We start from the raw sequence: 57,671 nt of genomic DNA, 5'->3' as shown, positions 1-57,671 counted from the left end.
TTCACTCTAATTGAGCATTGTTGTCTTTTAATTCGATTAATACTTGATTACTTGATGGATTCTGAGGATTTGGCTGTGAAAGGGCAGAACCTGGAGCAAATGGAACTAGCCAATTTGACTCATCACCGTTTTCAAGACTAAGGTTTGTTTCAAATTTACCATCAAAAAAGAGAGGATTTGTGTTAACATCTGTAATTGTAAGTGTTGGTTTATTGACTATTTCTTCAATAAATTGCTCTAATTCACGGTTATTAGAAATTTTATTACGTGAAATTCTTATTCGCCCTTCCCCTTCGGTAAAAACGTTGGTACCATTCAAATTAGCCCCGCCGGTTAGACGCTGGAAAATCGCCGAATCTGCCTCCTGAACAACTTTTGAAGATGGAATTTTTCCGTCCAAAGTTTTAACTTGAACTAAAACCTCAGCGCCACCACCATACTCAATTGAGCGATTGATGTTCTGAGAAATATAGTAATTTGAAACGAGAAAAACACCACTTCCAAGAAAAGAAAATGTTAAAAAAGCAAGAAAAAAACGCTTTCAACTATTAAGCGAAAACAACCTAGCAAAAAAACTACGTATTTTCATGACTTCCCCTTCTAGTAAATTTAAAATTATACCATGTTTTGCTTAGCAAATGCAAAAAAATTTTTTTGTAAAATGTTGGCTGTTTTTCGAATATTCCTTATTTTTATAGTATAATTTTTTTGTTTTTTGAGAAATGTACAAGAAAATTAATATTAAAGATCAACAAATTTCTGAGCTAATTAATTTAGAAAGTCAAAGACAAAATGACCAAATTGAACTAATTGCCAGTGAAAATTATGCTTCTCAAGATGTTCTAAGCGCAAATGGAACAAGTTTGAGCAATAAATATGGCGAAGGTTATCCTGGAAAACGCTATTATGGTGGTTGTGAGTTTATTGACAAAATTGAATTAATTGCAATTGAACGTGCAAAGCAACTTTTTGGGACAAAATTTGCAAATGTCCAACCCTATTCAGGCTCAAGTGCAAATTCCGCCGTTTTTGCCACACTTTTAAAACCTGGAGACAAAATTCTTGGCCTTGATTTAAGCTCAGGGGGCCATTTAACTCACGGCTATAAAGTCAATTTTTCTGGAATATTTTACACCGGAATTAGCTATTTTCTTGACAAAAATGAAACTCTTGATTATGATGAGATTGAAAAAATAGCACTTGAGACCAGACCAAATTTAATAATTTGTGGCTATTCAGCTTATTCAGGTTTGATTGACTTTGGACGTTTTCGGCAAATTGCCGACAAAGTCGGTGCCTATTTGCTGGCTGACATTGCCCATATTGCCGGCCTTATTGCCGCAGGAGTACATCCTTCGCCAGTTGGAATTGCCCATGTAATAACATCAACAACCCAAAAAACTCTGCGCGGGCCTCGAGGTGGCCTGATTTTAACAGATATTGAAGAAATTGCAAATAAAATTGACAAAATTGTTTTTCCTGGAATTCAAGGTGGCCCACTTTTTAATACAATTGCCGCAAAAGCTGTTGCATTTAACGAAGCACTGCAGCCTTGATTTAAAGATTATTGCCAGCAAATCATTAAAAATGCCGCTTTTTTTGCAAATGAATTTGCAAAAAAAGGAGCAAGAATTGTCTCAGGAAAAACCCAAAATCACCTTTTTATTGTTGATGTTAAAAAAACCTATGATCTAACAGGCAAACAAGCACAAATTTTGCTTGAATCAGTAAATATTATTACAAATAAAAATACAATTCCAAATGATACTCTTAGTCCTTTTGTAACTTCAGGAATTCGTTTTGGCACTCCAGCAATGACTTCTCGCGGTTTTAAGGAAAAAGAATTTGCTATTCTTGCTGAAATTATTGATTTTGTTCTAAAAAAGAAAAATTTAAATCCTAGTGAAATTGAAGAAATTAAACTAAAAATTCAGAAATTAACAAAAAAATTTCCAGTTAAGTCTAGCTATTGGATTTAAAAAAATGAATTATTTTTTATTTGACTTGAATTTTTAGTTAATATCTTTAGCTGAGTTTGACAGTTTAATGGCGAAAATTCACTTTTTAGTGAATCTAAATATGCAAAAATACCGGTAAATCCGTGTTTTTTGGTGCTAAAATCTTAATTTTTATAATTCTAAAATCAACCTTTTGCAAAAAAAAAAAAAAAATGTCTGGTTTAAAATAAAATTATGTTATAATAGCTATCACTAAGAATAAATTAATAAATTTTATTATTGAATTAGGGGGACTTAAGAATGTTTTTGCTATAAAAAAATCAGAAAATGTGAATTTTCCATTATATTTTTAAATATGATGGAATGCCTTAAATTTAACCGTTTAGAAATCTTCAAATTTAAGGCTTTTGGTTATTGTTCTTTCAAAACTTCATATGTTTTTTTAGGCTCGCTGCAAATAAAAACGAGTTTTCTATTTGCATTGAGTTTAAATAGTAGTTGTATTTTTTTATGATTTTTGTCAGTGTTTTAACTAAAAAAGGTAGTTTAAATAAAAGGTAGTTTAAATATTTTATAATTTTGCTTTTTGAGTTGAAATTATAGCTTTTTTTAGTTTGCTTTATTTAATTAATAAGTAGATTTTGTATTCATGAGTGTTAGATTTAAAATTCGGTGTTTTTGCTTTAATAGTTATTTTTCCTGAGTTTGGCAGTTTGATGGCGTTCCTAGTGATCTAAGTATTCGAAGTAGGTATGATTTTTATTTTAATAAATTAATAAAAAAATAGGTAATTAACTTTTGCTAATGAAGTTAAAAAGTGCCCAAAAACCGGACACTTTTTAAGATTATCTCATCAAATTGGGAAACTCGAAATTTTTTTGACTAGAATTTTACTTAATATCCTTAGTATATTTGTAATTACTTATTTGACTATATACATGTTTATTATTTAAATATTTTTGGTAGCGCACTTTTGATTTGAGAGTTCATAAGTTTAGTGGCAAGCCAAAAGCTTCAATCATTGCTGGTTCTTCATCATATAAATCCACTCAAGGATGGAGGTACTTGCAAATTTGTTTAATTTCTTTTTCGCTTACACCTGTTAGTTGAGTTTTAGTTCAAAATAAAAAACCAAGGCGATATTTAGAGTTTAATTTAAACATACGTTCAAGTGTAGAAAAATTAAAAGATGAAAAAATTATTTTGTCAAAAAAATCTTTTCCATATCTAATTGATAAATCATCAATAATTTTTTCAATTCCAATGTATTCAGTTTGATCAGTTTTAATTTCAACATTAATTACTTCAAACTTATCTAAATAAAGATCTAAAAAGTCTTCAAGTGTTAAAATGGTTTGTTTACGGGTTTCAAGTTGAAAATGTAAACTATGATCATCATTATATAATTCAGATAAAGTGCTATTTGCAATTATTTTATCAACACCAGCTGTTCTTTTAGTATCCTCGTCATGAATGACAACTATTCTATTATCTTTAGTTAAATGAACGTCTAATTCTATTCCATCAAAATTAAATTCATATGCTAAATCAAAAGCTAGTTTGGTATTTTCGGGTGCGATTGCTGAGTAACCACGATGCGCTATTAACAATTGTTTTTTAGGCATTATCTAATTCCCTTCAACGATAATTTGTTTTACCTAGCTTTTTAAGTTCGGCTCGATTGTGCAAAAAGACTATGAATCCACAAATTGTTCCAAATAAGGCAACACCTAATGCGATTGTTAAAATTAATTGGTAACCTAAAGGCGAAGTATTTGTTTGTCCTTCAATTGTATAGATTTTCCCAACATATCCTGATAATTCGTAGAATCAAGCATCTGGTGAAAATGCAATAAATGAAAGAATTCCAACTGAACTTGCATAGTTATTTTTACCAATTTCAATTTCGGCAACTTGAGTAAATCTAAGAGTGACCGTTACTCATGATAGAGAACCTGCTACTAAGAATAAAATTGTGGCCAATATTATAAAGAAGATAAATAGTGGAGTTCCAGGCTCTTGAATTCCAGCTAAGGTAAGAAGCAAAATAGTTAAAATAACAAAAATTCCTGTCACTGCTGTTAAAACTAAAATGAGAATGTAGCTTCTAAATTTATCAGCATAGTAACCAACATAAGAGCTAATTAAACCTCGAAGTCCATAAGTTCTAATTCCGCCAAGAATTGTAACTAAAATTGTAGGTGCTAAAAAGACATTATTTAACACTTGAACTAAGTAATAGGCAAAAACTGATTGGAAAGTATACATTCCCATTACAAAAATTGAAAGCATTCATAATTTTCAATTTTTAAGTGAGACATAAATTTGGATAATATTTTTCTTGATAGATTCTAAACTAATTTTGTTAGTATAACGTTCAATTTTTTTCTCTTTGACAAAAAAGAGGACTAAAAATGAAGTAATTACTAAAAAACTACCAATTGTAAAAGTATAAGCAGCAAAAGGTGTGCTATTGATTTCATTAGTATTTTGATTGTCTGGATAATAAATTGAAGTAATAATTAAACCAATAACAAAAACTAGGAAAAATCCAATTATACCGTTTGCACTACCCTGAATCCCATAAGCAAGACCTTGATTTTTTTTGTCAGTTTGCTGCGAAACTAGTTTTCAAAGTGGGGTTCAAAAGATTAGGGTTGATGTGATTCCTCAAAGACCTCAAATAATTTTATATTGAGTCAAAGCACTTTGTTCACCTAATTGTTGAGCATTTTTGATGGTTATACCAAATCAAAATGTAATAATTCCTGTTGATAAAACAGCAATAAATAAGAGTCAACGTGAACTAATCCTATTAGATAAAAATCCACCCGGTAGTTGAGTTGCAAGTGTAACTCAGCCAATAATGGCTGTCAAAGAAGCTACTTGATCTTCACGAATTCCTAAATATGTGTGTAAGTTAGGCACAATATTTTTTAAATAATAAGGAGCAGCAATAACAAAAACATCAGCAGCTGCTAATATTATTAAAGCAAAAATTTGTGATCAAGTAAAATCTTTAAATTTACTAAAAAATCTTGTTTTAACCAAAACTTCTCCTTTCAAAAAATTAAATTTACTATATTAATCATCATACAATAAATTTTCAAGAAAGTTTCAAAATTTTGGTCAAAAATGTAAATATGAAATATTTTCGTAATTTTTGTTAAAAAAACCCAAATTTGGTAAAATATTTCTTAAATACTGAGTTTCAAAGTTTGATGCCAAAAATTCACTTTTTAGTGAATCTAAATATGCAAAAATACTGGTAAATCCATGTTTTTTGGCACTAAAATCTTAATTTTTATTATTTTAAAATTAAGATTTTGCAAAAAAATGCTTGCTCAAAAATCAAGTTGTGTTATAATAACATCACTAAGAATAAATTAATAAATTTTTGATATTGAATTAAGGGGGATTAGTTATGTTTTTGCCATAAAAAAATTAGAAAACGCGAATTATCCATTATATTTTTAAGTATGATGGAATGCCTTAAATTTACCCGTTTAGAAATCTACAAATTTAAGACTTTTGGTTATTGTTCTTTCAAAACTTCATATATTTTTTTATGCTCAATTTAAATAAAAACGCGTTTTCTATTTACATTGAGTTTAAATAGTAGTTGTATTTTTTATGATTTTTATTATTTTATTGAAAAAATGATTTTTGCCAGTGCTTTAAAATAGGTAATTAACTTTTGCCAAAAAAGTTAAAAAATTTTCCAAAACCGGATAATTTTTTAAGATTATCTCATCAAACTGCGGAATCAGGAAAAATTTCCGATTAAATCTAATTACTGAATTTAAAAAAATAATTTATTTTTTTAATAAAAAACATGACATTAAAAAGTGCCATGTTTTTTAAGTATTAATTTATAATATCGTGTTTTAGGGGTCTGATTAAGAACTAGAGGTTGAAGTTGATGGAGTTGAACTTCTTGAAGTTGAAGATGATGGAGTTGAGGATGAAGATGAAGATTGTTTACCTGTTAACTTCGGTAAATTCGCTAAAATAGCTGCAAGGTCAACATTTTCAACAAAGGTATCCCGAGTTTCCCAGTTTTAAGGCAAAAATTCACTTTTTAGTGAATATAAATATGAAAAAACACCCGTAAATCAGTGTTTTTTGAACGTAAAACCTTAATTTATATTAATGTCATTTAATTGCATTTTAAGTAATTTTATGGTATAATTATAAATTATGAAAAAACAAAATAAAGATGGTTTTATTGATGTAAACAAATTGTTTGGCAAAAAACCTAAATATTTTAAGGAAATTTCAAACATGAAATTTGAAAAAAGTTATTTGGAAACAATCAATAATTTGATATCTTAATAAATTACTAATAAAATTGTAATTAACTTTTACCAAAAAACTTAAAAAATTGCCTAAAACCAGATGCTTTTTTGAAATTACCTTATCAAACTGGGAAACTCAGGAATAGCTGCAAGGTCAACATTTTCAACAAAGGTATTAATAATGGTATTGATTATTGAAGGAACTGTGATTTTTGAGTGGTTTTTAGGATCTTTTACTTTTTTTTCTAGATCTTCTACTACTTTATTAAGCGCAACCTTAATTATGTCAGTATTTGGGTTATTTAGATAAGGTTTAGCTAATTCTTCAAGTGATTTTAAAATTTCTGCAAGAGATTGTTCTGATGCTGATTCAGGGATAAATCTAACAACAGTAGTAGCAATAAAGTTTCGTGTTTTTTTAACTAAGTCTTTAAAATCTAGTTTTCCAAAAATATTTGAGCTCAAAACTGATAACATTGAATCAGCTATATCTCTTTTACCGTCCTTGATTAGTGAAGATTGGGTTTTTTCAAATTCAGACTCTTCATTAATGAAATCATTTTCGGATTTATTATCATTTATTTTTTTCAATAATTCTTCATTAGTTTTTGCTACACTTGAGAGATCAAGAACATGTTTATATGTTAAATTTCCTGAAGCATTATCAGTGAATTTTGTAGATTTTTTAATATTATCAACAACAACGCCGGCTTGAGATTGATCAGTTGCTAATTTTAGCAATAATTGCTCAGCTATTTTTTTATATCCCTTAACTTGAGGGTGAATATCAAATTGTGTTGCTCCCAATTTTGTATCAGAATCATTTCAAATTTCTGCATCAAATGGATCAACATAATTTACACTAGCTTTTTGGGCTGTTTCGCGAATTGCAGTATTAATTTCGGTTGTAACTTTTTGGAAATAATCTTTTTCTAAACCAAAATCATTAGCAAAAAGGTTACTTAAAACTTGCACTAAAAGTGAGTTTGGCAATTTATATGGAAGTAAATTTATATGTAAATTAGGATTAATTTCCTTTAATTCTTTTAAAAGATTTTCTAAATCTGCTTTAAATTCTGTTATTTTGGTTGAAATTTCGTTTTTTATATATTTGGCTATTTTTGGTTTTAAATCCTCTTTTTTCTTAGTAGTTTTCTTCTTACCATCAGCCGGAGCTGTTTCTTGAGTTGTTGCTGGGGCTGATTCTACAGTAATTTTATCTAATTCCTCTTTAATTCCGGATGTTTCAGGAGATAAAAGTGAGCCAAATTTAGTTGCAACTAAGAAAATATCATTAGCGCCAAGAGTCATTGTCAAAAGATTAGCGTTTTTAATTTTCTGAGTTAATTCAGGGTAACTTGATTTATTAAAATTGCCAAAAACTGTAGATAATTCATTAAATTTTGTATTTTGATCGTTATTTTTAGGGACAAAAGGATTATCAGCGACTTTTCCAGTTGTGTATTTTGTAGGATTAATTAAATTAAGTCAATTTTTTACTGTTGCACCAGAAAAGGCCAAATTATCATATGAAACCAGCGAATCTTTGTTTAACTTTTGCAAATAGTGCGCAAAAAAGGAAGGATACGAAAGACCACTTACGCCCCCACCTTGCGAGTTAAGCTTACCTTGAAAATCGCGATAAGTTTCTTGATTAAATCCGGCGGTAACAGAATCACCAATGGCTAAATACTTAAATGTTTGCAGTTTTGCCGAGTCTTGAGAAATACATGCAACAAACGTTACTGCAGTAGCTATTGGTAATAAACCTAATGATATAAGTTTTAATCTTTTTCTAACGGGATAGTTTTGAACATTTTTGAATTTCATACTGTTTCCTTTCGATTTGAGTTTAATAAGTTAAAAATTATACTAAAAAAAATAAAAATAAAAAACTAAAAAATCTAAATTAGCAGGAAAAAACCCACTTTGAATTTGTGAGCTTGATATTTTTTCTGTAAATTTAAGGCAATTTTGATCAAAATTGCAACAAAAAAATTAATTTAAAATTAGCCTGGATATTTTATTATTTATTAAAAAACTTTATCTTCGCAAATTAATATGCTAATTTACTTTAGTTTGCTGGATGCTGAGTTTGACAGTTTGATGGCAAAAATTCACTTTTTAGCCAATACAAATATGCAAAAATACTAGTATGCACGTGTTTTTTGCTTAAAACCTTAATTTTTGTAATTTTGAAATTAACATTTTGCAAAAAAATGCTTGGTGCAAGAAAAAATTATGTTATAATTAGTCTCAATTAAGAATAATTAATAAATTTTGATATTGAATTAAGGAGGATTAAGTTATGTTTTTGCCATAAAAAAATCAGAAAATGCGAATTTTCCGTTCTGTTTTTAAATATAATGGAATGCCTTAAATTTAACCGTTTAGAAATCTTCAAATTTAGGGCTTTTGGTTATTGTTCTTTCAAAACTTCATATATTTTTTTAGGCTCAATGTAAATAAAAATGAGTTTTCTATTTGCATTGAGTTTAAATAGTAGTTGTATTTTTTTATGATTTTTGTTGTTTTATCCATAAATTGATTTTTGCCAGAGTTTTAAAATAGGTAATTAATTTTTGCCAAAAAAAAAAAAAAATCAAAAAAGTGCCCAAAACCGGACACTTTTTAAGATTATCTCATTAAACTGGGAAACTCGGGAATATGCTGATTTACTTTAGTTTGCTGGATCTTTTTAATTTAAAGGAACCTTAAATACAATTAATTTCAATGAGAAACAATGGTTTTAGAATTAACCAGTTTAAGGAAAAAAGAAACTAAATTTCTAAAATTTCAACTGAAATTTTAGGTTAAAAAACAGTAATTATTAGGATTTTTTACTAAAAGTGATACTTCTTGAAATATAATAAACCGATTCAGCAAGTGTAGGGTGGGTAAAAGCCGAATTTTGAAGGTCTAGAATTGTCATATTTTTGCTTATTGCTAATGCGATTTGGTTAATCAAAGTTGCTGAATCTTCAAGAAAAATAGTTGCTGATAGAATTTTGTAAGTGTTTTTTTCGTAATTAATTTTGACAAAACCAATTTCAAAATCTAAGTTAGCATGTGCTCTTGGTAAATTTTTTGCAAAAACTTGCGCTGATTCAAATTCAATTTTTGCACTTTCTAGCTCTTTTTCACTTTTTCCAACAAATGAAATATCTGGATTTGTATAAATTGCAAACGGAATATTAGATTTTACAAATTTTTCATCAGATTTTTGGTGCAAAATATGTTTTGCAACAACATCTCCATGTTTATATGCGCTTGTTGATAGCATCATAATTGCGTTTAAATCACCAATTGCATAAATATTTTCTTCAGAAGTTTGGAAAAATTCGTTTACTTTTAAAACACCATTGTCATATTTTTCTAGATTTAACTCAGAAAATGACTCATTATTAACAGTTCTACCAACTGCGAGTAAAATATTTCGGGTTTTATGTTTAGAAATATTTTCGCCTTGCTGAATAAGTAGACCATCAGTTTCATATTTTAAAACTTTTGCATTTGTTATGACATTTATTTTATCTCTTTGGATAATTGAATTAACAGCATCTCTTATTGATTCATCAAAATTGCCAAATAATTGATTATTTGATTCGATTATAGTTATTTTTTTGTCAAAGTTAGCATAAAAACTAGCAAACTCAAGGGCAATAACTCCACCACCAATTATTGTTAATTCATCAAAATCGTGATAATCTAAAATTAAATCATCAGAAGTATAAACATTCGCTTTTTCAATGCCTTCAATTTGTATTTTTCTTGGTCTACTTCCAGTTGCAAGAACTATTTTGTCAGCATAAATTTCGTTGTTTTCAGCTTTAATTATGTTTTTAGAAACTAATTTTGCTTCTTGGTTAAAAACAGAAACGCCAGCGGCTTCTAGGGTACCTTTGATTGCTTGTTGCAATTTTTTACTGTTATTGCGTGCATTTTCAAAGACTTTTTCTAAATTAAATGTGTGACTAGATTCAAAACCGTATTTATCAGAATTGGACATTAATTGTCTTATTTTTGCAGACTTTAAAATTGTTTTAGTTGGGATGCAACCCCTATTTACACAAGTTCCGCCTAAGACATTTGATTCAAAAAGTGCGACATTTTTGCCATTATTAGCTAAAATAACTGCCAAAGAGTATCCGCCTGGACCACCACCAATTACTGCAACATCAAATTTTTTCATATGTTACTCCTTTTTTGAAGTTAAAATTAATAAATTGTGAACAGCAAGCTTTTTAAATAATTTTAAAAAAGAATGCTTGCTTAGTTAAATATTTTACAGCAAAATTGTAAAATATTTAATTTATTAAAATTAAAATCTATTTTTAATAAATTTTAATAATTTTTTTTAGTAATTTTAGCACCAAAAAATGCTGTTTAGCAATAGTTGCCAAATTAATTATTTAAGACAAAATTTATACAAACTTAAATTTTTAATAGCCGAATTTCTTAATCATTTTAGGGTCGTTAAACCATTTTTTAGCAACAGCTACTCTGTTTTTTAAGACAACTTTTTTACCAAAAATCTCTTCAAGTTCTTTGCGAGCGTTAGTGCCAATTTGTCCAAGAACTGAGCCGGCTTTACCAATAATTATTGGCAGATGGGATTTTCTACCGACATAAATTGTTGCATCAATTCGAATACAATTTTTTTCTGATTCATCAAAATTGTCAATGACAACAGCAGTTTGATGTGGAATTTCATCATCAACATTCAAAAGTATTTGTTTTCTTATTATTTCCTTTGCAAAAAAACGTGAGCTTTGATCAGTAACATCTAAATTATTGAAAAAATGATTTGACGGATAGGCATATTTTTCAATTTGGCTTAATAAATTTACTCGTAAATCCTCAAAATTAGTTGAAAAAGGCAAAATATTGTCAAATTCAAGTTCAAATTCTTTCATTTTTTGTGATTGTTTTTCAAAAGTAAACTCGCCATCTTCAATATCAGTTTTAGTAATTATTGCGATTTTATTTTTAATATTTGAAATTTTTTTAGCAAATGTCTGTGTATTTTCATCAATTGGCTCATTAATTGGGTGCAAAAAAAGAACAAGATCTATTCCCTCAAGCGTCGAATTTATCGCGAAATTTAGAGAATTACTTAAATTATTAATTTTATTATGAAAACCGGGAGTGTCAACAAAAACTATTTGAAGATTATCTTTATTATAAATTGCATTAATTGCATCTCTGGTAGTTTGGGCTTTTAGACTAACAATTGAAACTGGAAATTGAACAATCGAGTTTATTAGTGAAGATTTACCTGAATTAGGTTGGCCAATAACTGCAACAAAACATGTTTTTGTATCCATATTTATAAAAAATCCTTATTAAATTGCAAAGGGAGAAGTTGATTTAATTTTTTCTCAATAAATTCTGCTTTTGAATTATAAAGAAAAATGGTAACATTTTCAGAAAAAAATTCAACCAAAACTTGTAAACATTGACCGCAAGGGACAATAAATTTACTAGATTTTGGGCTATAAATATGAATTTCTTTAAAATTTTCAGGATTAACTCCTTGGGCAATTGCTTGAAATATCGCTACTCTTTCAGCACAAATTCCTGCAGGATAAACGGCATTTTCAACATTAACACCTTCAAAAGTGCAATCTTGTTTTGTTAGCAAAATTGCCGCTACTGGAAAATTAGAATAAGGACAGTAGGCATTTTTGCTTAGTTTCTTTAGGGATTCAAATATTTGTTCCATTAGCGAAAAATCTCCAAATTTTTTAAAATGTTCTCAACTTTTTCGTGCATAAATTTATTACTTTCATCATTTTCATGATCCAAACCTAGTAAATGATAAAGGCTATGAGCAAAAAGGTATGAAAATTCGCGCTTTTCGGTGTGATTATAGTCTTTTGCTTGTTTTTGAATTTTTGATGGTGTCATAAAAATTTCGCCTAAAAAATGAATTTGCAAATTATTTTCTTGAATTTTCAAACCACTTGGAAATGATAAAACATCAGGAACATAGTCTTTATTTTTGAATTTAAGGGCTAGTTTTTGGGCCTTTTCTTCACTTATTAGCATTAAATCTAGATTAATTTCACCTTGTAAATTTTCATTTTTTACAAAAATTTCAAAAATTTTTTTAAACAACTTTAAAAATTTAAACTTAACCTTACTTTGATTCTCAAAATTAATTAGAATTTTCACCATTTATATTTAATTTTATTCTATTTTGTAAAAAGATCTAAAAAATTACCTGTATTTTTTAGAAAAAGAACGGCTGGCAATTGAGTTTTTGGTTTTAATAATAGTGATTTTGTGAACTCAATAACAAATTCATTCTGTTTTACATTAACAATTTTTGTAATTTCAAGTCTAACTACTCGGTCCTGAAATTGAAATTGGGCAAATGAATCTTTATCCATTAAATAATATATGTCTGAATTTACTGTTGCAAATGTTTTATGTTTTTCATCGATTTCTAAAATAAAATTAACGGTCCTGTAAGTTTTTATTTGAAAAAAATAGTAAAAACTTGCTCCCATCAAAATTAGCAAAAAGACACTAATTATCATTGTTATCTTATTATTTTGATATATCTTTGATGTCAAAAGTTTCTCCTTGTTCAATTACATATCTTTTTGAATGAGAGATCTCGATAAACATTGCATTTTTTTGGTAATTTGAAATTACTTTCTTTAAAAATTCGAAATTTTTTTCATCGATGTTTTCAAAAGCCTCATCTAATAAAATTAAGTCAAAATCCTTAGTTAAAAGTTGCAAAAGTGCAATTATTTGCTTTTGTCCACTTGAAAAATTTGAGCCGTTGTTAATAAATTTTGAGTCAAGGGAAATTTGCCATTCATAAAGCATTTCTTGAATGTCAAATCGTTGAAAATTATTAATTAAATTTTGAATTTTTTCAGGATTTTCATTTGTTATAAAAGAAAGAACGCTAATGTTAGGGAAATAATTTTGCGATTTTATGTAACAAATTCTCTTGCGTAACTCATTTTGGTCATAATATTTTAAATCAAGATTATTAATTAAAAAATCACCGTTATAAACAATTTCCTGATTTAAAAGACGTAAAAATGTAGACTTTCCGCTTCCATTTTTCCCAATTATGTGTAAATTTTCTTTTATTTGCATTTTTTCAATATAAAAAAGCGTCTTATTTTTATAATAACTCACGCTTAAATCTTTTAACTTTATATCTGAAATTTTTTGGTGATATTTGCCGGTTGTTTCTTTTTCAATGTTGAGCACAAAATTTAAAAGCTCAAATTCCTTTAAAAAAATTGGCAAGTTAGTCACTATATTAACAAACGAAGAAAGCGGATTAATAAAAAAGCTAAAAAAACTTAAAAAAAGTAGTAATTCACCAATTGATAATTTTTTATCAAAAATTCAAAAAGAGGAAATAACTACAATTAAAATGGGTGCTATTGAAAAAAGAAAATTATTAAAACTTGATAAATAACTCTCTTTTTTCCAAATATTAAATTCTGTTTTTTTATAACGGTAATATTTTTCATCGAATTGATGTTTTAAATTTTTATAAACATCATCACGTTTTAAATTTTCAAGCGAAAAAATCATGTCATTTGTGCTTGTCAAACTATTTAGTTGATCTTCCATTAAAAATTGGTGATTTTTTGAAATGCTTTTTCTCACAATTATGCTAATAAAAAGGTAAATTATCCCTATTCCAATAATTAAGCCCAGAATTTTAATGTCTATCCACAGCAATATAAAAAATGAAATTAAAAAAGTAATGACTTCGTTAAAAATATGGTAATAAAAACTGGCCGAAAAAGCTGCAAAACTTGGAATTAAATTGATTCTTCTAATATAATCATGATTGTCTAATTTTAAAAGTTGAAAATTTTTGCCTGTTTTTAGTGCATTAAAAAACCGGTCAAAAATATCTTTTTCGATTTTTAGTTCAATTTTATGAATATATATTTTTTTAATAATGTCTTGTAAAATTCGCCAAATTATAATCCAAGCAAAGAAAAGGCTCACTTTTATAACAAGGCCAATGTCTTGTTGAGGTAAAACCTTGTCAATTATTGTTTTCATGAATAATGAAGATAAAAAATTACTAACTGCAGTTATAAAAAATAAAAAAATAAGATACCAATTACTTTTTGACTCAAGGAAAAACCACCAATTATTCCATGATTTATCTTTTATTTTTGACCTTTTATATTCAGGATCTTTTTGGGCAAAAATTACAACATTTTGGAAAATTTTTGCCATTGTTTCAGCTTTAATTTTTAATTTTCCTTTTAAGGGATCGATAATTTCAAATTTTGATTTTTTTACTTTCGTTAATAAAACATAATGATTTAAATCACCAGTTTTAATTAGAATGATCGTTGGTTTTACGATCTCTAAGGTTTTTAAATTTTCATAAGGACCCCCGTAAGATTCAAGAATAACTCCAAATTCCTTTGCCAGTCGCTCTAAGTTAGCAATGTTTATCCCGTCATTTGAATAAAAAGCTTTTGTTTTTAAAGAGTTTATTGATATTTTTTTATCATAAAAAAAATGATAAATTGATTGAAGAACCGCCAATCCACAATCTTTTAAATCCTTTTGCAAAAATACTTTCATCTTCTGCCCTAATTGTTGTAAAATTAATTAAAATATTAAAAAATAGAAAAATTTAGGAAAAACTAACAAAAAATTATGGAACAATACAAATTTAATCGAATTTTCTTAATAGTAACTGATTCGCTTGGAATTGGGGATGATGGTTTTCAAGACGTTTTTGGCGATTCGGGCGCAAATACTTTATATTGTGTTTCAAAAACTGGTGAATTAAGAATTCCTTTTTGAAAAAAAATGGGAATTTCTAATGTGGCTAAAATTGAAAATAGTGGCAAAATAAATAAAGAACCACTTGCTTATGTTTCAAAAATTATCGTAAAATCAAATGCAAAAGACACACTCGCGGGTCATTGAGAGATGATGGGAATTGAAACTGTTCAGCCTAACCCAAATTTTGATCAGGGTTTTCCTAATGAACTAATAAGAGAACTCGAAAAAGCCTTTGATAATCGAGAAATTATTGGCAATAAATCAATTAGTGGGACTGTGATTTTGTCAGAATTAGGACAAAAATCTATCGATGAGGGCAAAATAATTGTCTATACCTCGCCTGATTCAACTCTACAAATTTGTGGTCATGAAGAAACATTAGGACTTGAAAATCTATATCGCTATGCAAAAGCTGCAAGAAAAATTTGCTCTTCAAAACCAGAATGAAACGTTGCTCGCGTTATTGCTCGCCCTTATATTGGTCAAAACGGGAAATTTACACGCACTTTTAACAGACATGACTATGCAAATACACCGCCAAAATCAATTCTTGATAGACTACAGCAAAAAGGAATTGAAACTATCGGAGTCGGTAAAATTGGTGATATTTTTTCAAAACAGGGACTTGATAAAATTTTTGGACCTGACAGTGACGAAAATAATATGGATATTGCAATTGATATTGCCTCCAAATCCACAAAAAATCAATTTATTTTTGTGAATTTGGTCGAATTTGACTCAAGTTATGGCCACCGTCGCGATATTATGGGATATTGTCAAAATTTAAATAATTTTGACATTAAACTAGCAAAATTAGTAAATACTCTAAAAGATGATGACTTATTAATTGTTTCTTCTGATCACGGAAATGACCCTTGTTTTCCTGGCACAAATCACACACGTGAGGCTCTACCACTAACAATTTTTTCAAAAAAATTCACATCAAAGTCCAAAAAATTAAAAAATCCAGTTGATTCACTTGCGACTATCGGAAACATAATTGCCAGAAATTTTCAAGTTGAGCTAGCAGAAATTGGTGAAGATATTTTTGACTCTTTAGAATAATTATTCCTTGAATTTAGTAGTTTTAAATATTTTAATTTCAGAATTTTTCCAACAAAAGGGCTAAATAATTGTTATAAGTTCTTTTTAATATATTGAAAAATGATAAAATTTTATTAAATTTAAAGTATAATTTATTATTTTTTTATAATTAGTCAGATTTAAGCTCAATTATTCAGTCAGTAAAAGCAAAAAAGTGGAATAAAATGAATCATTTAAACAAAAAAAATTCGGCAAAAAGCCAAAAATATAGGAATAAGAAAAAAAATACTCTTCCTTATTTTGATCTAGAAGCAAGGGAATTTGCGCACGTTTTACAAAAGCAACGCTCTCTTTTTGTAAGTTCTCTCGACTGTAATAGTTCTAAAAATTTACCTGGTAATTCAAGTCAAAATGACACTGAAGACAGCCTAAAAAACTGTGACATTTTGAGCGCTCCAAGTTGTCAACATAACAGTAATTTAATGAAAATAACCTATGAAAATCGAGCTTTTTGCTCAAATAGCCAGTCAACAAATTACCAAAATAAGCATATTAAAAACTTTGAAGACGACGATGAAAATAGTTGTCATGAGTTCCAAAGTCTATCCAAACAACGAATTAAAAGAATGGCTAATATTTCAATTATTTATGGCTCACAACTTTTTGATAAAAATATCGACATTGATGAAATAAAAAATAAATATTTTGAAGTGACTTTTGATCAGCTAAAAATTCTTACTTTTGTCAAAAAAAACTATGTTTTTTTGAAAAAAGTCATTACTTTACAGTTAAAATCTAATTGAAGTTGAGATAGAATGTTACCATTAATTCGATCAATTTTGCTTTTGGGAGCTGCTGAATTATTTTTCCAACCTCGCCGAATTATTTTTAATGAGGCTATTGAAATCACTAAAATTTTTAGCATTGAAGGTGGCGATGAATTTAGTTTTGTAAATGCTGTTTTGCAAAAAGTATACAATTATTATGAAAACAAGAATCTTCTTAGACCTCAAAAATAAACATGAAATAAAAAGTCATATCAAAATTGAGGTTAAATTTTGAAAATATAAAAAAATACTTGGAAAAAAATTTAAATTTTTATTTTATAACCTTTCAAAAATTTTAGAAATTAGTGTTTCAAATCAACAATGTGCTCAACTTGATTTAAAATTAGTTAATAATATTTACAAAGTTGAAAATTGAATTTCATGCATGAAGCAGTTTTTAAACTTAAATTTACTCAGCAACTTAAGAATTCATAAAAATTTAGCAATTTTTTTGTTTTATAGTTGGCAAATTTACCTACAAAGATTTAAATTTAGACAAAAATTATTCGACTTTGAAGACCGTCGAAGAGACGCTTTTAACAATTTATCGCTTGAATGAATAAAAACTGATCCAAATTTTAATATCAAAATCATTGAAATTTTAAGGAGATGAAAATAAATGAACCTACTTAGTAAAATTCTAAGCATGGGTTTTGAAAAAGGCGAATCATTAATTAAAACTGGTCATGTAAAAGTCAATAATAAAATATGCCTTCTTCCAGCATATAAAATTAAAGATTTAGACGAAGTGACCGTTGAAATAAAAGAAAAATATGTCTCCCGCGGCGCAATAAAATTACTTTGAGCTTACGAAAAATTCGGACTTGATTTTAATGACAAAATTGTTCTAGACATTGGGTCTTCTAAAGGTGGTTTTACACAAATTTGCCTTGAAAAAGGCGCAAAAAAAGTTTTTGCTCTTGATTCAGGTTTGAATCAATTAGATTATTCTTTAAGAATTGACCCTAGAGTTTCAGTAAAAGAAAAAACCAACATTAAATATGTTACAACCGATTTTTTTGATGAAAAAATCGACATAATTGTTTGCGATGTTTCCTTTATTAGTCTTAAAATTGTTGTTAGTGTTGTAAAAAATCTGTTAAAAAAAGGGCAAAGTTTTATTGCTTTATTTAAACCTCAATTTGAGGCTAGCTCAAAATATGTCCAAAAAGGCGGGTATGTTTCCCCTGAATTTCATGAGTTTTTAATTAACAGACTGGTTGAATTTGCTAAAAACGACTTTGATTTTGTTAATTCAACTGAATCACCAATTAAAGGACTAAAATCAAAAAATATCGAGTATTTTTTGCATTTTATCAAGAAAAATGACTTATTATAAACAGTTTTTTCCTTTTTTAAATAAAGTAACTTATTTAGATTCTGCAGCAATGACGCAAAAACCAATATCTGTAATTGAAAAAATTAACCATTTTTACACAAATTGTGCCGTCAATACACACTCATCAAATTCAAAAATCGCCTTTGAAAATTTACAGATTTTAAACCAAACTCGCGAAAAAATTGCAAAATTAATTGATGGTTTTGCTGAAGAAATTATTTTTACTTCTGGAACAACAGAATCGATAAACCTTTTTGCCAATATGATTAAAAAATTCATAAGAAGGGGAGATGAAATTTTACTTTCACCCTTAAATCATTCTTCAAATCTACTTGTTTGAGTCAAAATTGCTCAAAAGGTGGGCGCAAAAATTGTTTATAGCACAAAAATAATTGACAAAATTTCACCAAAAACAGCTGTTATCGCTTTAACTCAGGCAAATAATTCAATTTTAGTTGATCTAGATTTAGCTAAAATTTGAGAAAAAGCTATAAAAAATGGTGCTTTTGTAATAAATGATGCAACACAATCAATAAATTTTCAAAAAGTTAGTATGAATTTTTGCCACGCATTGGCTTTTAGTTCTAATAAATTTTACGGGCCAACTGGATTAGGCGTGCTTGCAATAAAAAAATATTTGATGGGGTCACTGGAACCTGTAAAATTTGGAGGGGGTATAATTCGAAAATTTGACAACAAAAATTTGCTTTTTTATAATGATTATCGCAAATTTGAAGCCGGGACACTAAATTTTGCTGCAATTTGGGGCTTAAATGCCGCTATTGATTTTATAAATAAAATCGGGCTTGAAACAATTTATAAAAAAATTAAAATTTTAGCCGACTATTTATATGAAAAATTAGAAAAAATTGATGATATTGAAATTTTTTCTAAAAAAGGCGACCATATTATAATTTTCAATATTAAAGGTTTTAGCGCTCAAGATGTTGCTTCATACCTAGGAAATAACGATATTTATGTGCGAAGCGGGAATTTTTGTGTTCCTTTACTAAAAAAAGTGCTAAAAAATGATAGTTTCATCAGAGTTTCGCTTGGTTTTTACAATGATTTTACTGATATTGACAACTTGATTGCCAACTTAGAGGAAAAGAGGTTTTTAGATTTTGTATAATGATTTTATTTTTCGACGAAATATTATTGTCGAAGCTAGCGAAAAATTCAAAGAAAAGAAACGAATTTGTAAGTCAACAAACTCTGAAATGAATAATAACTGTGATGATTGGGCACAGTTAGACTTAGAAATTATCGGGCAAAAAATTAAAAAAATACAATTTTGTGCTTCAGGTTGTGCTCTTTTGCTCGCAAGTTGTTATTTATTTGAAAAAATTTTAATTAATAAAACCATAAGTGAAGCACAAATTTTGCTTGAAAATTATGAAGAAATGATTAAATCTCAAAAAATTATCCCAATTTTAGAAGATTTAAATGCACTTTTTATGGTTAAAAGTCACCCAAACCGAGTAATTTGTATTAGTCTTCCTTTGTTTTTGTTGCAAAAACAAATTAAAAATCATGAAAACAGTTAGAATTCATAAATTTTTATCACAAATGGGAATTGCTTCCAGGCGAAAAGCCGAAATATTAATCAATGAAAAACGAATAAAAATTAATGGCAAATTTGCACAAATAGGCCAAAAAATTTCTGACCTGGATGTTGTTGAGTTTGACGGTCAAAAAATAAATAAAAAACCAAAAATCGTCTGATATGCGCTAAATAAGCCAAAAAATTATATTACAAGTCGAATTGATCCACAAAACAGGCCGACAATAATGGAATTTTTTGATAAAAATTCCTATTTGTTTCCAGTTGGGCGGCTGGATTTTGAAACAACCGGACTAATTTTGGTAACAAATGATGGCGAAACTAGCAATAAATTACTTCATCCTAGTTCAAAAATTCAGAGAACATATTTAGTCAAAACTGATTTTAACTTAAATGATGAGGAAATCAACTTTTTGAATAACAATGAAATTTATTTAGATAATGTAAAATCTGTGCAAAAAATTCAAAAAGTTGCCTCCCGGACATATATTGTCAAAATTTGGCAAGGCTCAAACCATCATGTTAAAAAAATTTTTATATCTGTTTCCAAAAAAGTTGTGATGCTCCGAAGATTAAGTTTTGCAACTATTGAACTTGGAAATTTAAAGCCAGGTGAAAAACGTAAACTGTCTCAAGCCGAAATTTTGTCACTAAAGAATATTTTTTAACAAATTAAATTTTAGCTAAGCAACTGTTATATATAATTATTCCTGTAATACTTAAATGAAAAAATGATTAAACTATGGAAAAAAATAATTTTGTAACTCCTAAACCAAAAAAAATTTTTTAATAAAAAAATTTTTTTATTTGGTTTGTTGACTTTAGCATTTTCAATTGCCTAACAGTTTTTATTCTTTTTACTTTTATTTTTAGGTTAGTTGATGTTGAAGGTAACTCGATGTTTTCAACTCTTCAACATGGGCGAAAAATTTTTATTAATAGGGTAAAAACACCAAAAAGAAACGATATTGTCCCTTTTAATTACAAAGAAATAGTTTTAATTAAAAGGATTTTGGGACTCCCAGGCGATAAAATAACTGTTAAAGATAATGAAATTTACATAAATGATAAAAAAGTTGCAACTTTTATCAAAAGCGCAACTTTTTTGTTCGATGGAATAGTTCCTGAAAATAAATTTTTTGCTGTTGGCGATAATTTGGAAAACAGTAGCGACAGCAGAGATTTTGGATTTTTTGATCTAGATGATGTCATTGGAATTTTATAGGGGTTAGTGCTACTTTATATAAATTTGTTAATTCATAAATATAGACAACTGTTAAAATAAAAAAATATAATTTTTTTACAAAATATTATGAAATTATATTTTTTTATTTTTTACTTTCTTGTTTTTGAAGAATATGATATAATTTCTTAAAAATATAAGAACAAAATTATAAGGAAAATTTGATGAAGGTAACAAGCAATTTTATCTGTTTTGGCAATTTTTGCAAATTGTAGCGATTTAACCAAAAACAAAATTGGTTATTTTGAAAAGCATCGGTCAGACACTCCTAATTTTAAAATATGTTAAAAGCTAGTGGAAATACTTACTTTATTGAGCCAAAAGAAATCAGAAAATGAAATAATTGATTTTAAAACAGAAAATCAGGCTACTATCGAATTTATATCAAGTTTAAATCTGCAACTTTTGATAATTCCGTTGAAAATAAATTAGCACTTGCTTATTTGGTTAATGATGAAAAATAAACTAATTCTTACTAAATTTTTGGGAACAACCCTTTTAATTCCGGCATTTTTTTTAACTTCCTGTGGAAATTTAATTACTTTTATTACTAAACAGATTTTTAACATAGATGACGGAATTAACAATCCAGAAAATTACAATTCTTACTATTTTTTAAATTTACTAGCAAAACATTATGAAGAATTTAATGCAAAAAACGGTACTTTTTCAGCCCTAAATCTGTTTTATAATCAACCCGAAAAACAACGGGACAACATTTGATTCCTTCGCGAACCTGATGATCTAATAATTGAAAACTTAGAGCAATTTCAAAAAAATATTGTTGATAGAACTGAAGAAATTATAAAAAATAATCCTAATTTTTTAAATGTTAATACTTCTGAACTCAAGTCAGAATTTGAAGACAAATTTCTAAAAGGAGAACTTCTTGAAAAAGTCTTAGAAAAAAACAATATTATAATAAACGAACATGGTAGATATTGAAAGCCAAGTCGTGTTAGCTACTATTATTTTGAAGAAAATGGTTCTTCAAACATTATAGCCACAAGATTTATACCAGATTATGTTATAGAAGGAGAATTAATTGAACCCACTGTAGTTTTTAAAGATTCGCCTTTTTTTAATGTTATAGTCTACCCTAAAAATAAAACAATCACCTTTAGGGACATTGACCAAGGAATTTACACCGGCGATAATGATAACATTATAGATTATAAAGAACAGAAAAAAAGGAAAATATTAATTGAAACAGAAGCTAGAAAAATTTATAATAAGCTCGCAAAAAAGTACAATTTGCCAAAAAACAAGATTAGTACTTCTTCCCCCTTTTTTATGTCTATTATTATCAATTTTAGCCGAAAAATTAATAACATTAAAACTTTAAAGCCAAAAATTCTTGATTTAATTACAAATAAAATCAATCCTTGATCTAACAGTTTTTTACCAAAAAAACATGCTATTATTAAAAATATTGACGAATTTAAGACAACAATTATTGACCGAATTTTAAAATTGGATCCTAAATTAAAACTTGACCAAAATGATCTAATTTCTGATTTTGAACAAAAATTTCTAAACGGCGAAAAACTTGATGAATTTCTAAAAAATAATAACATTTTTATTTATGAAACTTGGGAACGAATTGGTTATGAACCATTTTGGGGAACAGTCCTCCAGCCCATATCGCCCCCTACTAATTTTTCAAAAAGGACTGAAAGAGAAAAATTGATTCTTAGAAAAACAGAAAATAATAATATTTTTTTGACAGCAATTTTTCAAACGGATTTAACACTAAATTTTGTTAGAAGCCCTGAATCTAGTTTTGAGAAAGTTGCCTTCCAAATCTTGGCTTTTCCTAAGGATAAGAATATTGTTTTTGATAAAAACGTTAGCCGACTTGAACTAATCAAGGATTTAAAAAACAATTATTTAGATAAATATGAAGAAAAAGAAAAAGAAAAATGACCAGATAAAAATTACATATAAGTTTAAATTAGTAGAAAAAATCAGACAAATATTTTTTTATTTGTAGTTTGTCTAAAAATTCTTTTGCATTTTAAGCAACCATTTTATAGACCTTTTTTAGTTTTAAAAGCGAAAAACTAAAAAACATAGAGTTAAAATCTAAAATAATAAACTTGCTTTTGCTGTGCAAAAAACAAGAAAAACATGGGATTTTTCCATCTAAATTAACACAGTAGTTTAAATATTTTTAAAAATTAATTATTCTAAAAATTTTTTAGTAAACTTTAATTTTCTTAAAAAATTAATCTAGTGTAATTTTTTGTTTGCCAATACGCATTAAAAATCACTTTCGACAGCGAGTCAAATCTAGACCGCTTTTATTTATAAATTTTTTATTTTTGCATAAAATCAACAAGTTTTCTTCAATTTCTGAGTCAATTAGCGAGGGTTTTAGTTCTAAATCTGTGATGAAATTTGGATATTGTTCAGAAATTATTTTGTATGCTTCAATAAAAAGATCGCTAATATTTAGAATTTCTCACCTTATCAATCCAATAATAGCTAATTTTACGGCTAAAATTTGATCATCCATTTTTGGCAATAGGATACCAGGGGTGTCAAGAAAAAGAAATTTATCATAGCTAATTCATTGATTATTTCTCGTTATTCCCGGTTGGTTTCCTACTTTTAGTTGTGATTTTGTGATTAAATTTATTAGCGTTGATTTTCCAGTGTTAGGTACTCCGACAACAAAACATTTTAGACTTGGTGAGAAAAATTTAGTTGAATTTTTTTCTTGTTTTATTTTAAATATTTTATTTAAATATGATATAATTTCTAATCTAGCTGAATAATCTCGTAAATTTACAAAGAGAACAAAAAATTTTTTATCCGTAAAAAATTTTTTTATTTTAGTGAATTTATTTTTATCAGCTAGATCAATTTTTGTTACTATTACTAGTGTCATTTTTTGTTTTGCAATTTGCAAAAAATTCTCATTTAGACTAGAAATAGGGCATCTGCCATCCACAACTAAAATAAAAAGATCTGCTATTCGCGCTTTATTTTCTATGTCATTTATGCTTTTTGCCATATGGCCTGGAAATCAATTTATTTTCATGCAATAAATTATAAATCTTTTTATTAAAAAAGTGGTATAATTGTAAATTGTGGTCACGTAGCTCAGTAGGATAGAGCACGAGCCTTCTAAGCTTGTGGTCAGAGGTTCGAATCCTCTCGTGATCGCCATTTTTTTATTTTTAAAAATAAAAAAAATAAATAAAAAAATTTTGCTTTTTCAAAAAATAGTGTATAATTATTAATTGGAGAAGTAGCTCAGCTTGGCAGAGCGCTACGTTTGGGACGTAGTGGTCGCAGGTTCAAATCCTGTCTTCTTCACCATTTGGGGGGGTAGCTCATCTGGCTAGAGCGCCTGTTTTGCACGCAGGAGGTAGAGGGTTCGACTCCCTTCCTCTCCACCATTGGCTCTATAGCTCAGTTGGTTAGAGCGTCCGGTTCATACCCGGAAGGTCATGAGTTCGAATCTCCTTGGAGCCACCAATTTTAATCATATAATATATAACAAAATCGCCTGGATCTATAGCTCAGCGGTTAGAGCATCCGGCTCATAACCGGTTGGTCATTGGTTCGAATCCAGTTAGATCCACCAAAATGGGCAATTACCCAAGTGGCTGAAGGGACTAGTCTTGAAAACTGGCAGGGGTGTGAAAGCCCGCGGGGGTTCGAATCCCTCATTGCCCGCCATTTATTTTAAAAAAAATCTTAACACAGCGGAGTAGAGCAGAGGTAGCTCGTTGGGCTCATAACCCAAAGGCCGTAGGTTCGATTCCTACCTCCGCAACCAAGGTCTAGTAGTAAAGTGGTTAATACGCCTCTCTGTCACGGAGGAGATCGCGGGTTCGATCCCCGTCTAGACCGCCATGGCTCCGTAGCTCAGTTGGTAGAGCAACGGTTTGAAGCACCGTGTGTCACTGGTTCGATTCCTGTCGGAGCCACCATACCTAATTGCAACCTCCAATAATTTATAAGTAGTTATAATAAAAATGTCGTAGATTACGGCATTTTTTAATTTTTAATTTTTTTTTAATATTTTTTAGTTAAAAAAAATATTTATCTTGTAAAATTTAGTATTTATTTTTATGTAGAGAGAAGGTATTAACAATTTTTTACCAAAATCCGGATTTTTATCTTTCCCTTACTGTAAATTTACTAATTTTCCTTTTAATTATTCTAGCAGTTCCGGTTTTAATAGTATTTTTGATTGCAATTGTTAAACCGCGAATTAAACGAACGTCAAATATTTATCTCTATTCACTCAGCACCGGTCTTTTGTTGATGGTTGCAACAGTTGGACTTATGCAAGAAGGATTTAATGGTGCTGAAAATTTCGCTCATAGCTATGGTGATCTAGAAAATTTATTTAAAATTCTAATAATTGGCGGTGGTTCGATTTTAGGTCTAACAAGTGTTTTTATTGCCCGTTGATTTTTTATTCGCATTTTTAAAAAAGATTTGCACTTGGATCACAAACAGCACGATCATAGCGATCATATTGTAAATTTTTCTGACATTGACAGTCCAAAATCTGCTTGACTTGCAATTTTACTTCTACTTTCTCACCGAACAATTGATGGATTTATACTAGGATCTGTCATTGCCAGAGTGACTGCAGGAGAAGAAGTTAATTGATATTTAATTGGAACTTTTGTTGCTCATATGTTAATTGAAATTTTAATTATTCACTATCGGCAAGTTCAATATGGTCAAAGTATCAAAAAGTCCGTAATTTACAACTTAATTACAACGCTAATTTTAATTCCAATTATTGTAATAGGTGCTTTTTTGAATAGATTTTTCATTCAAACTGGTTGACTAATTCCATTTTTCAATGTTTCTGGTGGAGCAATTTTGAGTTTTGTGGTAATAATCGAATTAGTTCCCGAATTTATTCACCTCAGGAATAATTCCTCAAAACAATGGCATATTTCGCTTATTCTTTTTGCAGCCGGAATTGTTTTTGCCCTAATTCTTTTAACACTTCACCAACACTAACTTTCAAAAAGTATAACCTAATTTAGCAGTCTTTTTGCAAATTTTTAGAAAATTTCGAGCCTTACAAAGCTCGTTTTTTTTATTTTTTAAGGAATTTTCTTGAATTATTAGGGTCAAAAATTTAACTATTACAATTTTGATTTTATTATAAAATCCTGTATTTTACGGCACTTTTTTAGTTGAGGCCTGTTTTTATCTAAGGTTTAAATTTCAACTTTCGGTTCAAATTATTTTTGTAACCAAAACTAAATTAATTATTATTTAAACAAAAATATTTTTTTAATTATGTTGGCATACATAATTAAAAAAATTTCGAAGTTTTTCAACCAAAAATTCAAAAAAAGCCGGAAATTATGGTATAATTTTATAATTAGTATTGCTTTTAAAAGGAAATATATGATTGAGGACAATAAAAACCATAAAGATAACGAAGAAATCAAAGAAATTGATTCTAGCTTAAATAGTGAAGATGACAAATCGGACGACTCAGACCAAATTTTCGAAGTTAAACCAACAATTTTAGAAACAGTAACTGACAATATTGTTCCAATTAAAATCGAAGATGAGATGAAAGTTTCATTTCTTGATTATTCAATGTCGGTTATTGTTTCAAGGGCTTTACCTGATGTTCGTGATGGACTAAAGCCGGTTCATAGAAGAATTTTATACACAATGAGCGAACTTGGAATAACTTCAGGAACTAGTTATAAAAAATCAGCTAGAATTGTCGGTGATGTTCTTGGAAAATATCACCCACATGGTGATGTTTCTGTTTATGATTCAATGGTTCGAATGGCTCAACCTTTTTCACTACGCTACCCACTTATCGATGGACACGGTAATTTTGGTTCAATTGATGGCGATGAAGCTGCAGCAATGCGTTACACTGAGGCGCGACTGTCAAAAATTTCTAATAAAATGATTGAAGGTATTAAAAAAAATACTGTAAATTTCAGACCTAATTATGATGCAAGTGAAATGGAACCCGAAATTTTACCAGCACGATTTCCAAATTTATTAGTTTCAGGGGTTTCTGGAATTGCTGTTGGAATGACCACCAAAATTCCTCCGCATAATTTAGGCGAAATTATTGAAACTTTCATTACTTTTGCAAGAAATCCAAATATTGACATTAATGAATTAATTGAGACTCTTCCTGGACCAGATTTCCCAACAGGCGCAATAATTTCGGGAAAAAAAGGGATAAATCAAGCATATTTAACCGGAAAAGGTACTTTTTGAATTAGATCAAAAGCAAAAATTGAACATTTAAATTCAGGTAGATCACGAATTATTTTTTACGAAATTCCTTATGAAGTTAAAAAACCTTCTATTATCGAAAAGGTTGCTTTTTTAGTAAAAAATAAGAAAATTCTTGGAATTAAAGATATTCGTGATGAAAGTACTCGTCACGGAATTCGTGTTGTTTTTGATATTAAAAAAGGATTTAATCCTGAAGTTATTTTAAATAAACTTTATCACAGCACCGATTTACAAATTAGTTATTCAATAAATATGCTTGCGCTTGTAAAAGGTGTGCCAAAATTAATGAATTTAAAAGAAATTTTAACTCATTATCTTGAACACCAAAAAGAAATTAATCTTCGCGCGTTGAACTTTGACCTGGAAAAAGCTAGCGAAAGACTTAATATTTTAAGCGGTTTAAAAATTGCTATTGAAAATATTGACAATGTAATTGCTATTATAAAATCTTCAAGCTCAGACCAAATTGCTCAAGAAAGATTAGCCCAAACTTATAATTTAAATCCTGTCCAAACAAAAGCAATAATTGACATGCGTCTTGGTAGACTAACTAGTTTGGCAATCGAAAAATTAATTAGTGACATTGAAAGTCTAAAAATCGAAATTGATGAAATTAAGTCAATAATTGAATCACCTGAAAAACTAATTGAATTGATTATTACCCAACACAAAGCAACCGCTGAACAATTCAGTGATCCACGAAGATCTGAAATTATTACCGAAATTATACGACTTAACGAAGAAGATTTTATCCCCAATGAAAAAGTAATTATTTCGCTGACACAAAATAACTATGTAAAAAGGTTAAATTTAGAAGAATATCGGCTACAAAATCGTGGTGGTTTCGGTGCCTCGGTTTCAAATTTATACAAAGATGACGAGCTAAAATCTGTTTGCATTACAAACACCCACAGCGATCTTTTAATTATTTCTTCACGGGCTAAAATTTTCAAACTTCGGGCTCACCAAATTCCTGATAGTTCAAAACAAGGAAAAGGTCTCCCTTTTTTAAATCTTGTACAAGTGCAAAAAGATGAAAATATTAGTGCTTTAGTTCCTTGAAACCAGCAATACAAAGATCATTGACTTATCACAGTTTCTGCTTTTGGTTATATTAAAAAAACGGAACTTTCAGAGTTTAGTTATATTCCAAAAAATGGAAAAAAAGCTTTAAAACTTGTTGAGGGAGATTATTTAAAATCAGCCTTTATTGTGCCAGCAAGTTCTGAAATCAATATTATTTTAGCCTCATCCCAAGGACTTGTAAATCGTTGACCAATTAAATTATTACGAAATACCGGTCGGGCTTCAATCGGTGTTAAAGGAATCGCTCTTGAAGAAGGACACAAAATAGTTGGTGCTTGTTACACTTTTGGCAATGATTTTGTCTTTAATTTAAGCAAACATGGTTATGGGAAAAAAACTCCTGTTGAAGAATATCGACTAACCGGAAGAGCAACTAAAGGATTAAAAGGTCTAAACGACGAAAAGGCTGGCGATCTTATTTTTGTCGGCACAATTGGACCAGATCAGGAAGCAATAATTATCACTAAAAGAGGTTTTGCAATTAGAATTGATCTTGATAGTGTTCCAATAATTAGTCGTAGGACAAAAGGGGTAAAATTAATTAAACTGAAAGGTGAAGACGAAATAAGTTTTGTTACTTTAATTAAAAAAGAGACAAATTAATCTATCAATTTTAGACAAATTGCTAACAAATTCACAGTTAAAGAAAATTTAAGTGCATTAAAATTACAGAATCTAAAGACTTTAAAATCCTAATTTTGCATTTTGCAGTGTAATTTAGACGTTGACTTAAAGTCTTAAATTCATCCCTTTTCTTAATTTCTGACATCAAACTGGCAAACCCAGGAAAAATAACTATCAAAGAAAAACACTGAATTTTAAATATAACCATAATAAAAAAACTACTATTTAAACTCAATGCAAATAGAAAACTCGTTTTTATTTGCATTGAGCCTAAAAAAATATATGAAGTTTTGAAAGAACAATAACTAAAAGCCCTAAATTTGTAGATTTCTAAACGGTTAAATTTAAGGCATTCCATCATATTTAAAAATATAATGGATAATTCGCATTTTCTGATTTTTTAGTTAAAAAAACATAACTAAGTCCCCCTTAATTCAATATCAAAATTTATTAATTCATTCTTAAGTGAGTCTAATTATAACAGAAATTTTTTTTACAACAAGCATTTTTTTTTTTTTTTTTGCTAAAGGTCGATTTTAGAACAATAAAAATTAAGATTTTAGCGTCAAAAAATACCCGTAAATCCGGGTATTTTTTGCATATTTATATTCACTAAAAAGTGAATTTTTGCCATCAGATTGGGAAACTCAGGAATAAAATACTAAAAATTAACTAAAACAATACAATCAAAATCATTGATAAAAAGCAATAGTCTTGATTTTTGCACTAATTGGTGGCTTTAGATATGGCCTTACAAAAATAGTTATATTGAATCTTCTTTTTCAGACTTAATTAGATTAGCATCAAAAAATCGCTTTTTGATGCGGCGATATGTTCACTCAATAAATATAGGTTCTAGGATAACAGGTAGTAGAAAAATGGGAACAATAACAGTTACTAATGTTGAAATTTTTAACCAAAATGTTGGTTCATCAAGAAGAAAATGATTAAAGCATAGAAAAATTGTTGAAAAAAGAAGAATTCAAATTGATAAAATATAAAAAAATAAAATTTTCAATAAGTAATAGAAAAACTTTTTTCTGTTAAAATTTTTTTCATTTTTATTAAAAATTGAAGCAAAAATAAATGTATAAAATCAATAATAGTTCTGCATCTCAGCTACAATCCAGTCAAATTCACTAATTTCCTTGCGGTTCCTTAACTTAATATTACGATATTTAAAAGAACGTCTAGTATGCTTAGGGGAATTAATTGCTTCTGTAAAAAGGCTAATTATTGGGTAGTTATGTTGATATTTTCAACAAATTTTTCTGGATTTCTTCCTCTTTTTTTTACAATTTTCAGCGTCAACAAGAACAGAATTTACAAAAGATTCTAAATTAAAATTTTGTAAAAATTCAAAGGTTGTACTTTTATTTTTCAAATCATACTTTCAGTATAAAAATTTCTTAAAAAAGTAAATAACAAATTTTGCTCAAAAAGCATTTAAAAAAAATCCAAAAAATGCAATGAAAGAATATATCACCACATTCATAATATTCGGAAATCAAATATTATAGTCATAAAAATAATTATGTTTATTTTCAAGGCTAAAAATAAAATTTTCACCAAAAGTAAAAAAATGAACTCTGTAAACAAAAATTAACAAAAATAATGAAATGGTCAAAATGATTGAAAATAAATGAAGAATTAAATAGAAAAGTCGTGAAATTAGTCTGGTTTTATAGTATAAAATCCACTCAAAACTGTTGTATTCTACAAGTAAATCGAATAATTTATAATAGGTGTTAGTACCAAAAAATGGGATAAACAAAATTCAATTGTTGAACTTTAAATTAAAAAATTTTTCTAAACTTTCTTTCTTAAACATTGTCTAATTAAATTGGTTAGCCTCTATTTTTATACAAATTTCAAGTTGCAATTTGAATTATATCAATTATACTAAATTTCCTTTAAATTTGTTTGAACTATATAAAATTATTAAGTTAATTTTAACATAATTTAACTAGTATTAAAAGTATAAATCGCAATTTAAAATAAATTAATAAAAAAATAGACACACCTTTTTTGTGTGTCTAAATTAATGTATTTGTTTGTATATTTTTTAAGGTGATTTTTATTCTATTTAAAATTTCAGATCTTAAATTTTACCTCATTTTTGTAAGGTTTTTTTGGTTTTAGCTGAAACTTTAATACGAACTTTTTGCCCTGAGGCAGTTTTTAGTACTATTTGTTGTAAATTTAAATTAAATTTACGTTTTGTTGCATTTAGGGCATGAGAACGGTTATTTCCGCTCATTGGTCCACGTTGTGAAATTGGGTCTTTTCTTGCCATTTTTTCCTCCTGTAATAAGAAAGGGATTATTTTTGACCTTTTTCTAAAGCAATTTTAATGATATTATCAAATTCAGTTTTGCGACTAATCGCCATTTCTGCAAGCATTTTACGATTAATTTCAATGTTTGCAAGTTTGATTTTATGCATTAATTGCGAATATGAAATTCCTTGGTCACGAGCTGCAGCATTTATTCTACTAATTCATAATTTTCGAAATTCACGTTTACGCTGTTTTCGATCACGAAAAGCATAGGTTCAAGATTTAATTACTGCCTGTTTTGCAACTTTAAATCCGATTGATTTATGCCCTCAATAACCTTTTGCTAATTTTAATCAACGACGGCGACGCTGGCGCGTTACAGTTCCACCTTTGACTCTCATAATAAAATTTCTCCTTTTATATAATGTAGTTTCAAAAAATTTAGTGAATTATTTGACTTAATTAAATTAGTTTTTTTATTCTTTTGTAATCTGAAGGGTCGATTAAAGTAGCTTTTCTTGATTGGCGCTTTTGTTTTGTAGTTTTATTTTGCGCTAAATGTGAGCGATATGCATGTCCGTGTTTAATTTTTCCGGTTGCAGTAACCTTAATTCTTTTTTTCAAAGCTGACTTTGTTTTTAGTTTGATTTTAGGCATTTTTTTCCTTATTTTGAATTTCTTCGTATTCTAAAAGTTCTTTTAGCTGTTTTGAAGAAGTGAATTTAGGTAGTTTTTTGCGATCACGTTCAAGATGCATAACTAAAAAATTACCGTTTTGCGAAATTTCCTTGCTTTTTTTGGCAATGTATTTCAATTGATCAAAAAATATCTCAAGTGTTATTTTACCTTGATCAATTCGGGTAATTTCACGACCACGAAAACGAAGAGCAATTTTTACACGGTCGCCATCAAGAATAAACTCTCTAGCTTTTTTTGATTTTACAAGAATATCTTGCTTGTTAATATTAAAACTAACCCGTATTTCGCGGTTATTAGTAAAGGATTGCTTTTCCTTTTCTTCCTTTTTTTTCTTTTTTATGTCGTATCGAAACTTACCATAATCAAGAATTTTCGCTATTGGAACTTTTTGAACTTTTTCATCTTTAGTTTTTACTTCTTTAATTGAAATTAAAACTAAGTCAAGTCCTTTGGATTTTGCAAGTTCAAGCGCTTCTTTAGTCGGAGTTTTTCCAATTTTTTCATTGTCAGACCCAACTAAAAAAACGTTAGGAAACATAATATTTTCGTTAATTTGGTGATCTTGTTGTGGCTTTCTTTGAAAAAGATTTTTAGGATTCAAAATTTAAATTTATCTCCATTTTCAATGGTTTTTACTATGTTTATACAAAAATCTTAAAAAGTATTAAATTATAATTTAAACAAAAAAATAATAATCTTTGTTTGCTAGGTAAACCCAAGATCTTGCGATCTTCAGGTGAGAGCAAATCTACTTTCTGCAAATAAAAATTTGCATTATAATTATACTTAATTTTTAAATTTTCAAAAGCAAATTTTTAAAAATTTAAAAATTAATAAACAAATTGCACCATTTTTTCGTTTTCAACAACTAAAAAGGTGTCTCCCTTTTCGGCTCCAAATGGTTTTAAAACATTACGCGCTAAATTAAAGTCACTTTTTATTGCGTTAAATTCGGAAATAGAATTAATTGAAACAAAAACTGAAGATGTTATTCCAAATCCTGAAATTAATTTTTCATTATTTACAACACCAATAACGGCGGTATTTGGGCGAAACTTAGCTATTGCTTTTAAAAGTTCACCAGTTCTTGATAGAACAACAGTATATTTTATTTCATTTTCATAAGCAAGGTGAGCTAATTTGTGAGCAATTTTTGCTCGAGGACCTTTTGAGTTTTTAGTAATTACTGCCAACTGTTTTGTATAAAAAAGCTTGTTATAGAACTCTTTTTCGGCTCTTTTATTAATTACGGCCATAACTTGAACTGACTCAACAGGAAATTGTCCTTGGGCTGATTCACCAGATAACATTGTCGCATCAGCACCTAATTCAGTTGCTCAATAAACATCAGAAACCTCAGCACGAGTTGGTTGGGAAGATTTTTCCATTGAATCAAGCATTTGTGTTGCCACAACAACAGTTTTACCTGCAAAACGACATTTTCTAATTATTCTTTTTTGCTGATATGGAACTTCTTCATAAGGAACTTCGAGTCCTAAATCACCACGGGCTACCATAATTCCATCGGACAACTCGATAATTTCATCGATATTTTCAAGACCTAATGTTGATTCGATTTTTGAAATTATTTGAATGTGAGAGCCGCCGTTTTCATCTAAAAGTTTACGTAATTCCTTAACATTTTCAGCTGAATTTACAAAGGATGCAGCAACATAATTAATATTTTCTGAAATACCAAAAAGCACGTCGTTAATGTCTTTTTGTGATAAAAAAGGTAATGAAAAAGGAACACCAGGCATGTTTAGGCGCTTATTTGGTTTTAAAATGTGAGAATTTTTTGTCTTTACAACAACTTTTCCATCTTCAATTTCAACAACTTCTGATTGTAATTTTCCATCATCAAAAAGAACTCTGTCGCCAACTTTTAGGTCTTTGTCAATTTCGTGTGAAACAGTTATTACTTGGTCAGTTCCTTCAAAATTTTCATAAGAATCTTTATCAGTTAGGACAGTTAAATGTTGATTTGCAAGAATTTTTTGTGAACCATTAAGAATTTTACCTACACGGATTTCAGGTCCTTTTGTGTCAAGCATAATTGAAATTGGAATTTGAAGTTCTTGCGAAGCTTTACGAGCATTTTCGAATTTTTGGCGCTGTTCTTCATATGTTCCGTGAGAAAAATTAGCCCGAATTACACTAACTCCAGCTAAAACTAGTTGTTTTAAAACTTCATAATCTTGGGTTGATGGGCCGATTGTCGCAATTATTTTCGTTCTTTTTGAAATATAATTTTTCATTGCATTCATAATTTTTGTTTGTGTCCTTGTTTTTAGTTTTCGAATTGTTGAAAATATATAAAAAATTATTTATAATTATAATATCAAACTAAAAAATATTAGCAAATTTTTAATGTTTTTTTCAAAAAATCAGGCCCTGAACCTTCAAAATGAAGATTTTTATCTATTTTTGACTTGTTAATAAAAATTTCAAGCTCTTTTTCAGTTTGAAAATGAGGCGAAATTAAGTTTATAGTCTCTAAATTTTCTCAATTGAATGATAAGAAAATTTGGCTAACTTCAAAATTCTCAACAATAATTTTGAAGTTATTTTCAAATTTGTCAAAATTTTTAAAAAAATCAAATTTGACTTTATAGAAATTCAACAACTTACTTTCATTTTTAAAAGAAAACTCACCAAAAATATCAATTTTTTTTGGTGAGTTTCCAACAAAAGAGTAAATATCAACATTAATTTTGTTTGAATTAAATTTAATGGTTTGGATTGCATTGTCGGCAAATGAATCAGATTTAATTTGGCTAACTCATTCAGGAATTAGCAGGTTTTCAATTTGATTATTTGCAAAAACTGAGCTATTTAATACAGTTACTTTTTCAGGAATTTTAATACTTTTTATTAAATTAGATTCAAAAGCTGAATCTAAAATAATTTCAACATTTGGGCCAAAAACTACTTCCTCAATTTTATTTAACATGAAAGCAGACTCGCCAATTTTTAAAAGAGAACTTGGCAAAATTAGTTTTTTTATTGCTAAATTCATTCCTGAAAAAGCAAAATCATCAATTTCTTGAAAATTAAGTGATGATAAATCCAGAATTTTGCCTTGCAAAAATTCTGGATTTTTAATTATTTTTAATGCTTCATCGCGGGATAATGTGAAAACTTGCACTTTTTTCCTAAATTTTTCCTTTTTTAGATGTCTTTTAGCCTTTTGACTAACTTTGGATGAAAGGAGATACAAATAATGAAAAAACAACCAAATCAAAATTTCGTTAAATTAAGCGAAAAAGATAAACATGAAACTGGCGGAGCTGGTGCTTTTGCTGTTATTTCAAATGTAGCAACTGCAGTTGGAAAAATAGCGCCTGCTTTACTCGGGATTGCCGCTGTTTATCGAACTTTTACAACAGGGTCTGGCGAAATTAAAAGTGACGGTCATACTGTAAAATGAGATGACTCAAAACTTGCTAAAGCAGAAGCGGAAAAAGCACTAAAACAACCAATTTATTTTATTTATTAACTTAATTACTGTTAAATTTTTAAATATAACAGTAAGAATTTTAAACTATTATTTATAAATTAATTGTTCATTTTCTTCTTGGCCAAATTCTAAGATAAAAGCCTCGATTAAATCAGTTGCAGCCTTAATGTCAGAAATACTAATTAGGCCATATGTTGAATGTAAATAGCGCTGCGGAATCGAGATACTAACTGTAGGAGTTCCATATCCTGAATATTGGAGTTCTTCTGCATCAGTCCCTCCACCTTGAGAAACATATCGGTAAATTGGTATGTTTCTTTCTTTAGCAATTCGAAAAATAATGTCAACAAGTCTTGGATCCATCAATGTGCCACCATCGGCAATGTCAATAGCAACTCCGGCTCCTAATTTTTGCACACCAGGGATTGCATCCTCGGTATCATGTGCAGCACCTGTGTCAATTGCAAAAGCAACATCAGCTTTAATCATTTTTGCAACCATTTTTGCACCACGTGAACCGACTTCTTCTTGAACAGTTCCTACTAAAATTGGGTTAGATTTTAAATTTTTATTATGCAAACGATGAGCAAGTTCGTCAATTACAACAACTCCAGCACGGTTATCTATCGCTTTTGATGCAAAATAATCTTGATTATGCATCAAAAAACTAGGGTTATTAAAGTAAATTCTGTTTCCTATTTCAACGGAAAGATCTTGGGCTTCTTTTTTTGATCTAAAGCCAAAATCAAAGTAAAGATCTTTTACCATCAAGGCTTTTTCAATTTTTTGGCGTTCCATAATGTGAATGGAAGTATGACCAGCAACACCGTAAAATTCTTGGCCTAAAGAGTTTATCAACTTAAATTTAGCACCAATTACAGCATTTCCTCAAATACCACCAACAGATTTTACTTTTATATAACCTTTTTCGGTAATGTCTAAAACAATGAAGCCAACCTCATCCATATGTGCTGCAACAACTATTTTAGGTCCAGAATTTTGCTTTTTTTGTTGCATAATCAATGACCCAAAACCATCACGAGAATAACTTAGATCAAGACTAGCAGTTGACCTTTTTAATTCAGCAACAATTTCATCCTCATAACGGGACATTCCATCAATATCACAATATTTTTTTAATTTTTCTAATATTTGCATAACAAATTCCTTTAAACGTTTTTGATATAAAATTATACACTTTTTTCTATAAATTCCAATTAATTTGCTCTTTATTTTTCAGTTTTAAAAAATCATTCATTTTTTCAAAAACTCTTGAATTTTCTAGCGATCTTCAGAAACCTAAGGGCGAAGGATGTGAATAAAAAAATACTTTTTGAGCAGAAAAGTCCACATTTTTAAGGCAAGTTTTAGCTTTTTGACCTAAAATTAAAAAGACAATATTTTTTTTATTGGCCACAATAAAATTTATTAAATTAAGACTAAAAGTTTGTCATCCTATTTTTTCATGCGAATTAGGACTCGATTCTCTGACAGAAAGAACTGTATTTAGCAGTAAAACGCCTTGTTTTGCTCAATTTTGCAGATTTCCATCTGTTTTTGAAAAGTTTGGATATGATTTTTTTATTTCAGAAAAAATATTTTTAAGCGATGGGGGTAAAATTTTTGCTCGACTCGAAAAAGCAAGTCCATCTGCTTGTCCTTTTTGGTGATAAGGGTCTTGGCCGACAATAACTATTTTTAAATTTTCAAGACTTGTTAACTCGATGGCGCGAAATAAGTCTTGTTTTTGCGGGTATATTTGATAATTTTTGTATTCACCTTCTAATGTTTTTTCAAGTTGTTGGAAATAAGTTTTTTTTCTTTCTTGCTCTAAAAAAGTGGCAAAAGTTGGACTAGATTTCATAGGTCAAATTATAACAAACTAAAAAAATAATTTTTTTGATTTTTTAATAAAAGTGGTATAATTTTTTTGTTTATTTTGTTAAACCATCCCATACCAAAAAGGTTAAAATCTAAATAATATCAGTATTTAGTGCCTTTAGGATGATTATTCATAGGAGCATCTTATGTTTGCAATTATTAAAACCGGTGGTAAACAGCTTTTAGTTGAAAAGGATCAGACAATTTTTATTGAAAAAATTGATAAAAATGAAGGTGAAAACGTAATTTTCACAGATGTTCTTTTTATTAATGGAAAAATTGGAACTCCTTTTGTTGAAAATGCAACTGTTGTTGGCGTTGTCGAAAAACAAGGCCGTGGTAAAAAAATTGTCGTTTACCGTCACAATCCAAAATCAACTCACAAACGTAAATTAGGGCACAGACAACCCTTTACCCGCGTAAAAATAACAGAATTGAAGGGATAATTTAGAAATGGCAAAGACCAAAGCTGGTGGTTCTACCAAGAATGGCCGTGATTCGATAGGTCGTAGACTCGGTCAAAAAATCGCTGATGGACAATTTGCGCTAACTGGTTCAATAATTTACCGTCAAAGGGGAACTAAAATTTACCCTGGATTAAATGTTGGAATTGGTGGCGACGATACTTTATTTGCACTTGCAGATGGAATTGTAAAATTTCATAAAACTAGAAAGCGCAAATATGCAACAGTTATTGTTAGCGATTAAAATTTAAACTAGGACAAAAAAAGCTAACACCCAAAGTGTTAGCTTTTTTAAATTTTCAAATGCAACAAAAAGGAGAATACTAATGTCAAGACACTTTAAAAAAGAAGAGTTTGATATGATTTATAAAATTTACAATGAATTTGGAATAAAACAAACAATAAATTATATAAATGATATTTCGGCAGATACAAATTTTATAACCGGAAAACATCTAGATCTAAGAATCAAAAAAATTATATGCTATAATAATGGTATGCAAGATCAATTATTAAATAAAAAGGGTGCGAACAGAAAACCAGGGAGTGGCAAACCTAAAAAATTAATTGAACCCGATTGAAACGAATTTACAAAAGAAGAATTAATAGAAATAGCTAAGAGATATTACGAAATAACTAAAGATAAATCAGAATAAATCAAAATCAGGAAAATTTAGTGAAGCCAAAAAACTAAATATTCTCTACAACGAATAAACCAGGACAAAAAAAGCCAACACCTTAGTGTTAACTTTTTTTGTCCTGGTTTACTTTTTTAAGATTATCTCATCAAACTGGGCAACATGGTAAAACGCTAAAAAATTACTTAGATCAACCTAAATTTTTCACTAGTTCTTTTTTGTAATCTTCAACGCCAGGTTGATTAAATGGATTAACTCCGAGCAAATAAGCCGACATTGTGCATGCTTTTTCAAAAAACATTACTAAATGACCGAATGTTTTTGGCGAGCTGTCTTCAACTTGAATTACAAAATTAGGGTTATTTCCTTGCTCTGAATGCGCTAGTGTTGTTGCTAAAAATGCTTGATAATTAATTTCATTTAATGTTTTTCCTGAAAGTGTGTTAATTTTTGTTTCAAAAGTTGGCGACTTTTTAATTTCAATGTCAAATTTTGGTTTCTTTATATAAATAACGGTTTGAAAAAAATTTTTAGTTCCTGATTGAATAAATTGACCAAGTGAATGCAAATCTGTAGTAAAAATTGCAGAAGCTGGAAAAATTCCTTTTAAATCTTTTCCTTCAGATTCACCAAAAAGTTGTTTTCACCACTCATTAAAATACATTAAAAATGGTTCATATGAAACTAAAATTTCAGTTTTATAGTCATGATTTTTGTAAAGTAAAAAACGAGAAAGTGCATATTTATAGGCTAAATTTTCTTCAACAAGCTCTTTTGAATAACTCTTGTGTGCTTGTTTTGCTCCTTCAATTACCTCAAAAACATCAATTCCAGCAAATATCATTGGAAAAAATCCAACAGATGAAAGAACGCTAAAACGGCCACCAATTGAGTCAATAACTTCAAATGTTTCAAAATTATTTGCTTTTGCTATTTCTAAAAGTTCGCCAGATTTAAAACCTGTTGTAACAAAAGTCCTATTTTTTGCCTCTTTTTCACCAACTTGATCAACTAAAAATTGGTATAAAATTTGAAATGTTACTGCTGGCTCAATTGTTGATCCAGATTTGGAAATAACATTAATTGCGAATTTTTTTGTCTTTAAATATTCAAGTTTTTGGGCTAAATCTGTTGATGATAGCGAATTTCCTAAAAAAATAACCTCAGGTTTATTATCAAAAGGGCCAAGACCACCTGTAAAATCAATAGCGGCTTTTGCGCCCAAATATGAACCACCAATTCCAATTACAACTAAAATATTAATAGAGTCTTCATGTAATTTTTGGATTTTTTGCTGCATTTTTTTGATTTCATCAAAATTAACAGCGGAATTAGGAAAATCATTTCACCCTAAAAAATTAATATCAGGACTAGATTTTGAATTAATTTTTTCGTGAATTTCAGCAACTTTTTGCTGAAATTCACTATAATTCAGGTTTATTTTTGACTTTATTTCTAAACTTAGACTCATAATTTATTTGCTCCTCGCATAATTTTTGTAGATTTTTAAATCCTGATTGAGTTTCTAAAAGATGTTCGGCTTCATTGTAGTAAATTACTCTACGAATATCTAAAAGTGATGCTTTTTTGTTAAAATGAGAAATTGTCTCAATTTTTAGAATAAGTTGTTGCCCTATTTTGTAATAATTATCAATTTTTCGACCATTTGTTAGTTGTTTTGCATCTAAAAAAACAACGCCATCATAGTCATCAGGCATTGAAACCCAAAAATACTTTTTATGTAGAGATTTGATTTTACATAGTACTTTGTCACCGATATCCATATTTTACTCGCTTTTTGTTGTTTTTGTTTAATCAAATAAATTTACTTTTGTTATTTTAGAAATTTTACCAAAAACTCCGAGTTATATTAATTTTTTTAGTGTTTTATTGTTTGTTTTTGTCATACCTTGAAAATCTTCAATTGGCAAAAAAGGCCGTAAATTACGGGCTTTAATGATTTTTCAGGCATTAATATCACCAATTCCATCAAATGAAATAAATGGTGAATTAATGAATTTTCTTCTTCCTGGGTTTACCAGTTTGATGGCAAAAATTAAGACAAAGGGTTAAATTTAACACATCAAATCAGCGATCATATTTAAAAATAGGATGAGATTTCTAGTGATCAAAATATTTGAAATAGGCATGATTTCTACTTTGATATCTTAATAAATCAGTAAAAAAAGGTAATTAACTTTTGCTAAAAAAGTTAAAAAAGCATAGAAAGCTCAAGATTTTTTTAAAATTATCTCATCAAACTCGTAAACTCGGGAAGACCCAAAGTAAAATAAATTAGTAGAAAAATTAACAAAAGTGGTACAATCAAAATCATAGATAGAAATTATTTGTCTGAATTTTTCTACTAATTTTAATAATTCTTATCCTTCAAAAAGTCAAAATGTCAGCGATGTTTTTGGGAAATAAAGAACCACAGGAATAATGACATAACCTAGAAAAAGAAATAAGAGTGGTAGTAATCAAACAGCAACATCTTCTTGAAAAAGTTCATTATATAGATTCACATTTAATTGGTCTCAATAATAATATCCAGCAACTAATCAAAGTGGATATCATGTAAATATAAAATGCAATGCTGTAAAAATAAAATAAAATATTAAAAAATATTTTCATTTTTTTGAATTGATTTTTGATTCTGAATTATTAGAATTATCAGAATTAAATAAAAACACTTCCAAAATTATATGAGAATAATATCTTGGTAAATAACCTTGTGAATGTCATGAAATGTTATTTATTCACTTGATAATATTTTCGACAATTTGATCATATTGGTGTCAATTATTAATGTCAAAATAACGTGAATAAAGTTTTCTTTGACACGCAAATTTATAATATCTATCATAATCAAAGTTAGTTAAAAAACCGAATTTATTTTCTGGATTTAGTCGACCTAATTTTTGTTTCACTTTTTTTATTAAATAAAAACCGAATATTTTTTGTAAAAAACTACAAACATATGAATAAGGGAAATAAAAAATTAAGTAAGTAATTATTTCAAACAAATGCAAAATAAAAAAATTATTAAAAATTTTTAAATAAAAATGTCTTAAAAAATCTCCATTATGACTCAAACTTAACATTGAAACAATTGCGAGATAAGGGAATGGATAGCTTATTAAAAAAAACAAAATAAGCAAAAAATAATGCTTTTTTCGCTTATAAGGATTAAACAAAAAAACTAAATAGACAAAAAGGCTAAAATACAAAATATTAGACAAAAACGGGATTATTGAAAATTTTTTTGGTATTTTAAGGTTTAGAAATTTTTCAACTCTTGATCAAAAGTTCATTTTTTTAATTAACCTAAGGTAATAATTGATTGGGGAATTATATTAAACAACACAATAAAAATTTGGGATTATATAAGGATTTGACTTTACATAAAACTTTGTCACCAATATCCATAATTTTACTCGCTTTTTTAGTCAAATAAATTTACTTGTGTTGTCTTAGAAATTTTATCAAAAACTCCCAATTGTATTAATTTTTTTAGCGCTGTATTATTTGTGTCTGTCCTGGTTTGAAAATCTTCAATTGACGAAAAAGGTCGTAAATTACGGGCTTGAATGATTTTTCGGGCATTAATATCACCAATTCCATCAACTGAAATAAATGGTGGAATTAATGAATTATTTTCTTTATTAACAATTCAATTTTGGGCATCTGACATTAAAAGATTAACATTTTCAATTTCAAATCCTCGTAGTTTTAGTTCAAGACTGATTTCTAAAAAGGGAATTAAATCCTTTTCTTTTGGGGTTAAACCTTGACCTGATCCGTTTACATTTGTTTGCTTTTGTTGTAGTGTCAGAATTTTAGCCTCAATTTTATCCGCCGGTTGAATTAATGTATCAATATCTTTAACATCAGGTCTGATAGAAAAATATGATGAATAAAATGCAAGTGGGTGATATAGTTTAAAATATGCGATTTTTCAGGCTTTCATTGCATAAGCAACCGCGTGGGCTTTTGGAAACATATAGCCAATTTTTTGCAATGAGTCAATATACCAAGTTGGCACTTTTTTTTCAGTTAAAATATCAATTTCATTTTGTGTAAGTCCTTTTCCTTTTCGAACTTTTTCCATAATGTTAAAGGCATCAAGATGATCTAGTTTCATTCTTAAAAGATAAATCATAATGTCATCACGACACGAAATTACCTCGTTAATTGCGTGGTTTTTTTTGGAAATTAGCACTTCAGCATTATTTTGCCAAACTCCACCTCCATGAGCCAGACCACAAACTGCAACAATATCAGCAAAAGATTTTACTTTTGCAACTTGAAGCATTCTTCTGACAAAAGGAGTCCCAAATTCTGGAATTCCAATTGTTCCCGTCTGTTCGCCAAGCATTTGACCTGGTTGAATACCTAATTCTTTTGCAGTCGTAAAAAGTGATAAGATTTTATCGTCACTTTTTGGAATTTGATCCGATTTTACGCCAGTAATTTCCTCTAAATGAAGCAAAATTGTTGGATCATCATGCCCTAAAATATCTAGTTTTAAAAGGTTATCATGAAGCGCATTATAATCAAAATGCGTTGTTTTTCAGTCAGATTTTTCATTATTTGCTGGAAAATTAATAGGGGTAAAATCTTCTATTTCACGATTTTGAGGAATAACTATAATTCCACCAGCGTGTTTTCCTGATGTTCGTTTTACACCTTGGGCTTTTGTAGCTAGAAAATCAAGAAATGTGTTTGTAAAATATGAAACTTCACGGTTTAGATCAAATTTTGAATCATACATTGCCTTAAATTCGCCCAGTTTTCTTCCTAAACCAAAAACAGTTTTTTCGGCATTTGTCAAAATAGTTCCGGCACGAAATGTTTTATCTTTTCCAAAAAGATCACGAACAAAATCGTGCATTTTAAGTTGCGTCTCACCTGAAAAATTTAGATCAATGTCAGGAACTTTTTCGGCATTAAATCCTAAAAAAGTCTCAAAAGGGATGTTATGACCGTCTTTATCCATAAGTTCACCGCAATTTTGACATTCTTTGTCTAACAAGTCATATCCTGATAAAAATTCTTGTGAGTCAAAGAATTCCACTTTAGAACATTTTTGGCACAAATAATGCGGTAAAAGTGGGTTTACATCTGTAATTCCGGTCAAATATGCAACAATAGAAGAACCTACTGACCCACGAGAATCGACAATTGCACCTTGAGATTTAGCTTCATCGACTATTCGCTTTGAAATTCAATAAACAACGTGAAAACCGTGCTGAATGATTGGAATAAGTTCCTTTTCTATTCTAGTTTTGATTATTTCTGGCAATGGATTCCCGTATTTTTTATATGCATTTTTGTAAACATTTTCTTTTAAATTAACTTCAGAATTATCAAATTCTGGCGGGTGAAGACCGGGTTTGATAATTTCAATGCTATCTGAAATTGAATTAGCAATTAAATTAGAGTTTTTTACCACAAATTCGTCAACTAATTCAGGATTTTGTAAAAATTCAAACTGTTTTTTTAACTCATCAGTTGTAAAAAAATGTTTATCGGGAAAAATATGACTGTTTTTAGGGTCTTTTCGTTCTTTTTCTTGATGATCGAACAAATGATGGTTGACTCCGCCGACACCTTTTGCATAAATATAAAGTTCATGAAAAATTTTTTCACGAGACTGGCAATAACGAACATCACCAATTGCAACAGCTGGAATTTTTAATTTTTTTGCTAAATTCAACAAGTTTTTTATCAAATCTTCAATCTGGTTTTGTGTAAAAATTTCACGTTTTACCAAATGAACAAACGCAGTTGGAGGTGGAACTTCGATAAAATCGAATATTTTTTCAAATTTTTCAACACTGTCGGGTCCAAAATAAAGTAAATTCTGGATCAAAAGCGAATCGATTCCTCCTGAACCTACCAATAAATCAGGATCTTTTTCCATTTTGTCATAAAAAATTAATGGACGGGAAATTAAATTTTCTGTGTTTGCTAGCGATACTAATTTATAAAGTTTTTTTAGACCGATTTGATTTTTGGCTAATATTGTCAACTGTTTTGGGAAAACTTTTTCTGGACGAATATCAAAAATTGAGTCTTTTACTGATGAAAGTTGCTCTAAATCTTGAATATTTTGGTTTTGCAATGTATTAAGAAAATTTCTCCAAACATTGGATAAAATTTGCGCATCATAATCCGCCCGGTGAGCTACCTCATCATCATAATAAATTTCAAATCTTTTTGCAACATTTTTAAGACTATGACTTTTTTCTGAAGGATTCAAAAAACGACTTACTTCGAGCGTATCAATAATCGGATTTTCCACTGATTTTTGTGCATGTTTTTTAAAAAATTGATTTAAAAAATTAAAGTCAAAATTTGCATTATGGGCCACTAGAACCGAATTTTTGATAATTTTTTCTATTTTTTCAACAGCATCACCCGGCAAAATGGCAAATTCATCAATCATTTCCTGGGTAATTCCAGTAATTTTCGTAATTAAATGTGGTATTTTTTGTGATGGTTTAATAAAAAACTGATGTTTTTCAATTTCAATTCCATCTTGAAAAACAAGCGCACCAAATTCAATAATTTCATTATAATATGATGAAAGTCCGGTTGTTTCTAAGTCAAAAATGACAAATCTAGCTGAATTTAGTTGCTGATTTTTGCCGTTAAAATTTAAAACTTTTTCGATTTTTGATGGATATGTTGAAAAAGTTGAACCGTAAATAGGTTTAATATTTGTCGATTTAATAGCAGCATAAAACTCAGGAAAAGCTTGGACTGAATCTAAATCAGCTATTCCAACTGCCGAATATCCATTTTTTAATGCATGACGAACATATGCACTTGCACTTGCGATTCCGTCCATAGTTGATTTTCAAGTTCTAGCGGCAATTTCGACTCTTTTTTCACTAGCAGTATCAATATTTTGCTCAGGAAAAAAGTCAGATGTTTCTATTTTAGTAATGTCAGACAAAGTTAGATCAATATTTGACTTATATCGCGAAGTTGTGTCCTTGATTTCAGCGCGAATTTTTACTAAATCGCCAACTTTTAAGTCAACATTTTGATTTGCTCGCAAAAATTTATCAACAACAACTGCTTCTTTGTATTCATAGTCATTTACATAAATTTTTAAAATTTGACCACCGTTTTTTGATTTTATTGTTGAAATTTTATAAATTTCACCGTGGAATTCGACATTCGAATTCTTATGTGAGCGAATGAATTTTAAATTAATAAGCTCAAAATTACCGCTTTTTTTTGAGGTTTTTTTCTTTCTAACAGAAGTTTGAGGTGGTGAAGTGTCCAAAACACTTTCTATAGCTAAATTTAATTCTTTTTGAGGTGGTAATTGCCTGTTTTCAAGTATAAATTCTAGATCTAAATGAATTAAGCCAATTTTTTTTATTATTTTCAACAATTTATTTTCGTACTCTTTAAAAGAATCATAGCTTTCTGAGTCTCAAAAAAAAATTTTAAATTTAGCAGCACCGGCTCTTACGATTTCTTTATCTGTAAAAAAATTCCTAGATTTTGAAATCGTTTGCATTAAACCATTTAGATATTCTAATAATTCGTGATCATGAAAATTATTCTGTTCAATTTCATAATTAAAATTAATTTTGCAACTGAAAATTGAGGCTTTTTTATTAATTGTTGAAATTAACTTAATAAATGAATATAAATCAAAAAATTTTGGTAGGGTAGTTTTTTTTAGTATTGCAGAAAATTCATTTGAGGCATTATCTTGGTTTGAATTTTCATTTTGAATTATTCGAACATCATCTCAGTCTGGCGGTATTTGCCAATTAACTCACTCACAAAATTTTTTGAATCTTACATTCATAGCCACCCTCATTCTTTTTAAAAAAAGAAAAAACTAAATTATTAGAATAATTGTAAAAAATGATAGAAAAACAAAACTAATAGAGTCAAGACGGTCAAAAATTCCACCATGACCCTTAATAATTTGTGAAAAATCCTTTATATTCAAGTATCTTTTTATAACAGAAAAAAATATGTCCCCAAAAATAGCCACAATTGGCAGAAAAATTATTGCCAAAATTTTAAATAGTAGTCAGTTATTCAAATTAATTCCGAAATTTAGATTTAAAAAAATTAATAAAGTAAAAATTAAGGAAAAAATGAAGGAAAAAATGAAGCCTTCCATTGATTTTTTAGGAGAAAAATCAAATTTTCAAGCAAATATTTTTCTTCCAAAAATTGAGCCAAAAATATAGCCAAAAATGTCGGAAATTACAGCGATTAAAACTAAGGAAATAACTAAAAATACATTAAAAGTGTTTAAAAGTCATAAAAATTTAAAAAATAATGTAACTATAAAAATAATTATAAATTTAAGTAAAATATCGGAAAAAAAACGCGAATTGGTTTTTTGTTTAGAATCCATAAATCTAATAACTATTAAAAAAGGTAAAGCAAAAAAAATATGATAATCTAAAACTTGTTCTCTTGCAAAAAATTCTATTGAACTTCAACTAAACTCAACGTCTTTAGAAAAATATATTTGATTTAAATTAAAATTTGAAGGTAATAAAAATAGTAAAAAACCTAATGATGCAGATATTGCAGCAAAAATTTTTTTGGATTGAAAGTGAAAAAAAATTTCGTATAAACTATAAAATAAAATAAATGCTAAAACACCAAAGGAAATTATTCGCCCCCAAAAATGTCAATAATAACCTACAAATAAAATTGGAGCAATTATTGCGATAATAAAAACTGAGGATAAAAAGCGATATAAAAATTCCTTAGATGTAAAATTTGGGAAAAATGCCCGCATTTTTTAAATAGTTTGAATTTCTTTTACTTTTTTTTCGTAAATTTCATCAATTTTTTCTATTTGTGAATTGATTGTTTTTTGAACCTGGTTGAGATAGTCTTTTTCTTGATCCTCAGAAAGCTCTTCTTTTTTTATTAATTTATTAACATCTTGACGAATTAGACGTATTTTAACTTTGGCTTCTTCGTGTATTTTTTTTAATAAATGAACACTTTCCTGGCGTTTTTGCTGTGTTGGTTCAGGAAAAATTATACGGACTTGGTTAGCTTCTTTTTGAACTTGAGCATCAATTTTTGATGCAACTATTGCGGTTGCAATTTCCTTTACAAGTGACATTTCATACGGTCTTACTAAAAGTTGTAAGGGTACAGGGGTTGAAATTGATGCAATTTCATTAATTGGGGTTAGCGTCCCGTAAAAACTAACTTTAATATGGGAAATTAATTGGGGATTTGGTGCGCCAACGCCTACTTTTTGGAAACTTTTTTCCAAATAGGAATAAACATCTTGCGCTTTTTGTTCTAGAATTTCTTTATAAAAATTGAATTCAATTTCAGATTTCATTTTAATAAACCTCCGTATGTTTGATTTGGCCTTTTATTAATTTTACAATGCTATTTTCTTCTTTAATGTCGAAAATTAATAATCTAATCTTGTTATCGCGCGCCATCGAAAAGGCTGTTGAATCCATTACTTTGAGATTTTTTTCAATAACTTGATCATAAGTAATTTTATCATATCTAATCGCATTTGGATTAATTTTAGGGTCAGAATCAAAAACCCCGTTTACATTATTTTTTCCAACTAGAATTAAATTTGCATCCATTTCAGAGGCAAAAAGGGTAGCGGCGCTGTCTGTTGTAAAAAATGGACGACCAGTTCCACCCACAAGAATTAAAACATGACCATCTGAGAGATATTTAATAGCTTTTTCTCGAACAAAATACTCACAAATTCGAGGATCCAAACTCATTGAAGACAAAACGCGAGTTTTAATTTTCAAATCGCGAAAAACTGAATCAAGGGCCAGACCATTCATTACCGTCCCAAGCATGCCAATATAATCGGCAGTATTTCGATTTATTCCGTTTTTTGCAGCAGAAGTTCCACGCCAAAAATTTCCACCGCCAATTACAATCAAAATTTTATAACCTAATGCTTGAATTTCTTTAAGTTGATGGCCAATTCGACCGACAAGTTCATAATCAATTGCGAGTGATTTTTGTTTGTTAGCTAGACTTTCACCCGAAAGTTTAATTAGAATAGTTGACTTCATGTTATCTCAAAAAATTTTATTTAATTATACTTTATTTTAATCGATTATTTACAAAAAAGGAAAAATTTAGGAAAAAAGTGTTGATTTTACTTTTTTTAGTCAAAAAGTAGTCTGATTATTTAATTATGTGTGAAGAAAAAGAAGAAGGAGATCATGATGAAAATTAAGGGAATTTTTAAGCGACTTATTTTGCCTAGTTTAACAATATTAAGTCCTTTTTTGCTTTTTAGCCAAAAATCTGGTGATTTTCACCAGTATCAAAATTCAAGTTTTGATTTTAAAGAGCTTGCCTCAAACTTAAATTTTGATGCAAATTTAAATAAAGTAAGTAGAAATGTTAAAGTTGGAGTTTTTATTGAAGAAAACGGGGACGAAAATAACAATGATTTTAACAATTTACAAGCAATTTTTCAGTTTTTTGCTCCTAATTCAAATTTAATTATTTACCGTTTTAAAACTCAAGAACAATGAGCGAAAGGTCTTTCACATTTTGAAATTGTGGGTGTTGAGATGGTTTTGCACTTGTACAAGGAAAAAAGAACTTTTTTAAATGAATATTTTTCAAACGGGAGAGACTTAATAAAATTAGGAGATTTTCTTGATTATTGAAGCGGTAAAACTGGAATCATAAATTTTTTTGACGGAAGCAGAACTCTAGGCGATGAAATTAACAGTAATTTTAGCTTTTTTGCAAAACAGGATGACAGATTTAAAAAGGATTCGCGGCTTTTTAATTATGTCAAAAATTTTGGCAACAGCACTGGAGTGGTAAAATCAAACCACTTTATACTTCCGGAATTAAAATTTTCATATCAATTAAATATCCGCGATTCAAACATAAAATTTTACTCAGCTTTTCTACTTTCGGCTATTTTTAGCTCACTTTCATCAAGTTTTGACTCTTATGAAAGTTTAAAAGAAAGAAATCTGAAAATAATTTCAGCCTTATCATTAACGGCTCAACCCTCAGAAAATAGCAATTTAGGATTTAACGGTGCCCATTCAAGTGAAGGTTTTGGATTTATAAATTACAAAGATGCCTATTTTACTCTGGAACAAGGCAATTATTTGTACAATAATTATGATGGAAATGAGTATGTAAGTGAGCCTTTCGAACTTTTAAAAGGACAAAAATTTTCAGCACTTATTTTTAATGATAGATTTTCTGAAAAAGAAGTTGTTGGGGAATACTTATCGGGATTTAGCGGTTTTTTTTATAATTTTGGTAAAACACTCCGTGATGGAGTGAGTAATTTGCTTTATGGTCAGCCAAATTATAAAACAAATGATTTTGATATTTCAATCGAAATTTTTCACGGAAGTTGAGAAAAAATTATTGAAGCAAACTCAGATATAAGTCCGTTTAACAAAATTAGCTTTAAATCTTTTGAAGACGGGAAATACCGAATTAGAGTTTCTAATGTAAATTTTCAACCTGATAAGCCAAGAAAATACTTTTTGACATGAAAAAGATACCCCGCAGAATTTCGTTCTAATGTTTATAGTTAAAAACAAAATTTTGTATTAAAATATATTTTTAATTATGAAATTTTTTATTGATAGTGTAAATAAAGACCTAGTTTTAGCAATTTTTGACAAAAATTTCGACCTTGTTGATTCTAATATAGTTGAAATTAAAAATAAAGCTGATTTGCTTCCTGAATTAGTTCGAAATATTTTGTCAAAAAATAATCTAAAAATTACAGATTTTAGCGATTTTTACATTAATTTAGGCCCAGGAACATTTACAGGATGCAGAGTTGGACTGACATTTTTTAGAACTCTTGCCCAATTAGGCAATATAAATCTCTGAACTTGCTCAACTTTTAACCTTTTATCCTTTGAAAAAAAGGAAAAAAGGCAATATTTTATTAGTTATAGTAAAAATTCACAGTTTAGCGCCTTTGCTCATAACGGTCAATTAGTCTCTGAAATTTCAGATATTAAGACCAAAAATGGGCCAGATGATCAAGTTGATTATCATTTAATTTTAAATAATTTTGCTCAAGCCCAAAAATTATTTAAAAAAGAGGAAAACTTAGTCAATGTTTTCCCTTTTTATAACAATTAGTTTAAAAAAAAATTAATTAAATGGTGAATTAAGAGAGCTTAATTCAGGAAGGTTCTCGAAATTTTCGTTATTTTTTATAACGTTTTCTTTAAAAGCTGATGTTCCAATTGTAACTGGTTTTGCACTTTTGCTGAATTTTACGGTTTCAATTTTGTTAGATTCAAAAGCGCTAGTGAAAATCTCGATTAATTTAGTATTTTGACTAAAATCAAGATTTTTAATTTTATTATCAAAAAAAGCGCCAGTTTGAATAATCTCTAAATTCTTGGAGTTTGAAAAATCGACCTGTTCTAGGTTATTTTTAGCAAAAGCTTGCTTACCTATTGAAACTAAAGATGAAGGTAAAACTAATTTTGTTATGTTATTTCCTTGAAAAGCAAAATCACCAATTTTTTTCAAATTTGTTGCTTTTGAAAAATCAAGTTCCTGAATTTTTTCTTTATCAGTTAGATTTGCGCTATCGGCATAAAATGCATAATCTTCAATTTCAGTTAGTGTTTCTGGAAAAATTATTTTTGTCAAAAAATAAAAATTTACCTTAGTTTCTTGTGGTTTTTGCGTATTTTCGCTATTTTCTTGATTAGTTTGATTCTGATTTTGAAGAGTGGTTTTTTGATAAATCCGTGATTTTAGACTAAAAAATGCAGATTTGTCAATTTTTGTTAGCCCAGAATCTGATAGATCAAGCACAAAAGAATTTGTTGACTCATCAATTTTTACATATTTAGAATCAGTTTTATCTATCGAAGAAAGAAGTTGTTCTGCCTGAGATGGACTTTGGCCGCATGCAGAAAGTGCAATCACTGGTGATAACAGCGCTAATGTTTTTAATATTTTTTTAAACTTGAACATAAGGTAAATTTTACAATAATAATTAGTAAAAATATTAAATTAGAAACTTTTATTGACAAAAGTGCTAATTTTTTGTCTTTAAATTATAGTAAGTGCGAATTTGGGAAGCAAGTCTTTCATCCAAAGGCATTAAAAAAGTGTAATTTATCTGATATCTACCCTCGTCAGTGTTATTTTCAGTTGGAATATTCCCATAAAGAGTTTGCTCGGGTTGTTGAGAAAGGTACATATTTAAAGCTCGAAGCGATCTGTTTGATGAAGTTTCAGATTTTATATTATTGTAATTTAAATTTTTCTCGTCATCAATAATTTCATCATTAAGGTCAACAAAAACTGAGCGGTCTTCGCCCTCTAGAGTTTCGCGAACAGTTTTAATTGCATCATTAAAGTAGAATTTCTTAAAGAATTTAAAGGATTTTTTAAATGTTGGGGTGTAATTTATATAGTCAAAATTTGCTGAAAAAGGAATAGATTCATAATCAAAATAAAAACCTTTTCCGTTTTTAGGTTCAAATTTTTCTGTCTCGCTATTTTGGACAAAAGCAAAATCAACCTTGACTTTTGCTTTTTGGACAATTTCTTCTAAGTCAAAATCTTCACCTTTATAAATTCCTTCATAAAGTGAATTATAAATTTTATCGGTCAATTCAGGCGAAGTGTCTTTTAAAATAATTCAGCCATCAAGCAAAGTTAAATTATTTTTTGGACGGATAATTGCAATTGTATTTTCTTCCTCAAGTTCTTCATAATTATCTTTAGAATAATGGGCATCAAGAGAATCGCCATTATATAAAAAGCCAACATCTTGATTCAAAGAAGGATCAATTACTGAATTAGCCAAGTCAAGACCTGAAGTTTTAAAAACATTATGTCGCAAATTGAAATAGTCAAAACCAGAAATTTCACCAATATAGTCAATAAAGCCATCAACAAATGATTTATAGTTATTTTCAGTTAATACTTGACCATATTGATTAGTTTTTTCGCCACCAATTAACAAATTATCTCTCATAGCCTCAGTTCATTCAAAAAAACTGTAACCATTTTTTCTCAAAGTTTTACCTATTCCGCTAAGACTTTGATCTTCAAACTTAAGGCCTTTTTCTTGAATTTGTTCTTTTTGTTCAGCGCTTCAATTGTCCTGAAATTTACGGAGATTTTTTCTTTTACCATTCACATCATAATCGCCAATTGTGTAGGCAATTACTTTGTCTTGAGTATAATAAGGTATGAAAAACTCCCAAAAACGGTCCTGAATTCCGTCATTATCAGTGTCAAGATCTTTTTGGGGATCATAGGCGTCTTTCATAAATTGGTCATATTTATCAACATGCTCAACAATTTCAGGGCGAAACATTTCTTCAAAAGCGGCCCTTTTTTTATTGATAAATTCTTGTCTTTGGGTCAAAGAAAAACTGGCATAATTTTGCGGTTTTTGAAAAACTTTAGTTAGCTCTCAATTTGGAAAAAGTTTTGAATAGTCTATTTTTTGTAAAAGACCTTTTTGAGCCAAACGTGCAATTTGAAAATCTGAACCTACACCAGCAATTGTGCGGTTGTCTTCAATTGCTTTTGTAAATTCGCTAACATCACCAAATTCGCGATAATTAAAATCTTTGTTAATTACATCGCGACCAAAATCAGAAATGTAAGATTCAAAATTATAGACAACTGGTTTGAATGGGAAGCTTGATTTTGAAAAAGATGCAATAAAAACAACACTAACTACCGAAAGTGCGAGTGCTATTTTGGCAAAAAAATTGACTAAATTCTTTTTCATGTTTTTTCCTTTTTATTTTTATAATAAAGTCAAATTAAATTAGAAATCACGGAAATAAAGAGCATAATTGTTCCCAACATTAGCGCTCAAGTTTTAAAAGTTCCTTGATACAAAAGCGTTCCAACTGTTTGGGTGTTTGATGTAATTTTTGTGATTATAAAATCGTCAAAAGAAAGAAAAACAACAACCGGAAAAACCGAAATTATCGCTGGCGACATGTGTTTTAAATAAACCAAAAATCATGCCTTCATTTTTGAGTAGCCTAAATCTTGGGCTGCTTCATATAAACTTAGCGAAAATTTCTCACTTCTTGGATACATTATCAAAATTCCGTAAGGCAAAGTCATGACAATGTGGGAAATAATTGCCCGATACAAACCTTCATAAGCCGCCGAAAGTGAACCAAAAATGAAGCCTAAAATAATTGCAAGTGAAACTGCAGTGATAGCATCTGGATTAATTAAAGGAATATTTGAGGTGACATTTACATAAATTTTCACTGATTTATTTTTTTGTCTTCAGAGGGCAAAAACTGTTAAAAGTGAAAGGAAAACAACGGTTATTGCAGCAAAAAATGCAATAATTAATGAGTTAATTAGCGCTGATGCAAAAGTATCTTTTGCAAATTCGTCAAATGCTTGCAAACTAAATTTGTTTCAGGTTGAAGAGACAAAACCTTTTTTTGACGGACTGTTAAATGAAAAAATAGAACCAAAAATTATTGGAATATAAAAAATAATTATCAAAAATCAAACATAAGTTTTTTTCAAAATCTCGTGTTTTTGAAAAAAATCAATAATTTTAGTCATATTTAAATCCTTTAAGTTTCATGATAACAATCGGCGTAAAATGAATTAGTGTATAAATTCCAATAAAAACTAAAAGTGTGACTAAAACAAGTGATGAAACTCGCGCTAGATCAAAAGGATTTGTTGTGTTTGCAGAATTATTAATTAAATTTCCAATTAGTTGATTTTGTGATCCGTTTGGTAGCAATTTATCTGAGACAACTATTGAAGTTGCTGCCATTAAAAAAACAATCGCAAATCCAGAGCTAATTGCCCGAAAACTATAAGGGAGAACCACTTTAATTAAAACTCAAAATTTTGAATATCCTAAATCAGTGCCAGCTTCAATTAGGTTTTTAGGCATATCTCTGAAAATTGTATAAAGTGGAATTACCATGAAAGGAAAATTGAGAAAAATTAGACCAAGAATCATAAAAGAGTTATTATTTAGCGATCCTTCGTCAAACATTGCCAAAAATAAAGCTCGTAATGAGAAGACTTTTGCAATTGTAAAAATAATTAAAGGTGTAATTATTAATGATAAAGAATAAATTTTAAAAATACGTGATTTTGAATTTGCGACAATAAAAGCATATGGAAAAGCTAAAATTAAGCAAATAAAAGCACTAACTAAACCAACAAAAATTGAACGGGCAATAATTTGCCAAGTTGTTTGCTCTTTTACTAAAAGATGATTGTCAAATGGACTACCGTTTGTCGAAAGTGGACTTACAGATTTAACAAAAAGTAAAATAAGTGGAATAACTATTAAAATTAGGGCAAAAACAAAATAAGGGAGAACAAGACTGATGCGTGGATTTAAATTTTTTTTGAAATTTTGTCAAAATTTATCAAAAAAGCTAAGAGTTTCCACTTTCAATCTCCATTAAATGAATTGCATCATCATCTCATTTTAGATAAACTTCGGTATTAAGATCGTAAAAATCGTTAGTTTCAACGTAAATAATTTTAGAACCGACTTGAATATCTAGTCAGTAATATGAGCCTTTATAAATATTTTGAACCACTTTTCCCTTAAAATATCCAGAATTTAAGTCAATATCGATGTCTTCAGGACGAATAAGTGCATCCAGTTTTTGGCCATAATTAAATTCTGTGTGAATTGTATAGAGCTCAGTCCCAAGAATTTCAACCTTATTTTTTCCAATAAATTTTGCTTCAAAAAAATTGGAATCACCGATGAAATTAGCAACTCATTTATTGGCAGGATAGTCATAAATTTTCTTTGGCACGTCATATTGAGCGATTTTACCGTTGCGAATTACGGCGATTTTATCTGATAATTGAAGGGCTTCATCTTGATCGTGAGTTACAAAAATGAAAGTTAGACCTAATTTTTGCTGAATTTTTTTAAGAAAAACTTGCATTTTTTGTCTAATTTTTGCATCTAAAGCTGATAATGGCTCATCTAATAAAACTATTTCAGGCTCAATAACAAGCGATCTAGCCAGTGCAACTCGCTGTTTCATTCCACCAGATAACTCTGAAATTGCACGGTTTTCGTTGCCACTTAGACCAACAAGTTCGATAATATCTTTAATTTCGCTATCAATTTCCGTTTTTGTTATTTTACGAGTAAGGTATTTTTTTTCAAAAGTTACAGATTTATAAAAAACATAATTTTCCCAGTTAGAATATTTAAAATCTGAATCATCAAGTTTATCCTGTAATTTTTTACGGGTTTTGCTGTCTAAATTGGGATTTTCAAGTTGTTTTTCTAAGTTTGCTTGCAAATTATTAAGTTCAGCAATTTTTTTGTCCTGTTTTGCTTGTCATTTTTGCTTTAAATCTTCGAATTTTTTCCAAGTTGACTGCGGAATTTCAGAGTCACTTTTCTTAATTCTTTTTAATTTTAAGCCAAATTCGATATTTCCTCTAACTGACAAATGTGGAAAAAGTGCATAATCTTGAAAAATAGTCGCTGTATCTCGTTTATGGGCTGGAACATCTTTAATATCAACCCCGTTAAATTTAATTTCGCCTCGGGTTGTTCATTCAAAACCACCAATTAGGCGTAAAATTGTAGTTTTTCCAGATCCAGATGGACCTAAAAGAGTGACAAAATCACCTTTTTTGATGTCCAAATTTATTTGATTTAAAACTTTCTTGTCACCAAATTCCTTATCAACATCAACAAGCGAGATTATTGTTTCACTTTTGTGAAATTTTTGCATTTTATAATTCCCTCTTGAGTAGATAAAATTAAAAACAATATCTAATTTAAATAAAAAAATGTAATTTTATTCTAAAAAAAATATGAAAACTTCATCTTTGAAGAAAAAAATCTTCTCTAATGAAGAGTGGTGGGGAACTTATCGAAAATATCTTCTGATGCAGATTCATGGAAAAAAGCAGCATCATCAAAGAGTGATGCCGCAAACATGTAATATTTTAGTAAATATAAATAGTATTTTCCAAAATCCATGATTATTTGAAAATTATACTATATTTTTAGCTTTACAAAAGAATTTAGCAAAAATAAAATTTTGTACTGTTATTACAAGAACTTTTAAAGCACGTTTTCCTAAAATTTTCACATTTTGGCTCTTTATAGAACCAATTTTTTGCAAAACTGTTGTAACATCACCAATTTTCCTGAATTTAACAAAAATAAAATTTTGTGCTGTTAATTCAAAGAACTTTTAAAGCACTTTTTCCTAAAATTTTCCAATTTTAGCTCTTTATAGACTCCATTTTTTGCAAAACTGTTGTAACATCACCAATTTTTCCGATTATTGTTATCTCATCATTTTGATGAATAATTGTCTCTGCTGCTGGCAAAATTGTTTCTTTATTTCTTTTAATTAAAACCACGTTGACATTATACTGACGCAAATTAGCGTTTTTTATACTTTTATTAATATAGTTTGGTGATTTTACATTAACACTTCCAGCAAATATTCCATTTGCTATTTCTTTAAGATTATCTGCATAATTCAGGAAATTTTTATCAACACTCAAAAGTGCCATTTTAATTCCAGCTTCTTCTTCAGGGCTAATAATTCAGTCAACACCGATTTGTTTTAAAACACGAGCATGTCTTTTGTTAACAGCACGCGCGGCTATTTTTAAGTTGTTAAAAAAATTAATTTCTGTCTGTAATTCTAATAAAGTTGCAATAATTTCAATATTGTCTGAAGTAGCAACGATTATTGTGTCTATATCCTCAAGCCCAACTTCATTACGAATTGCATTTATGTCGCTAGCGTCCATTATAATTGGCTCTACAGTCGCAAATTCACGAATAAATTTTAAATTTTCAGCTCTTTTATCAATGACAATAATATTGTGGCCTGATTCTGCTAGTTGGGTTATTGCTGCTCTACCTAGTCGTCCGGCACCAATTATACAAATATTTGCTCGTTTCATTTACTTAAATTTTATCTAAAAAACAATAAATTGGTTCAAAAATCAGAAAATTTTTGAGGGTAGACAAGCACAAATCTTTTATAGGCTAGTTTTTTTAGCTATTTTTAAATTTTTTTGTTTTTGCTTGGTTTTTTTGAAAAAAAATGTATAATATAATAATTTAGCTTTTTTGTTTGTTTTATATAAGTAAATTAATTGACTATTTTTTAGTTTAGTCAACCATTAAAACGAGGAATAATGAACTTGAAAATTAATAT

Annotated in this window: 56 protein-coding genes and 9 tRNA genes (2 of these 65 cut by a window edge); 33 read left to right on the top strand and 32 right to left on the bottom strand. The window is 28.7% G+C overall.

The window, feature by feature from the left end:
* Nucleotides 1-589, bottom strand: partial view of a protein translocase subunit SecDF gene (gene secDF / locus QJQ40_RS00560; RefSeq protein WP_282861359.1) — the beginning only. Its footprint begins 2,006 nt before the window's first position; only the first 589 of its 2,595 coding nucleotides appear in the window; it begins with the start codon at nt 587-589; its stop codon lies off the left edge, out of view.
* A 133-nt stretch (nt 590-722) separates the two neighbouring features.
* On the opposite strand from secDF, the gene glyA reads away from it, so the two are divergent.
* On the top strand, nt 723-1,979 hold the full coding sequence (glyA, locus tag QJQ40_RS00555; RefSeq protein WP_282861357.1) for a serine hydroxymethyltransferase: 1,257 nt from the start codon (nt 723-725) through the stop codon (nt 1,977-1,979).
* Nucleotides 1,980-2,848: 869 nt separating this feature from the next.
* Here the strand turns inward: glyA and QJQ40_RS00550 are convergent.
* Together QJQ40_RS00550 and QJQ40_RS00545 are read right to left on the bottom strand one after the other, a co-directional pair.
* Entirely contained in the window at nt 2,849-3,583 is a 735-nt protein-coding gene (locus QJQ40_RS00550) for a glycerophosphodiester phosphodiesterase family protein (protein ID WP_044285813.1), read from the bottom strand.
* Nucleotides 3,576-5,009, bottom strand: coding sequence for an MFS transporter (locus QJQ40_RS00545; protein ID WP_282861354.1), 1,434 nt, complete (start codon nt 5,007-5,009; stop codon nt 3,576-3,578). The genes QJQ40_RS00550 and QJQ40_RS00545 overlap by 8 nt, the downstream gene beginning before the upstream one ends.
* 1,149 nt (nt 5,010-6,158) lie before the next feature.
* Between QJQ40_RS00545 and QJQ40_RS00540 the strand changes: the two genes are divergently transcribed.
* The gene (locus tag QJQ40_RS00540) at nt 6,159-6,293 is read left to right on the top strand and encodes a hypothetical protein (protein ID WP_282861352.1); all 135 of its coding nucleotides are present in this window, start codon (nt 6,159-6,161) and stop codon (nt 6,291-6,293) included.
* Nucleotides 6,294-6,370: 77 nt separating this feature from the next.
* Here the strand turns inward: QJQ40_RS00540 and QJQ40_RS00535 are convergent, their stop codons facing one another.
* The 7 genes from QJQ40_RS00535 to QJQ40_RS00505 all read right to left on the bottom strand — a co-directional run bounded on the left by QJQ40_RS00535 (nt 6,371) and on the right by QJQ40_RS00505 (nt 14,848).
* Nucleotides 6,371-8,086, bottom strand: a complete 1,716-nt coding sequence (locus tag QJQ40_RS00535; protein ID WP_282861351.1) for an SGNH/GDSL hydrolase family protein — start codon at nt 8,084-8,086, stop codon at nt 6,371-6,373.
* A gap of 1,000 nt (nt 8,087-9,086) precedes the next feature.
* Entirely contained in the window at nt 9,087-10,448 is a 1,362-nt protein-coding gene (locus QJQ40_RS00530; RefSeq protein WP_282861350.1) for a dihydrolipoyl dehydrogenase, read from the bottom strand.
* A 250-nt stretch (nt 10,449-10,698) separates the two neighbouring features.
* On the bottom strand, nt 10,699-11,583 hold the full coding sequence (gene era, locus QJQ40_RS00525) for a GTPase Era (protein ID WP_282861349.1): 885 nt from the start codon (nt 11,581-11,583) through the stop codon (nt 10,699-10,701).
* 2 nt (nt 11,584-11,585) lie between these two features.
* Nucleotides 11,586-11,981: a cytidine deaminase gene (gene cdd, locus QJQ40_RS00520; protein ID WP_282861347.1), complete on the bottom strand. Its 396-nt coding sequence runs from the start codon at nt 11,979-11,981 to the stop codon at nt 11,586-11,588.
* Nucleotides 11,981-12,433, bottom strand: coding sequence for an rRNA maturation RNase YbeY (gene ybeY / locus QJQ40_RS00515; protein ID WP_282861634.1), 453 nt, complete (start codon nt 12,431-12,433; stop codon nt 11,981-11,983). The genes cdd and ybeY overlap by 1 nt, the downstream gene beginning before the upstream one ends.
* Before the next feature lie 20 nt (nt 12,434-12,453).
* Nucleotides 12,454-12,837 (bottom strand): MAG1140 family protein, encoded by a 384-nt coding sequence (locus tag QJQ40_RS00510; RefSeq protein WP_129643586.1) that lies wholly within the window; start codon nt 12,835-12,837, stop codon nt 12,454-12,456.
* A complete protein-coding gene (locus tag QJQ40_RS00505; protein WP_282861345.1) occupies nt 12,812-14,848 on the bottom strand; it encodes an Mbov_0121 family peptidase domain-containing ABC transporter in 2,037 nt (678 codons plus the stop codon). Before QJQ40_RS00505 ends, QJQ40_RS00510 begins: the two co-directional genes overlap by 26 nt.
* A gap of 75 nt (nt 14,849-14,923) precedes the next feature.
* Between QJQ40_RS00505 and QJQ40_RS00500 the strand changes: the two genes are divergently transcribed.
* From QJQ40_RS00500 to QJQ40_RS00455, 10 genes are all read left to right on the top strand, one after another.
* Nucleotides 14,924-16,120: a phosphopentomutase gene (locus QJQ40_RS00500; RefSeq protein WP_282861344.1), complete on the top strand. Its 1,197-nt coding sequence runs from the start codon at nt 14,924-14,926 to the stop codon at nt 16,118-16,120.
* A 203-nt stretch (nt 16,121-16,323) separates the two neighbouring features.
* Nucleotides 16,324-17,118, top strand: a complete 795-nt coding sequence (locus QJQ40_RS00495; RefSeq protein WP_282861343.1) for a transcription antitermination protein NusB — start codon at nt 16,324-16,326, stop codon at nt 17,116-17,118.
* Nucleotides 17,084-17,545, top strand: coding sequence for a hypothetical protein (locus tag QJQ40_RS00490; protein ID WP_069099552.1), 462 nt, complete (start codon nt 17,084-17,086; stop codon nt 17,543-17,545). The genes QJQ40_RS00495 and QJQ40_RS00490 overlap by 35 nt, the downstream gene beginning before the upstream one ends.
* Nucleotides 17,546-18,265, top strand: coding sequence for a TlyA family RNA methyltransferase (locus QJQ40_RS00485; protein WP_282861342.1), 720 nt, complete (start codon nt 17,546-17,548; stop codon nt 18,263-18,265).
* A complete protein-coding gene (locus QJQ40_RS00480) occupies nt 18,252-19,397 on the top strand; it encodes a cysteine desulfurase (protein WP_282861341.1) in 1,146 nt (381 codons plus the stop codon). Before QJQ40_RS00485 ends, QJQ40_RS00480 begins: the two co-directional genes overlap by 14 nt.
* Nucleotides 19,390-19,812: an iron-sulfur cluster assembly scaffold protein gene (locus QJQ40_RS00475; RefSeq protein ID WP_282861340.1), complete on the top strand. Its 423-nt coding sequence runs from the start codon at nt 19,390-19,392 to the stop codon at nt 19,810-19,812. Before QJQ40_RS00480 ends, QJQ40_RS00475 begins: the two co-directional genes overlap by 8 nt.
* A complete protein-coding gene (locus tag QJQ40_RS00470; RefSeq protein WP_282861339.1) occupies nt 19,799-20,497 on the top strand; it encodes a pseudouridine synthase in 699 nt (232 codons plus the stop codon). Before QJQ40_RS00475 ends, QJQ40_RS00470 begins: the two co-directional genes overlap by 14 nt.
* Nucleotides 20,498-20,634: 137 nt before the next feature.
* On the top strand, nt 20,635-21,054 hold the full coding sequence (lepB, locus tag QJQ40_RS00465; protein ID WP_318034734.1) for a signal peptidase I: 420 nt from the start codon (nt 20,635-20,637) through the stop codon (nt 21,052-21,054).
* 312 nt (nt 21,055-21,366) lie between these two features.
* Nucleotides 21,367-21,504 (top strand): hypothetical protein, encoded by a 138-nt coding sequence (locus QJQ40_RS00460; protein ID WP_282861338.1) that lies wholly within the window; start codon nt 21,367-21,369, stop codon nt 21,502-21,504.
* Between the two features lie 21 nt (nt 21,505-21,525).
* Nucleotides 21,526-23,019, top strand: a complete 1,494-nt coding sequence (locus QJQ40_RS00455) for a hypothetical protein (RefSeq protein WP_282861337.1) — start codon at nt 21,526-21,528, stop codon at nt 23,017-23,019.
* Between the two features lie 280 nt (nt 23,020-23,299).
* Here the strand turns inward: QJQ40_RS00455 and ylqF are convergent, their stop codons facing one another.
* Nucleotides 23,300-24,091: a ribosome biogenesis GTPase YlqF gene (ylqF, locus tag QJQ40_RS00450; protein ID WP_282861335.1), complete on the bottom strand. Its 792-nt coding sequence runs from the start codon at nt 24,089-24,091 to the stop codon at nt 23,300-23,302.
* A gap of 78 nt (nt 24,092-24,169) precedes the next feature.
* On the opposite strand from ylqF, the gene QJQ40_RS00445 reads away from it, so the two are divergent.
* The 12 genes from QJQ40_RS00445 to QJQ40_RS00390 all read left to right on the top strand — a co-directional run bounded on the left by QJQ40_RS00445 (nt 24,170) and on the right by QJQ40_RS00390 (nt 30,044).
* Nucleotides 24,170-24,246: transfer RNA gene (locus QJQ40_RS00445), tRNA-Arg, on the top strand.
* A gap of 76 nt (nt 24,247-24,322) precedes the next feature.
* Nucleotides 24,323-24,399: transfer RNA gene (locus tag QJQ40_RS00440), tRNA-Pro, on the top strand.
* 3 nt (nt 24,400-24,402) lie between these two features.
* Nucleotides 24,403-24,479 (top strand) — tRNA-Ala (locus QJQ40_RS00435).
* A 2-nt stretch (nt 24,480-24,481) separates the two neighbouring features.
* Nucleotides 24,482-24,558: transfer RNA gene (locus QJQ40_RS00430), tRNA-Met, on the top strand.
* 33 nt (nt 24,559-24,591) lie between these two features.
* A tRNA-Ile gene (locus tag QJQ40_RS00425) sits at nt 24,592-24,667 on the top strand.
* A gap of 4 nt (nt 24,668-24,671) precedes the next feature.
* Nucleotides 24,672-24,762, top strand: a tRNA-Ser gene (locus tag QJQ40_RS00420).
* Between the two features lie 25 nt (nt 24,763-24,787).
* Nucleotides 24,788-24,862 (top strand) — tRNA-Met (locus QJQ40_RS00415).
* 1 nt (nt 24,863) lies between these two features.
* Nucleotides 24,864-24,939 (top strand) — tRNA-Asp (locus tag QJQ40_RS00410).
* 1 nt (nt 24,940) lies between these two features.
* Nucleotides 24,941-25,016: transfer RNA gene (locus QJQ40_RS00405), tRNA-Phe, on the top strand.
* A gap of 337 nt (nt 25,017-25,353) precedes the next feature.
* Nucleotides 25,354-26,070 (top strand): hypothetical protein, encoded by a 717-nt coding sequence (locus QJQ40_RS00400; protein WP_080684858.1) that lies wholly within the window; start codon nt 25,354-25,356, stop codon nt 26,068-26,070.
* Nucleotides 26,071-26,466: 396 nt separating this feature from the next.
* Entirely contained in the window at nt 26,467-29,022 is a 2,556-nt protein-coding gene (gyrA, locus tag QJQ40_RS00395) for a DNA gyrase subunit A (RefSeq protein ID WP_282861334.1), read from the top strand.
* A gap of 899 nt (nt 29,023-29,921) precedes the next feature.
* Nucleotides 29,922-30,044 carry a hypothetical protein gene (locus QJQ40_RS00390; protein ID WP_282861333.1) on the top strand — a complete coding sequence of 41 codons (123 nt, stop codon included), beginning with the start codon at nt 29,922-29,924 and terminating at the stop codon, nt 30,042-30,044.
* Nucleotides 30,045-31,144: 1,100 nt separating this feature from the next.
* Here QJQ40_RS00390 and rpmB read toward each other — a convergent pair.
* The 6 genes from rpmB to QJQ40_RS00360 all read right to left on the bottom strand — a co-directional run bounded on the left by rpmB (nt 31,145) and on the right by QJQ40_RS00360 (nt 35,168).
* On the bottom strand, nt 31,145-31,339 hold the full coding sequence (rpmB, locus tag QJQ40_RS00385) for a 50S ribosomal protein L28 (RefSeq protein ID WP_010321263.1): 195 nt from the start codon (nt 31,337-31,339) through the stop codon (nt 31,145-31,147).
* Between the two features lie 26 nt (nt 31,340-31,365).
* Complete coding sequence (gene rplT, locus QJQ40_RS00380; protein WP_252262928.1) at nt 31,366-31,722, bottom strand: 50S ribosomal protein L20; 357 nt, start codon at nt 31,720-31,722, stop codon at nt 31,366-31,368.
* 61 nt (nt 31,723-31,783) lie between these two features.
* A complete protein-coding gene (rpmI, locus tag QJQ40_RS00375) occupies nt 31,784-31,978 on the bottom strand; it encodes a 50S ribosomal protein L35 (protein WP_010321261.1) in 195 nt (64 codons plus the stop codon).
* Nucleotides 31,971-32,621 carry a translation initiation factor IF-3 gene (gene infC, locus QJQ40_RS00370; protein ID WP_010321260.1) on the bottom strand — a complete coding sequence of 217 codons (651 nt, stop codon included), beginning with the start codon at nt 32,619-32,621 and terminating at the stop codon, nt 31,971-31,973. Before infC ends, rpmI begins: the two co-directional genes overlap by 8 nt.
* 229 nt (nt 32,622-32,850) lie before the next feature.
* A complete protein-coding gene (pyk, locus tag QJQ40_RS00365; protein WP_080684857.1) occupies nt 32,851-34,287 on the bottom strand; it encodes a pyruvate kinase in 1,437 nt (478 codons plus the stop codon).
* Between the two features lie 89 nt (nt 34,288-34,376).
* The gene (locus QJQ40_RS00360) at nt 34,377-35,168 is read right to left on the bottom strand and encodes a leucine-rich repeat domain-containing protein (RefSeq protein WP_282861331.1); all 792 of its coding nucleotides are present in this window, start codon (nt 35,166-35,168) and stop codon (nt 34,377-34,379) included.
* Between the two features lie 75 nt (nt 35,169-35,243).
* On the opposite strand from QJQ40_RS00360, the gene QJQ40_RS00355 reads away from it, so the two are divergent.
* A complete protein-coding gene (locus tag QJQ40_RS00355; RefSeq protein ID WP_282861330.1) occupies nt 35,244-35,519 on the top strand; it encodes a hypothetical protein in 276 nt (91 codons plus the stop codon).
* A 48-nt stretch (nt 35,520-35,567) separates the two neighbouring features.
* Here QJQ40_RS00355 and QJQ40_RS00350 read toward each other — a convergent pair whose 3' ends face one another.
* Both QJQ40_RS00350 and QJQ40_RS00345 read right to left on the bottom strand, forming a co-directional pair.
* On the bottom strand, nt 35,568-36,638 hold the full coding sequence (locus QJQ40_RS00350) for a M42 family metallopeptidase (RefSeq protein ID WP_282861329.1): 1,071 nt from the start codon (nt 36,636-36,638) through the stop codon (nt 35,568-35,570).
* Between the two features lie 46 nt (nt 36,639-36,684).
* Nucleotides 36,685-37,344, bottom strand: coding sequence for a uracil-DNA glycosylase (locus tag QJQ40_RS00345; RefSeq protein WP_282861328.1), 660 nt, complete (start codon nt 37,342-37,344; stop codon nt 36,685-36,687).
* Between the two features lie 163 nt (nt 37,345-37,507).
* On the opposite strand from QJQ40_RS00345, the gene rplU reads away from it, so the two are divergent.
* The 3 genes from rplU (at nt 37,508) to QJQ40_RS00330 (ending at nt 38,481) form a co-directional block, all read left to right on the top strand.
* Nucleotides 37,508-37,807: a 50S ribosomal protein L21 gene (gene rplU / locus QJQ40_RS00340; RefSeq protein WP_044284344.1), complete on the top strand. Its 300-nt coding sequence runs from the start codon at nt 37,508-37,510 to the stop codon at nt 37,805-37,807.
* A 7-nt stretch (nt 37,808-37,814) separates the two neighbouring features.
* Nucleotides 37,815-38,069: a 50S ribosomal protein L27 gene (gene rpmA / locus QJQ40_RS00335; protein ID WP_010321253.1), complete on the top strand. Its 255-nt coding sequence runs from the start codon at nt 37,815-37,817 to the stop codon at nt 38,067-38,069.
* A gap of 82 nt (nt 38,070-38,151) precedes the next feature.
* Nucleotides 38,152-38,481: a transposase gene (locus QJQ40_RS00330; RefSeq protein ID WP_282861327.1), complete on the top strand. Its 330-nt coding sequence runs from the start codon at nt 38,152-38,154 to the stop codon at nt 38,479-38,481.
* A gap of 163 nt (nt 38,482-38,644) precedes the next feature.
* On the opposite strand, the gene QJQ40_RS00325 is transcribed toward QJQ40_RS00330, so the two are convergent.
* A complete protein-coding gene (locus tag QJQ40_RS00325; protein ID WP_282861325.1) occupies nt 38,645-39,934 on the bottom strand; it encodes a glucose-6-phosphate isomerase in 1,290 nt (429 codons plus the stop codon).
* Complete coding sequence (locus QJQ40_RS00320; protein ID WP_155270898.1) at nt 39,888-40,181, bottom strand: hypothetical protein; 294 nt, start codon at nt 40,179-40,181, stop codon at nt 39,888-39,890. Before QJQ40_RS00320 ends, QJQ40_RS00325 begins: the two co-directional genes overlap by 47 nt.
* Nucleotides 40,182-40,353: 172 nt before the next feature.
* Here QJQ40_RS00320 and QJQ40_RS00315 point away from each other — a divergent pair, with 172 nt between their 5' ends.
* Nucleotides 40,354-40,536 (top strand): hypothetical protein, encoded by a 183-nt coding sequence (locus tag QJQ40_RS00315; RefSeq protein ID WP_282861323.1) that lies wholly within the window; start codon nt 40,354-40,356, stop codon nt 40,534-40,536.
* A gap of 308 nt (nt 40,537-40,844) precedes the next feature.
* Here QJQ40_RS00315 and QJQ40_RS00310 read toward each other — a convergent pair whose 3' ends face one another.
* The 5 genes from QJQ40_RS00310 to pyrH all read right to left on the bottom strand — a co-directional run bounded on the left by QJQ40_RS00310 (nt 40,845) and on the right by pyrH (nt 48,533).
* Nucleotides 40,845-41,393, bottom strand: coding sequence for a hypothetical protein (locus QJQ40_RS00310; protein WP_282861322.1), 549 nt, complete (start codon nt 41,391-41,393; stop codon nt 40,845-40,847).
* A gap of 515 nt (nt 41,394-41,908) precedes the next feature.
* Nucleotides 41,909-46,300: a PolC-type DNA polymerase III gene (locus QJQ40_RS00305; RefSeq protein ID WP_282861321.1), complete on the bottom strand. Its 4,392-nt coding sequence runs from the start codon at nt 46,298-46,300 to the stop codon at nt 41,909-41,911.
* A 33-nt stretch (nt 46,301-46,333) separates the two neighbouring features.
* Nucleotides 46,334-47,257, bottom strand: coding sequence for a phosphatidate cytidylyltransferase (locus QJQ40_RS00300; protein ID WP_282861320.1), 924 nt, complete (start codon nt 47,255-47,257; stop codon nt 46,334-46,336).
* A 3-nt stretch (nt 47,258-47,260) separates the two neighbouring features.
* Nucleotides 47,261-47,821 (bottom strand): ribosome-recycling factor, encoded by a 561-nt coding sequence (locus QJQ40_RS00295; protein ID WP_282861319.1) that lies wholly within the window; start codon nt 47,819-47,821, stop codon nt 47,261-47,263.
* Nucleotide 47,822: 1 nt separating this feature from the next.
* Nucleotides 47,823-48,533, bottom strand: coding sequence for a UMP kinase (gene pyrH / locus QJQ40_RS00290; RefSeq protein ID WP_044284330.1), 711 nt, complete (start codon nt 48,531-48,533; stop codon nt 47,823-47,825).
* Between the two features lie 153 nt (nt 48,534-48,686).
* Between pyrH and QJQ40_RS00285 the strand changes: the two genes are divergently transcribed.
* Both QJQ40_RS00285 and tsaB read left to right on the top strand, forming a co-directional pair.
* Entirely contained in the window at nt 48,687-50,042 is a 1,356-nt protein-coding gene (locus QJQ40_RS00285; protein WP_282861317.1) for a hypothetical protein, read from the top strand.
* 34 nt (nt 50,043-50,076) lie between these two features.
* Nucleotides 50,077-50,604, top strand: a complete 528-nt coding sequence (tsaB, locus tag QJQ40_RS00280) for a tRNA (adenosine(37)-N6)-threonylcarbamoyltransferase complex dimerization subunit type 1 TsaB (protein WP_282861316.1) — start codon at nt 50,077-50,079, stop codon at nt 50,602-50,604.
* Nucleotides 50,605-50,616: 12 nt separating this feature from the next.
* Here the strand turns inward: tsaB and QJQ40_RS00275 are convergent, their stop codons facing one another.
* From QJQ40_RS00275 to QJQ40_RS00255, 5 genes are all read right to left on the bottom strand, one after another.
* Nucleotides 50,617-51,456 carry a leucine-rich repeat domain-containing protein gene (locus QJQ40_RS00275; protein WP_282861314.1) on the bottom strand — a complete coding sequence of 280 codons (840 nt, stop codon included), beginning with the start codon at nt 51,454-51,456 and terminating at the stop codon, nt 50,617-50,619.
* 64 nt (nt 51,457-51,520) lie between these two features.
* Nucleotides 51,521-53,236, bottom strand: coding sequence for a hypothetical protein (locus tag QJQ40_RS00270; RefSeq protein WP_282861313.1), 1,716 nt, complete (start codon nt 53,234-53,236; stop codon nt 51,521-51,523).
* On the bottom strand, nt 53,221-54,045 hold the full coding sequence (locus QJQ40_RS00265) for an ABC transporter permease (RefSeq protein ID WP_044285780.1): 825 nt from the start codon (nt 54,043-54,045) through the stop codon (nt 53,221-53,223). The genes QJQ40_RS00270 and QJQ40_RS00265 overlap by 16 nt, the downstream gene beginning before the upstream one ends.
* On the bottom strand, nt 54,038-54,898 hold the full coding sequence (locus tag QJQ40_RS00260; RefSeq protein WP_124983465.1) for an ABC transporter permease: 861 nt from the start codon (nt 54,896-54,898) through the stop codon (nt 54,038-54,040). The genes QJQ40_RS00265 and QJQ40_RS00260 overlap by 8 nt, the downstream gene beginning before the upstream one ends.
* Nucleotides 54,885-56,219 (bottom strand): ATP-binding cassette domain-containing protein, encoded by a 1,335-nt coding sequence (locus tag QJQ40_RS00255; protein WP_282861311.1) that lies wholly within the window; start codon nt 56,217-56,219, stop codon nt 54,885-54,887. The genes QJQ40_RS00260 and QJQ40_RS00255 overlap by 14 nt, the downstream gene beginning before the upstream one ends.
* A gap of 82 nt (nt 56,220-56,301) precedes the next feature.
* Here QJQ40_RS00255 and QJQ40_RS00250 point away from each other — a divergent pair, with 82 nt between their 5' ends.
* On the top strand, nt 56,302-56,691 hold the full coding sequence (locus QJQ40_RS00250) for a hypothetical protein (RefSeq protein WP_282861310.1): 390 nt from the start codon (nt 56,302-56,304) through the stop codon (nt 56,689-56,691).
* A gap of 27 nt (nt 56,692-56,718) precedes the next feature.
* Here the strand turns inward: QJQ40_RS00250 and QJQ40_RS00245 are convergent, their stop codons facing one another.
* Nucleotides 56,719-57,414 (bottom strand): potassium channel family protein, encoded by a 696-nt coding sequence (locus QJQ40_RS00245; RefSeq protein WP_044284323.1) that lies wholly within the window; start codon nt 57,412-57,414, stop codon nt 56,719-56,721.
* 237 nt (nt 57,415-57,651) lie between these two features.
* Between QJQ40_RS00245 and QJQ40_RS00240 the strand changes: the two genes are divergently transcribed.
* Nucleotides 57,652-57,671: the 5' portion of a TrkH family potassium uptake protein gene (locus QJQ40_RS00240; RefSeq protein WP_282861309.1), read on the top strand. Its footprint extends 1,465 nt past the window's final position; 20 of the gene's 1,485 nt are visible here — the first part of the coding sequence; its start codon is at nt 57,652-57,654; the stop codon falls past the right edge of the window.

It is taken from the genome of Mesomycoplasma ovipneumoniae, assembly GCF_030012565.1.
GTDB lineage: Bacteria > Bacillota_I > Bacilli_A > Mycoplasmatales > Metamycoplasmataceae > Mesomycoplasma > Mesomycoplasma ovipneumoniae_D.
This window is presented reverse-complemented; position numbering and strand designations above follow the sequence as displayed.